The following is a 40,478-nucleotide window of genomic DNA, read 5'->3' as shown; positions in this document are numbered from 1 at the left end:
GCAATCGAAGAAGGACTGCGGTTCGCAATTCGCGAAGGCGGACGCACGGTAGGCTCCGGGGTTGTATCCGGGGTTATCGAGTAAGCGCAGGCCAAGGAACAAAAGAAACAAAAAGGAATGGCAGGCTGCCATTCCTTTTTTGCTTTCGTTAAAATGTATTGGCCGGAATTTGGCAAATTGCGGGAGGTAAATCATACATTTTTTGCTCCAATGCTTAAAATTGCCTTTACAAAGCGTATTTTCATGATTATTTTGTTGACCTTTAGGGAAAAAGGAGTACAATAAAAGTAAGATAATCTATAAAGGCAAACCTGTCGAAAGGCGGGGACGCAAAGCCAACGGGTCTAAACGGAAAGCAGGATGGCCGGGTTGCAGGTTAAGTGATGTTATTTCCTTATAAAATACCAGATCGGTAAGGTATTTTAATTACACTTCTGCAAAACCATCTCTGCGGACCAAACTGATCCAGAAACAGATGGGGAAGCAAATCATGAGAAAACAAACAAAAAAAGCAGGCAGCAAAACAAAGAGGTGGATTGCGGTCTTATTGGCGTCCGCACTTATTTTTGGCATATTTGGGATATCAAACGCCCAGCCGGACGCGACGGGCGCGACAGATGCAGAAACGACGGCGGAGCAGGCAGAAGTACCGGAGGAAACGGCAGAGCCCAATGCACTGCAGCCGGAAGAATCCGGGATGCCGGAGGAAAGCGGCGAACAAGAGGGAGGGGCCGGGGAAATGGCCCAGCCGCAGGAAAGCGTAAGCGCGGAAGCGACGGTGGAGCCTTCGCTGCAGCCGGATACAGAACAAACATTCGCATCTCAGGCTGTGCTGCCGGTGGAACGGGACCAGCAACCAATACAGGAAGAATCGGCAAGGGAAATTCCGCAGACTGAAAGCAATGCGATTGCAGAGGACCATACAAATCCGGACGTGCTGGATGTTTGGGTGGGAACGGCCCCGGATCATCTCGAGAAAATGGATTCTTCTTTTAACGGGAATACGGGTTCGAATATTTTTTATGAGTTCAGGGCCGCTTCTGTGATGTCCGCCGAACAAGAGAAGGTCTACCTGAAAATCACCGCAAAAGACGATTATGCGGGAAACGTCCGGGGTGACGCAGCGGTAGGCTTTCAGGTAGGGGACGACAGCTATGACGCGACCGTAAGGCTGGGCGAGGTTTTGGCGCTGGACGCGGCGTTTTTCAGGAGCGTGGCATATGGCGATTATGATTTGCTCCAGTTCACCGTTTCCTATGCGGGAGTATGGGCGCAAAGGCTTGTGGACGGCGCCTTGACCTGGGAACAGATGGACGGGAACTACACCTATAAGGGATATTTGAAAAACTTATTCCAACCGTCGGAACAGCCGGGAAAAACAGTTGTATTGACAGACTATATCGGAACTTACGGCAGCGAAAATCCGGACGCACCTGCAATTGAAATCTATCAAAGCGGCAGCGCGGTGAGGGGCAGGATCGTCGGGGAATTGCAGGCGGATGGGACACAGGCGGAAAGCGGTGTTTCGGCGTCGTCTTCTTTTGACGGAAACGGAAGCCTGGTCGTTACGCTGAAGGTAGGGTATGGCGTAAACGCTTATTTTACGGTTGGCGCGGATGGAACGCTTACCAGCCAGGGAAATTATGCGTACCGGAAAGCCGCGGGGGAAACGGCGGGCGCATTCAGCGGCCTGATCCCGGTGGGAACCGTATATTCCAAAACGAAATTTGCAGCGAAAAACGAACGAACCGGGGAAGAGTATGAATCCCTCCAGAAGGCGATCAACAAGGCGGAGGCGGGCGATACGATCCTCCTTGGAAAAGACTGCGAATTTGGAACGACCACGCAGACAGGGTATGATGAAGACGGCGTGGGATACGGTCTTTACGGAAAATTTTATAAGCCCCTCACGATTCGCAGCGACGAAGGGGCGCACACCGTTACGATGACCAGCATGCTGACCGTAACCGCCGATACCACATTTGCAAACGTGGTTGTGGAAGGCGGAAAGAGCAACAGCTTTGTGATAAAGGAAAATTCGACGCTGACGCTTGAGGGCGGCGCGGTGCTGCAGCATCTTGGTTCCTCCGGCGTGCAGGTGGGCGAAAATATGGCCACGTCCGGAACGCTGGTCATGAAAGAAGGGTCCGCCGTGATGGGAAATGCAAAAGACGGCGTGAAGCTGATGGGAAACGGCACGCTTATCATGGACGGCGGGGAAATTTCTAACTGCAACGGCGTTACGACCAACCAAGGCGGCTCCGGCTATGGCGTAACGGTTGCCGGCGGCCATTTTACCATGAACGGCGGAACGATTTCCGGGAATTCCGGATTTGCGGGCGGGGGCGTACAGGTTACAAGCAGCATCTGGGCGACGGAACCGGCGACGTTCGTGATGAACGGGGGAACCATTACCGGAAATTCCGGAAACGGCACGACGAGCGCGAGCGTTTGCCTCCAGGGAGACGGCTGCAGCGTTACCATAAACGGCGGCGCCATCACCGGAAATACCGGCGGCAGCAACCAGGCGACTCCCGGCGTTTCTGTCACAGGAGAAGGCGTTTTCACCATGAACGGTGGGGAAATTTCAGGAAATACATCGGGCAGGAATAACCGGGCGGCGGCTTTCTACATGACCAAGGGAACTGTGGTCCTTAAAGGAAATGCAAAGATAACAGGCAACGTATCAAACGATACTACTGCCAGGATGCCGGTTGCGGGAATTTACATGACGGGCGGCAGCCTTACGGTTACCGACCAGGCGCAGGTGACGGAAAACACCATGCCGTTTGATACGGGCGCAGGCGGAATTTATATGTCAAACGGCAGCCTGAATATTTCCGGAAATGCACAGGTAACGGGAAACACGAAAAACGGGGCCCCGAGCAATGTTGTGCTGACTTCAGGCAAATCGATCGACGTGACGGGGATCGGAAGTGCCGCAAGAATCGGCGTGACGCCCTACCGGACAACGGCGGGAACGCTGGTTGCAACCGCGGATGACGGACAGTCAATGAATATGGAAAATTTTGTGCCGGATGGAACGGAGGTTTCATTCATCGGCCTTAGCGGGAAGGCTGTGGTAGGCATTCCCACTACCGTAAGCGCCGACGGACTGGAAAAAGATGTATTTATTGCGGGAACTGCCCCGACGGTGGAATTACAAGGTCTTACCGTTAAAAAGACGGACGGGACGGTAATTCCGGGAGCGGCAGTCACCCTGCTGTATTATACGGACGACAACGGACAGCCCGGCACTCAAATCGCGGTACCGTCGGAAAAGGGAACCTACTGGGTTCGCGCGAAATATGACGGCAACGCGAGCTATTATTACGGCGAAAGTGTGGACGATACCGCGTATTCCTTCCGGATTGTTCCCGGTGTGGAAAGCGTGAGCCTTGACCGGGCCGCGCTGGTGCTGGAAAAAGGCGCGGATGCACAGCTGACGGCAACGGTACTGCCAGAGGACGCGGCAAATAAGACGGTCGCCTGGAGTACGTCAAACGCGGCAGTGGCAGCGGTTGAAAACGGCAAAGTAACCGCGGTTGGCAGCGGTGCGGCGACGATCACGGCGGAAGCCGGAGGCAAGAAGGCGATATGTGAAGTGACGGTCAGCGTTCCAAGTGCCTCGGTGGCGGTGACAAGCGTAACCTTGAGCAATTCAGCAATTTCCCTTGATATGGGGAGCAAAGGACGCTTGGTTGCATTTGTTAAGCCGGATGCGGCAACGGACAAGGGGCTTACATGGAGCTCTTCCGATCCTCAGGTGCTGGAGGTTGACCAAACGGGTTTATTGCTTCCCGTTGCACCGGGTACGGCGACAGTTACTGCCCGGTCAGCGAACGAAAAAATGGCTTCCTGCACCGTCACGGTAATGGCGCAGCCGGAGACAAAACCTGTCGTGCCGGGTATGGGCGGAAAAGAGCAGGTTGTGGTGGAACCCGAAATGAAGAATGGGAAAATTGATTCCGACACAGTCAGGGAAGCAATTTCAAGTGCAAAACCCGAAGAAGTGGTTGTAATAAAAGTGGATGCGAAAGATTCTGTGAATGCAAACGTGGATGCAAGCATAGTGGACGCAGTGGCCAACGGTTCACAGGCCGTGGTTTTTGCAACAACAGGGGAAGACGGAAAGATTTTAGCCACGGTTACGCTTGATTTATCCCTTGGAGTGGCGCCCGAAGAACTAAAAGACATCAACCTTGGATTTACCAACGAGGTAAGCACCGAAGTAGCGGAGCAAGCTAAAAACTCCGTGCCGGAGGGAGCGAGCATCCTGTTTATCCAGTTGGCGCACGACGGGGAGTTCCCCTGCCCGGTGACGCGGATGGATTATGTCGGCGGGAATTTTGCTCCGGGAAGTAACGTATATCTGTATTGGATCGATCCCACAGGGGGGCTTTGCGAGGAGCAGGAGCTTGCGGTGGATGAAAACGGCTATATTACCTATACAATATCGCACGCCTCGCCCTACGCGGTTTCCAGCCGCAGGATGGAGGCGGCCACGATTGCGCCCCCGACGGCAGGCGGCAGCGACAACCCGGGCGGCACGGGAACGCAGGAACCGGACGATCCGGGCACAGGCAGGCCGGACAATAACGGGGGAGACAGCCCGGGCGTTACCGGCGGTGATACGAAGCCGGTGGACCTAAACGCGGGCGATTCCGAACCCGCGACGGCGCCCAAAACAGACGACGGGCAGGATTTGCTGCCATATCTGTTCCTGGCCGCACTGATGGGCAGTGTGGCTGCGGTGGGCGCTGGCCTGGTGCACAGGCGCAGGAAAAGAGGATAGGAATAGCGGTAAAGCAAGAGAGGACATTTATAAATGTCCTCTTTTTTATGTAAGGCATTTATGATACTATGATACGATGAAGATGAACATACAGGAAGGGGATCGGGCATGGAACAAAAGATGACTTTTTTCAACACAGGGGCAGGCCTCCTGCCTGTTGCGGCGACCATGATCGCGATGTTTGGCTGTACGGCCTTTATACCTATGTTTTTCAGCGGGACGAATGCACAGAATGTGTGGATGCAGGTGGTACAGCTGACAGTCGTCGGTTGTGCGGTCTGCGTATCGGTGCGCGCAAAAGGACCGGACTTTTCGATTGCAGCGGTAATGGGGCTGACGATGCTCGTAGTCGGACAGTTCAGTGCGCAGGGCTACGGATGGGCGGCCGGACTTGTGGTGGCCTTGCTGGTCGCGGCGGGAATCGGGGCGCTGAACGGTGCGGTTGCGCTGTATACGCCAGTACCTGCCCCGGCAATAACGCTCATTGTGCTTGTGGGCTTGCGGGTATTGCTGGGCGTGATCCCGGCGCGGCCGGAGGCGATGGAAGATATTCCCCGTTTTGGGCGGTCGGCGCTTGCGGCGGCGGTTTTCCTTGCGGCCGTGGTTACGGCTGTGTTTTTGTTCGTATTCTTTACACGGCTGAAAACGCCGTTTAACAGGAGGCAAAAGGGCGGAAAGGAGCTTTCCTACCTGCTTGCCTATGTTGTGTCGTCCGTGCTCGGCGCGCTTGCGGCGTTTTTCCTGGCGTCGCGCCTGGGTGCGGCGATTGTTACCGTATCAGCGGATACTACCCTGTATATCGTGTTCGTGGCTGCGGCCATTTATGCAAGCAGGGCGTTTGATAACGGCTTATTGCCTGTGCTGTATGTGCTGTTGCTGGCTTTTTTGTGGGCGCTGATGTCCAATGTGATGAACCTGCTGGCGATCAGTTCCTTTGTACAGGATGTACTGGTACGCCTGCCGCTTGCCGCGGGCATGGCTGTACTGGCCTGTTTTACATCCGAATGGCGGGCAAAAAAAGCCGTACAGCCGATTGACTATGCGGGCAAAATACAGTAACATGAAATGAGAAATCTATCTGGAAAAGCAGGTAATCAAATGGACAAATTATATATCGTTGTGCCGTGCTATAACGAAGAAGAGGTGCTGCACGAAACGACAAAACGGTTGACTGATAAATTGAGCAGGATGGAAGCGGACGGGCTGGTTTCGCCGGACAGCCGCATCATGTATGTGGACGACGGCTCGAAGGATAAGACATGGCAGGTCATTGAGGAACTGCATAAGCAGGATTCGCGTGTGCTGGGCGTGAAGCTGTCCCGGAACCGTGGGCACCAGAACGCGCTGCTCGCAGGCCTTATGACCGCAAAGGACCTGTGCGACGTGACAATTTCCATGGATGCGGATTTGCAGGACGATATCGAGGTGCTGGACGAGTTCATGCAGAAATACAAGGACGGCTGCGATATTGTCTATGGAGTACGCAACAACCGTGATACGGATACCGGGTTCAAACGTAATACGGCGCAGGCTTTCTATAAATTGCTGAAATTTTTCGGCGTGGATTCCGTATACAACCACGCGGACTACCGGCTGATGTCAAGGCGCGCGCTTGAAGGGCTTGCCGAATTCGGGGAAGTCAACCTGTTCCTGCGCGGGATCGTGCCGCAAATCGGCTATAAAACAGCGACGGTTGAATATTCGCGCGGCGAGCGCTTCGCGGGGGAATCCAAGTATCCGCTGAAAAAGATGGTCGGCTTTGCATTCGACGGAATCACCTCGTTTTCGGTAAAACCGATTCGTATGATTACGACGGTGGGGCTGGTGATTTTTTTGGTGAGCCTCGTAATGCTGATCTATTCGCTGGTCGTGAACGCCATGGGGCATACGCAGGCGGGATGGACGAGCATGATGATGTCGATCTGGCTTCTGGGCGGCCTCCAGCTGATGGCAATCGGCATTATCGGCGAATATGTCGGCAAGGCATATATGGAAACGAAAAAGCGGCCGAAGTACATCATTGAGACCGTGCTCCGGGACGAATAAAAGGGGCGGCCGGGAAGGCCGCTCCTTTTGGCGAAAGAATACGAAAAAAACGCGTAAAAACATTGACAACAACAGGGTTTAATGGTAACATATAAAAGCATCTTTGATAAAAGGCAGAGAGTGCCTTTTTTTAGATTGCTCAAAAACAATGGACCGGAGGGAAGGAAATGCGCACGAAGATTACGCTTGCTTGCACGGAATGCAAACAAAGAAACTATGATACGATGAAAAACAAAAAGAACGACCCGGACAGGATTGAAATGTCCAAGTATTGCAAATTTTGCAAAAAGCATACCGTACATAAGGAAACCAAATAATTTTTTGAGGTGGCGTTACGATGGCTAAGACCAAACTACTCGGCGAGGAACGGGAAAAGCACCTGAAAGAGCAAAAGAAGCTCGCCAAGAAGAAGAATAAAAAACAAAAGAGGAGCCCTGCCCGTTTCTTTAAGGACGTTTGGGGCGAAGTTAAAAAGGTGACATGGCCGACGCGCAAGGATTTGTTCAAGACAACGTTTGCGGTCATTGTTTTCATCATTATTTTCGCAGTAATCGTTGGACTGATGGACTGGGGCTTTGGTTCCCTGTTCAAGACGTTCCTGCTGTCTTAGGAGTTATTCTCATATGAGTATGGATAAAAATGGACCCGAAGATGTTCAGATTCCTGAGGAAAACGCGAACATTGAAAAGCCTGCGGAAGAGAAAGAGGAAAAACCGAAATTCTTAAAGCAGGAAAAAACGGATAAGCCTTATTGGTATGTTGTATATACCTATTCGGGTTATGAAAACAAGGTGATGGACAACCTTTTAAAGACGGTGGAAAATCACAATTTGCATGACACGATTATGGATGTAAAGGTGCCGATGGAGGAATCCGTTGAAGTTAAAAACGGAAAGAAGCGCCATGTATCGAGGAAAATGTTCCCCGGTTACGTGATGGTAAAGATGTTCCTGACGGATGAATCGTGGTATGTTGTGCGGAATACGCGCGGCGTAACCGGGTTTGTCGGGCCGTCTTCCAAGCCGATTCCGCTTTCGGATGCGGAAGTGCGCTCGATGGGAATCGAAAATGTACGGATCAGCCTCGATGTTGAGGTTGGAAATAACGTGATTGTGACCTCCGGGCCGCTCGAAAGCTTTGTCGGCGTGGTTGAGGAAGTGAATACGGAGCGCCAGAAGGTCCGCGTGCTTGTCTCTATGTTTGGGCGCGACACCTCTGTGGAGCTCGACTTCGTGCAGGTAAAACGGATATAAAAACCTGAGTGTTTAAGAGTGGGAGGCGTAATCCTCACGCCGTACACCACATCATATAAAAGAAGGAGAAAAGAAAATGGCAAAGAAAATTGCAGGGTATATCAAATTACAGATACCCGCAGGAAAAGCGACGCCCGCGCCGCCGGTAGGTCCGGCGCTTGGACAGCACGGCGTCAACATTATGGATTTCACCAAGGCGTTCAACGAAAAAACGGCGCAGCAGGCGGGGCTGATTATCCCTGTCGTAATTACGGTGTATGCCGACCGTTCGTTCAGCTTTATCACCAAAACGCCCCCGGCGGCAGTGCTGATTAAAAAGGCCTGCAAAATCGAAAAGGCTTCCGGCGTTCCGAACAAGCAGAAGGTTGCGAAGATCACGCGCGCCCAGCTGGAAGAAATTGCGACTCTGAAAATGCCCGACCTGAATGCGGCAAGCCTCGATGCGGCGGTCAGCATGATTGCCGGCACGGCGAGAAGCATGGGCGTAGAAGTGGAGGGCTAAGCGATGAAAAGAGGAAAAAAATACCAGGACAGTGTAAAGTCCTTTGACAAAATGAACCTGTTTGACCCGGAAGAAGCGGTGAAGGTTTGCAAAGAAACCGCTAAGGCGAATTTTGATGAAACCATCGAGCTTTCCGTAAAATTGGGCGTTGACCCCCGCCATGCGGACCAGCAGGTAAGGGGCGCGGTTGTTCTCCCGCATGGTACGGGTAAAGCGGTACGCGTGCTCGTCATCACCAAGGGCGATAAGGCGAAGGAAGCCCAGGATGCGGGCGCGGATTTTGTCGGCGCGGAAGAAATGATCGAAAAGATTCAGAAAGAAAACTGGTTTGATTTCGATGTGATCGTGGCGACTCCCGACATGATGGGACAGATCGGCCGCATTGGTAAAATTCTCGGGCCGAAGGGCCTTATGCCGAACCCGAAATCCGGAACGGTTACGATGGAGATCGAAAAAGCGATCAACGACATCAAAGCCGGTAAAGTGGAATACAGGGTAGACAAAACGGCGATTATCCACGTTCCGATCGGCAAGAAGAGTTTCAGCGAAGACCAACTTCGTGAAAACCTCAAGGCGATTATGGACGCGATTGTTAAGGCAAAGCCGTCGGCTGCAAAGGGTACGTATCTGAAAAGCGTGGTCCTTTCCGCAACGATGGGCCCGGGCGTGAAGTGCAACCCGGTACGCTTTATCTGAACGAATTAAAAAAAAACGGCAGAACATATGTTCTGCCGTTTTTTTATCCCCGGGGTGCGCTGCGGGGCTATATACGGTTTCCTGCCGGAAGGATTACGGCTGGGAGAGGGTAAACGCATCCTTGATTGTATTGATGTTTTCGGTCAGCTCCGGAACCGTTTTGAGCGCTGCGCGCGCGGCATCCCGTCCCAGGTTCAGGTACCGCCAATCGCACGACACCTCGAGGTCCCGCATGATGCGGCGCAGGTTATAAGCCTGTGTGATGACCTGTTCATCACGGTACAGCAATACCTTGCCGTCGCCAAGGTATTGGTAATTGAAATCGTCCATATCCGTATAGGGATCGGAATCAACGATCATTGTCGTGAAATAGTCGGCGTCAAGGGAATCGATATAGTAGGGAAGCGCATCGGCGCTGAGTGTCGTAAGATACGTGATATCGGCATTCCCGCCCTGGTTCTTTATATTTTCCCGTGCGATAAATGCGTCTATATTCCAGAAAGCGAGCGCCATATAGCAGCAAAGGAAGCAGAAGAAGGCGCATTTTTTCAAGTCGACGCGGGGCAGCCACAGCCGCAGGATGCTGACGGCTAGGAATAAAAACAATGCTGCCATAAAGAATTGGGTGAACAGGCGCAGCTGGGAAAAGCCAAAGCTTTGTTCGTACAGGGTCATGCGTGAAAAGGATGAAACAAGGAGAATGATTGTACAGACGAGGAGAAGCGACATAAGGACGCGCCGCAGGTTGAAAGCCGCGTGCGGGCAGGGAGCCGCAAAGCGGAGCAGCAGGAACACGATGGTCATCACAATCGCGGCGGCCGCGAGAAGCTGCCAAAATCCGCTGCGCGCATATTCGCTGTAGGTGATGCCTTCCGGGACACGCCCGGAGAACAGGTAAAGGAACTGGATGCTGCAAAAGATGGCAAGAACCGCGCACAGTGCAAAAAGCAGGACAAAGGAAGCGGCCTGGTTAAAGGCGGCGGCCTTATCCTTGTGTACAGGAGGAACCGTGCCCCGCGCACGAATTTTATTTCCAAGCGACCAGAATAATCCGGAGAAAAGCGCGAATAAAACAAGCGCGCAGAGCACCTTGCCCACAATATCGCCCCATTTGAGGTTCCCGAACAGGTCGGCAAAGAATTTGCTGAATACCGCATCGCCGGAAAGGAGAAGCGGAATCACGGCAAGCAGGACGGGAATCGTGACGGCGATGCCGATCAGGATTCCGGTAAAACGTCCCTTCCCGCCGCTCCTGTATTGGGAGAAAGAGTTTTTTATGCCGCCGAAGGAAAAGGAGAACCACAGCGCCAGGCTGTCGCCGACAAATAGGACGGAATATGGGTCATAGAGCGCATGGCTCATACACAGCATGACCTGCTCCCCCGTGAGCAGAACAATCAGGATGGCGTTGATCGTAAGCAATACCGGGTTATTGAACAACAGGAACGTAACCGCCAGAAGGGCGGTAAAAACCAGGTGGAAAACCGTGCGGCGGCATCCCTGCCAAAAACGTTTGCCGAACAGCATACCGAGGCACAGGTAAAAAGCGGCAAGATAGAGCGGAATGTTGAGGCCCGGGGGGATGAGGCCCGCCAGGTTATCGTAAAGCAGGATGCAGAACAATATGGCAAGCACGGTGCCCGCGAGGGCAAGGCGCGGGGTACGGACCCCGGCCTGCGTGGATTCAATATTCATGGGAAAACCTCCTTTTGGTTACCTGCCCGGACAGGCAGGAGAGAATATACGGCAATTAATTATTAAATATTTTGCACCGGACGGAGGGCAAACGGCTCCGGCCGGCCTGTTTTTGGGTATAACAAACCAGCCGCAATGCGCATGGGAAAGATGCGGTGCGGGATATTCCTTATTGTGTTTCCGCTATGGTTTTACGGTTCAGGCGTCCTCGTCCGGGATATACTCCAGCAAGTCGGACGGCTGGCAGTCGAGCGCCCTGCACAGCGCGTTCAGGGTAGAGAAGCGCACCGCGCGGCATTTATTGTTTTTAAGGATAGACAGGTTCGCGAGTGAGATATCTACTATGGACGAGAGCTCGTTTAAGCTGATTTTCCGTTTTGCCATCATTACGTCGAGGTTTACAAGGATTGCCACATTATCACCTCACACAGTCAGGTCGATCTCTTCGCGGTATTCCGCGGCCCGCTCAATCAGGTGGGCAAGCACCTGCGCGCACAACACGCCGAGGAGCAGGACGGCAATACACAGCAGTTTCGAGATGGAAGGCACAAAACAGAATATGAATATGAAATCCGCCAGCAGGAGCGCAAGGGCGACGGACAGGCGCTTTAAACTTTTGACATTGCGCCGTACAAACGGATTGCCCTCCCTGACGCTGAGGATCAGCTTACGCAGCTCCCACAGGAACCACAGGGAGATCGAGCCAGCCGTGTAGAAAAAGAACATACTCGGCACCAGATAGATAAAGTAACGGGAGACCTGTTCCGTCAAAAAGGGAAGGTCCATAAAAAGCACGAATATTACCACCATACATACCAGCAGGATCACGTTCAGGGCGCCCGCTATTTTTTTACCTGAAATTTTCATAAAAAGCCCTCCGTCCATTCGCTTTCATGAATCAGTATATCGTGCGCATTATTATATGTCAATAAAAATTTATCGATTTTCGATAAAAACGGAACTAAAAAGAGGAATATACAGCCCGTATATTCCTCCTGCCAGGATTCTTTTTAAAAGATTGCCGCAATACAGCCAATGGGCAGCAGGATGACCCAAAAAATAACGGCGAGCAGAGCGAGCACGATACACACTGTGCCGATGGCTTTCCCTGCGCGCGCGTTCTTATCCGCGGGATCGACCTTGATGATCTTACTGCCCGTCGCAACGGCGACAATGGCCAGCACAAAACCGATAAACGAAAGATAGCTGAGATGGAGCGTGGGAATCCATGCGAGGATATCGCACAAAAGAGCCAAAAGTCCTAAAATCAATGATACCATAATAAATTTCCTCCCTGAACTATTTTATTTAATAAACAAAAAACAATACGGGAAACGGCAATTCCCTTCCTTTTCCGTAGATTTCAGCCTTTAAGAAATCGTAATGTGATAGCCGTATTTTTCCGCAAGCTCCGCATGTGCCATCATAAAATCAAAATCCAGTGAGCGGATTTCCCGATCCCACCGATGGTACTCCTCGTCATATTGTTCCTGCGTATATTCCCCGCTGTCAAGCTTCTCCTGCGCTTCCTTGATTTTAGCAGATAACGGGGCAAATTTCGCTTCATATTCCGCCCATAATTGGTCGTATTCGGCCTGGTAAGCCTCGTTTTCTTCCATGGGAACGAGCGTAGGCCCGGGCTCGGAGGCTTCCGTGGGCACAGGCGTCCCGGGCGTTTCCGGCCCCGCATCGTTATCGCCATCGGGCACGGGCGTTGAGGTTGGCGCGGGCGTTGCTGCGGCCGCGCGGGCGGCAAGGTCAACCGGTACAGCCGTCAGCGGATCGAAATCGAGCGCCATGCGCACGACCTTATAATCCGTAAAAATCGAATCATCATAAGGATTTTCCCGGTCGCCAATTGTAAAAACCTCCGCCAGGTTGTTTTCCGACCTTGTGCGGCAGACAAGCTGTTCACCCTCGGAAAGGAATTTTGCGGATTCTGCCGTCACGGGCTCCTCGTGGAAAGAGACGATGTAAAAACCCTGTTCGATCACAGAGCCATCCGCCGGGTCGAGCTTTTGGCCAAAGGCAAAATATTCATTATCAGCGTTTCCCGCGTCAAGGTAGACGGGGAAACCGAGATCGGCCGGGATATTGACATCCAATTGCGGGGATATAATGAAAAAAAGTTCGGGAATATCCGTGAAGGTCTCCGGCACCGCCATGAGCGTTACGGAAGCAGGCGGCGGCGTGGGCGACGGGGAAGGCTCCGGCGACGGTGCTGCGGACGGGGCCGCAGAGACGACAGGCGGCGTGGAAGGCTCCGGCGCTGCCGAACAGGCGGAAAAAAGCGCGGCGAACAAAACAACCGCGCTTAAAATGATTGCCGAAAGCTTTTTCATAACCGCTCCTCCCGTGCGCCTAATGCTTGGCCCTGGCACACACCGTTTCGTAATCAAACATTTCATCCATCTCGCAAATTTCATTCACCATGAGCGCCCGAATATAGTCGCTGTCCTTGGAGATGGAATGGATGTAATAGCCGTTTTTGAGGTAAAACGCCACTGTAGAGCGCATTTTGGACGCCGTATGCAGGGCGATGGCGCGCACGCCCATGGAAAGGCATTCAATGCGCACCTTCTCGAGCAGCAGGCCGCCGATGCCAAGGTTCTGCGCCTCGGGGTCGATGGAAAAGCGGCTCAGGTAGGCAATGCCGTCCGCAAGCAGCTCGAAACGAACGCTGCCCACGATTTCACCATCGATCTTGGCGATATAAACATTTTTGCTGCGGATATCCGAAAGCACGTCGTCAAGCGTTTCATACAGTGCCGCGACGCTTTCGCGTTTGCGGATTTCCTTTGCATAAAGGTCAAAAGCACGCTTGGTAATTTCAAGGACGTCTTTTGCATCGGCTTCCGTGGCCTTTACCAGTAAAATCTGATCCATCATGATGCGCCGCCCCCTTATTTGTAATCGCCGAGCGGAATAATGCTCAGCTTGTCGTCCGACTGGAGCACCTTAAGCATGGAATTCACCGTATCCATGGACGTAATGCACGGAACGTTGAAGCCAACCGCCGTACGGCGCAGGCGGAAGCCGCTGCGCGTTTTTTGCTTACCGCGCGTGGGCGTATTGACAATCAGCACGAAATCCCCGGATTTGATGCGCTCGAGCACATTTTCATTGGGCACAAGCTCCGTTTCAAAGCCGTGCTCGCTGAAATATTGATGTGTTCCCGGCGTTGCCGCGAGCTCGAAGCCGCATTCCTTCATTTGCTTTGCGATGCCAAGCGCTTCTTCTTTATCGCGGTTGGCGACGCTGACGAGTATCGTGCCTTCCTTAGCCGGGATGCTGCTCCCGGAGGCCAGGAACGCCTTTTTCAGCGCTTTGATGAACGTACGGTCCGTTCCCATCACCTCGCCCGTGGATTTCATCTCCGGTCCGAGGAAGGTGTCCACCGTGGCAAGCTTGGAGAAGGAGAACACCGGGGCCTTGACGGTGACAAGCCGCGATTCCTTGTGAACGCCCGTTTCATACCCCATACCCTTAAGCGTTTCACCGAGCATGATGCGCGTCGCAAGGCCGACCATCGGCACGCCCGTCACTTTGGACAGGATCGGGACGGTGCGGCTCGCGCGCGGGTTTACTTCAATGACATATACGTTTTCTTTTTCATCCATAACGAACTGGATGTTGAAAAGCCCCTTGACGTTGAGCGCCCGTCCGAGGGCAATGCCGTATTCCGCAACCTTCTTTTTCGCTTCCTTGGAGATGGTCTGCGTGGGATAGACTGCGAAGCTGTCGCCCGAATGCACGCCTGCACGCTCGAGGTGCTCCATGATCCCCACGACGAGGACGTCCTCGCCGTCGCATACCGCGTCGAGCTCAATTTCCTTGCCGACGACATATTTGTCCACCAAAACGGGCTTATCCGGGGAAACCTCCGCCGCCATCGTCATATATTCGGTGAGCTCCGCGTCGTTGTACACGATTTCCATGGCGCGGCCGCCGAGCACATAGGAGGGACGCACGAGCACCGGGTAACCGATATCCGCCGCCGCCTCGAGCGCGTGCTCGAGGGAAAAGGTTGTATCGCCCTTGGGAAGCGGGATATCGAGCTCCTGCAGCACATGCAGGAATTTGTCCCGATCCTCCGCGCGGTCGATGTCTTCCACCGAGGTGCCGAGCACCGATTTACCCGTATCCACAATGGGCTTGGCAAGGTTGATCGCCGTCTGGCCGCCGAACTGGACGATGACGCCTTCCGGCTTCTCCTTATCGATGATATCGAGCACGCATTCTTTGGTGAGCGGCTCGAAGTACAGCTTATCGGACGTATCGAAGTCCGTGGAGACCGTCTCCGGGTTGGAGTTGATGATGATGGACTCGTAGCCCATTTCCTTTAAGGTGTTGACGGAATGCACGGAGCAGTAGTCAAACTCGATGCCCTGGCCGATGCGGATGGGGCCGGAACCGAGCACGATGACCTTTTTGCGGTCGGTGCGCTCGACCTCGTCCTCATTGTCGTAGGTCGAATAATAATAGGGCGTGACGGCCTTGAACTCGCCCGCGCAGGTATCCACCTTCTTGAAGGACGGATGGATGCCCATCGAATTGCGCATATAGGTGATCTGCGATTCGTGCGCGCCGATGCAGTCCGCGATGTAGCCGTCGCCGAAGCCCGCCTTTTTGCACTTCCGAAGCACCCATTCGGGCAGGTCTTCGATGGTGTAGCTCCTAAGGCGGCTTGAAAGGTCGACGATGTTTTTCAGCTTATTGATAAAGAATTCGTCAATCTGGGTGATTTCATGCAGCTTTTCAACCGTATAGCCGCGTTCGAGCGCCTTTGAGAGCACGAAAATTCGTTCGTCGTCCGGGTTGCGGAGCGATTCGTGGAGCTCGTTCAGCGTCCAGTCGTCGATGTTTTTCATGCCGAGGTTATAGTTGAGTTTTACGTCGAGGCAGTCGATTGCCTTCAGCAGGGATTCCTCGATGCTGCGGCCAATGGCCATGACCTCGCCCGTGGCCTTCATCTGCGTGCCGAGAATCCTGTCTGCGCCCGTGAACTTATCGAAAGGCCAGCGGGGAACCTTGGTGACTACATAGTCGAGCGTCGGCTCAAAGCATGCGTATGTCTTCCCGGTAACGGAATTTTTGATTTCATCGAGGTTGTAGCCCACCGCGATTTTTGCCGCGACACGGGCGATCGGATAGCCTGTCGCCTTGGAGGCGAGCGCGGAGGAACGCGATACGCGCGGGTTGACCTCGATGACCACGTAATCGTAGGAATTCGGATCGAGCGCATACTGGATGTTGCAGCCGCCCCTGATGTCGAGCGCGCGGATGATTTTCAGCGCCGAGGTGCGCAGCATCTGGTACTCGCGGTCCGTAAGCGTCTGGGAGGGCGCGACGACAATACTGTCGCCCGTATGCACTCCCACGGGGTCTATGTTTTCCATGTTGCACACGATGATGCAGTTATCGGCATTGTCGCGGATCACCTCGTATTCAATTTCCTTCCAGCCGGCGACACTCTGTTCGAGAAGCACCTGGTGGATGAGGCTCATTTTAAGGCCGCGCGCGGTGATATCCCGAAGCTCGTCCATATTGTGCGCAACGCCGCCCCCGGTTCCGCCGAGCGTATAGGCGGGCCGCACGATCAGCGGGAAAGGGCATTCCTGCGAAAATGCTTCCGCTTCCTCAAGGGAGGTAACGATGGTGGAGTGGGTCGTTTTCTGTCCGGTTTTCACCATCAGGTCCTTGAATAGCTCGCGGTCTTCGGCCAGCTTGATGGAATCGAGCTGCGTACCGAGGAGGCGGACGCCAAGCTTGGGCAGGATACCGCTGTTATCCAGCTCGATGGCCATATTAAGGCCCGTCTGGCCGCCGAGGGTCGCGATGATTCCCTGCGGTTTCTCCTTTTTCAGGATGCGGATAACCGTATCGAGGGTAATCGGTTCGATATAGACCTTATCCGCCATATCAAGGTCCGTCATTATCGTAGCGGGGTTGGAATTAATGAGCACAACCTCGTAGCCTTCTTCCTTCAGGGCCTTGCACGCCTGCGTGCCGCTGTAGTCAAATTCAGCGGCCTGCCCGATGATGATCGGGCCGGAACCGATTACGAGTATTTTCTCAATGTCTGTAAGTTTTGGCATGGTTTCCTCCTGCGGTGTTAAAATCTTTTAAAAAAAGCAGACGCTTGCGCCTGCTTATCAATCATTGGAATAGCCGGTCGAGCGCTTCGATCAAAAGATCGATTTGCTTTTGCATGATGATGTAGGGCGGCGCAAAACGAAGCGTATTCGCCCCGGCCGTCCCGATCACAAAGCCCTGCGAGAGTAGCGCACGCTGCATTTCGTGCGCATCGGCTTTGCCCGAGAGCTCCGCGCCGAGCAAAAGCCCCTTGCCGCGCACGTCGATGATCGTATCCGGATGTTTTTGCATCAGGGCTTCAAGCTGCTGACTGAAATACGCGCCCATACGCTCGACATGGGAAAGCATTTTATCGTCGATTTTGTTCGTTACGTAAAGCCCTGCCGCACATGCGAGGGGGTTCCCGCCAAAGGTGGAACCATGATCGCCCGGGCCGAAAGCATCCGCAAAAGGCGCGGAGGCGAGGCAGGCCCCAATGGGGATACCGTTCCCGAGCGCTTTTGCCAGCGTGACGACGTCTGCCTTGATGCCATAATGCTCCTGCGCAAGCAGCCTGCCCGTACGGCCCATGCCCGTTTGCACCTCGTCGATGATGAGGGGAACATCCGCCTCTGTGCACAGGGCGCGAAGGAGGGAAACAAACTCCCCGTGCAGGGGAAGAACGCCGCTTTCACCCTGTATTACTTCGAGTATTACACCGCATTTATCCGCTGTAACAGCGGCTTTTGCGGCCTCCATGTCGTTTGCGTCAATATAAGTAAAATCATAAGCCGTGGGACGGAAGGGCTCGTGGAATTTTTCCTGCCCGGTTGCGGAAAGCGCAAGAAGCGTCCGTCCGTGGAAGCTTTTTTTGAGCGCGACGAACTTATCGGAATCCTTTCCCTTGCCGTATGCGTACTTCTTTGCCAGCTTAAGGGCACATTCGTTTGCTTCCGCGCCGCTGTTTCCGAAAAACACACGGTCGAACCCCGTTTTTTCACATAAAAGCCGCGCCAGCCGCGCCTGGGGCTCGTTGTAAAAATAATTGCAAATATGGACGATGCCGGTATCGACCTGGCCCTCGAGTGCGGCCTTAAATCCTTCATCCGAATAGCCGAGGCAATTAACGGCAATTCCGGCGAGAAAATCGATATATTCTTTCCCCGCGGAATCGGTAAGGACCGCGCCGCTGCCGCCGGTAAATACGGCGGGCAGGCGTGTGCCGAAGGTTTTCATATGGTATTGCGAATCCAGTTCTTTCAGTTCGTTGTAAGTCATTCTATATCTCCGATTTCATAAGCGCCGCCATAATAAGCCGCCAGGGGCCGCTTTAGCCGGTTACCATCGTTCCGATACCGGAATCCGTAAAGATTTCAAGGATGATCGGGTGCGGAATCGTGCCGTTTAAAATATGGGTCCGCCCAACGCCCTTCTCGATTGCGGAAAGGCAGCTTTGCACCTTGGGAAGCATTCCGCCCGTAATCTTGCCCTCGTCAATCATATTTAGTATATCCGTTTTGGAAGCTACATACAAGAGGGATTCGGGATCATCTTCCTTTGTGCGGATGCCGTCCGTATCGGTCAGGAAAATCAGCTTTTCCGCCTTGAGGGCCGTCGCGATTGCGCCTGCGACCGTGTCCGCGTTGATATTATAACTTTCCCCGTGGTCGCCCGTGCCGACAGGGGCGATGACCGGGATATACTGGTCGTGCGCGAGGGTGTTGAGGAGCGTCGTATTGATGGACGTAATCTGCCCGACATTGCCAAGGTCCACACCGTTTTTCGGCGGGGCTTTGACTGCCTTGATAATGTTTCCGTCGATGCCGCACAGGCCGATTGCCGACGCGCCCATGCCGTTCAGCTTGGCGACAATTTCCTTGTTGATTTTCCCGGTGAGCACCATCTGCACGACTTCCATAGTGGCGTCGTCGGTCACGCGCAGCCCGTCCACAAAATTCGGCTTGATATCGAGGGAATCGAGCATATGGTTGATATCGGGGCCGCCGCCGTGCACCAGAATCGGGTTCATCCCGACGAACTTCAGGAGGGTGATATCCTCCATGATTTTCTGCGTGAGGTCGTCATGCATCATGGCGGCCCCGCCGTATTTGATAACGATGGTCTTACCGAACAGGCGCTGGATATAAGGCAGCGCCTCCACCAGCATATGTGCGCGTTCCAGGTATTGTTCCATTTTTTGATCTTCCATAATTTCCACCTTTTAAATTAATAGATAACAGATAATATGCAACGGGCAGCGAGTATGCCTCCGGTATACGGCCTATGATGACCGGCAAAACCGATGCAAGCTTATCGTTCCTTCTTCACTACAGATACCATGCGGTGCGGGGCAGGCCCAGCGTCTCGTCAAAGCCGTTCATCAGGTTGAAGTTCTGCACCGCCTGGCCTGCCGCCCCTTTGATGAGGTTATCGGTGCACGAAACAAGGATAATTTTTCCTGTCCGCGGCGAGACCTCGAACCCAATCATGCAATTGTTGGAGCCCACCACGTACTTCAGCTCCGGAAGCTTACCGTGGGGCAGTATGTGCGTAAACGGGGTATTTGCATAATATTTTTCGTATGCTGCGGCAACCGCTTCGGGCGTAACGCCTTCCGCAAGGTCCGCGTAGATCGTTGCGAGGATTCCGCGCTTTACGGGCAGCAGGTGCGGCGTAAAGAGCAGGCAGACGTCTTTGCCGGATAGTCTGGTAAGCTGTTCCTCAATCTCCGAGGTATGCCTGTGCATGGGCACGGAATATGCCTTGAAATTATCGGCGGTTTCACAGTAGGAAAATGCGAGTTTTTCTTTCCTGCCCGCACCGGTAACGCCGGATTTCGCATCAATCACAATTCCCTTTTCGCTGATAAGGCCCTCCCTTAAAAGCGGGGCCAGCGCGAGGATGCTGGTTGTGGTGTAACATCCCGGGTTCGAGGTAAAGTTCGTTTTCTTCACCTGCTCGCTGAAAAATTCGGGGAGGCCGTAGACAGCCTCGCTGTTTTCCTTTTTTGCGGAATGGGTAATTCCATACCATTTTTCATAAATATCCGTATTTTCGTAACGGAAATCGCCGGAAAGGTCGATCACCTTATGCCCCTTTTTCAGCAAAGAAGGCGCCGCCGCCAGGGATTGCCCGTGGGGAAGGCATAAAAACACGAAATCGTCCGCGCCGAATTTGCCGTCCATATCCTGGAGCTCCAGCTCTTTTTCCGGCAGGAAATTTGCATAGATATCGTGAAGCTTTTTCCCGGCGAAGCTTTTTGATACGGCCTTATTGATCTGTACGCAGGGATGGGCCGCGAGGAGGCGTAAAAGCTCCGCGCCGACATAGCCCGTTGCGCCGATTACACTGACATTTACCATGGTTTTAAACAGCTCCTTTTTTATGCAGGGGCGCCGCGAAACGCTCCAAACTTCAATTAATATTAATAATTATACATTGAAATGAATAATTATGCAATAGCTGTTTGCGGGAAATATTTGATATATGGGTGTATACAAACCGGGAATGCAGCCAGGCAAAATAAACTTCATTGTGTTATGGAGCGTCTTGTGATATATTAATATTTGTAATTGAAATTGAACCAATCTGGTGCCGGGAAACCGGGTAAAAGGGAAAGCGTATGCCGCTACAGCCCACCGCTGCCGTGTGACGGAGCGCCTGCGCCGGACGGGAAACCGTCCGGAAGCTTGCGGGAAACCGCAAAAGGCCACTGGCGAAAGCCGGGAAGGTACGCAGGATGTGATGAAGTCAAGTCGGAAAACCTGCCGGATTGGGGACGTTTTTTTCTTCGGCGGGAAGGAAAAAAGTGCTTAACGCCTTTTTTGCATATGCCGAAAAGGTGTTTTTTATATGTAAATAACCGGCCCCGCCCCTGCGGACCGGATTATAAAAAGGAGTTTTTTAAATGAACAGGAAAAGAATTGCATTATTTGCATGCATCGTACTATGTATCGCGGTATTTGCGGGCTGCGCACAACCCGCGCCTGCGGAAACAAGCTCCGCGGCCCAGGCAGTGGCGCCTTCAGCGAGCGTTTCTGCCGAAGCAACGGAATCGGCGGAAGCGTCTTCCGCGGTCGGCGGCGTTACCGTAACCGATATGCTCGGCAGCGAGGTCACGGTGGGGAAGACGGATAAAATTGTTTCCCTTACCCCTGCGGGCACGGAAATCGTGTGCGCCCTCGGCGCGTCAAAGCAGCTTGTAGGCATCGACGCAAGCTCCGATTACCCGGAGATTACGAAATCGATCGAAGTGGTCGGGGATTTCAACGGCCCGGATGTGGAGAAGGTTGCGGCCCTTGAACCGGATGTTGTATTTGCGGGAAACGGGTTGCAGCAGGAAGCGATCGACCAGCTGAAAAATCTTGGAATTACGGTTGTGAGTGTGGAAGCGACCACCTTTGACGATATTTCCAAGGCCATCCGGCTTGTCGGCGAGGTATTGGGTGCGCAGGATGAAGCAGAGGCGGTAGTCGGCGAAATCGATGCGGCGGTCAGCGCGGCAGAGGCGAATAAACCGGAAGGGGAAAAGACCGTTTATTACGTTATGAGCTATGGGGATAACGGGAACTGGACCAGCGGCCCCGGCAGCTTCATGAATACAATGATCGAACTTGCGGGCGGAAAATGCGTCACGGAAAATGCGGAATATTCCTGGGTTGAATACCCGGTTGAAGACCTGGTGCTCGCGAACCCGGACATCATCCTGCTGGATACCAGCATGGGCAACACGGCGGAAGGCCTTGCTGACGCGCAGGGCTATCAGGACCTTGACGCTGTGAAAAACGGGAACGTATATGAAGTGGACGCAAACGTATTCACGCGGCCCGGCCCCCGCATTGCGGAAGCAATTACGCAAATCAGCGAAATCCTCAATAAATAGCGGCAAGGAGGGCCTATGAAAAAAGGGCCTGTTCAATTCCATACGCTTTTACTGGCGCTCATCTTAGGCGGCGTTGCCGCCTTTGTGTGCGCTTTTTTTGTGGGGAGTTCCGGTTTTTCGGTCGCGGAATTTGCAAAAATACTGGACGGGACGGCTTCCAACACGATCTATAATATTTTCCTGAACATCCGCCTGCCCCGGGCGATCGGCGCGTTCCTCGTGGGGGCGGCGCTTGCGGTTTCGGGCTGCTGCCTGCAGGGGGTGTTCAAAAACCCGATGGCAGACTCCTTTGTCCTTGGAATTTCGTCGGGCGCGGCCCTCGGGGCGACCGTTGCCATGACGTTTATGTCGGGCATGACCCTGCTCGGGGCGGGAACCATTGCGGTATTCAGCTTTGTGGGGGCGCTTGCCGCGGTCTTTGTGGTATATAATATTTCGCGTATACGCGGCAAGGTATCGACCTTTTCGCTCCTGCTCTCCGGCTTTTCCATGAGCGCTATGTTTTCGGCAATCATCTACCTGATTATGCTGCTGAACCGCGATAAGATGGAAAATGTGGTCATGTGGAACATGGGCAGCCTTGCGAACATGACATGGGATAAAATATGGATTGCCCTTCCGGCGATTATCATATGCGCAACGCTGCTGATGTTCTATGCAACACCGCTCAATATTATGTTGAACGGGGACGAGGTATCGCAGAGCCTTGGCGTCGATACGCATAAGACGCGCCGGAATATGCTGATTTTGACCTCCCTGCTCTCCGCGGTGGCGGTGTCGGTCAGCGGGATCATTGGCTTTGTGGGGCTGATGGTGCCGCATTTGCTGCGCATGGTTGCCGGGCCGGACAATAAAAAACTCCTGCCGCTGTGCTTTGTGGGCGGGGGAATGTACCTGCTTTTCTGCGACGTGATTGCCCGTACCGTTTTAAACGGGCAGGAAATGCCTGTGGGAATCGTGACCTCTATCCTCGGCGTGCCCTTCTTTATTTTCCTGCTGCGGCGCGGAAGGAAGGGGGCGGCCTGATGGGAATTTTAATCCGAAATTTGAACTGCTCGATCAACGATACGCCGATCCTGCACGATATCTCGCTCGACCTTGCTTCGGGAATGGTTGGGGTCATCGGCCCGAACGGCGCTGGCAAGACGACGCTTTTGCGTACGGTTTCCGGATATTTGAAGCCGGAAAGCGGAAGCGTGGAAATCGACGGCGCGGATGTGCGGAAAATCGGGGTGAAGGCGCTGGCTAAAAAAATGGCGCTTGTTCCGCAGAACTATGCCCTGGAATACGACTTTACGGTGCTGGAAACGGTTTTGATGGGACGCAATCCGCACAAAAGAACCTTTGAAGGCGACAGCCCCGGGGACATCCGCCTTGCCCGGGAAGCGCTTGAAAAAACGGGAATTGCTTCCCTTGAAAACAGGACGGTAATCGGGCTTTCGGGCGGGGAATGGCAGCGGATGATTATCGCGCGCGCCCTCGTCCAGCAATCGAGCATCCTGCTGCTTGACGAACCGGTATCAAACCTCGACATTAAGCATCAGGTGGGCATCCTTTCCCTGGTGCGGGATTTAGTCGCGGGAAGCGGGCTGTTGTGCGTGTGCGTCCTGCATGATTTGAACCTTGCAAGCCATTACTGCGACCAGATTGTGCTGATGGAAAAAGGACGAATCGTGAAATATGGGCTTACGGAAAACATCCTGAAAAAGGATATCCTCGAGGCGGTGTATGACACGAAAATCTGCATGATACGGGCGGAAGACGGTTCCACCTATATCCTCCCGGAAATGCAATAGCGAAAAAGAAAAAGGAACGGGCTGTGCCGCGGGGCACGGCCTTATTTTTATTTACCCGTATGATGCGGACGCGCCGCGATCATGGTATAATATTTGATATGAAAATTGATGGCGTGTGCCACGGATGCAGGCATGGAGGCAAGGCGGGTTAAATGAAAAGAACAGTTTGTATATTTTTGGCAGTGATTTTGGCGGCGGCCGCGGTATTTTCCTGCGCGTCGTTCGCTTTTGCGCAGGAAGGCCCCGCAGAGCTTTCGCTTGTGTTTAAAAATTGCGATCCGCCGGAAGAGGGGGACCTTTATGCGGCAGGCGAGGATACGACGGTCGAAATCGCCGATATTGCGCCGGCGGGCGGGGAACCGATTTATTATATACTGACGTTTACTTTGAAAAACAAGGAAGCGAGAGCTACGGAACGCATCCTGTATACGGGGCCGGTATCGCTGCGGGAAGCAATTGCACAGGCGGTGGCGGACGGAGTGCTTTCGCGGGAAGAACTGGATGGTGTAGGGGTAGCGTTTATCGATATGGCGGCGGGCGACGAGTATGACCCGGTTGCGGCCGGTAATGCGCGTTTCCTCCCGGCAGCCTGCAAACCCGTAGCTTTTGATACCGCGGAGGGAGAATATCCGGCGGGAACGCTGATCGGGCTTTCAAGCGAAACGCCGGGGGCTGAAATCTATTATACGCTGGACGGCACCTCGCCGAGACTTGCGAGCGCTTTGCCGTATGATCCGACGGGCGGGCTGGCGCTGACGGGGGACAGCAGGATTCTGGCAAGCGCGCGGAAGCCGGGGCTTAAGGGCAGCGAACCCACGACGGCGGCCTATACCGTGCAAAAGAGCGGCATGGTGACGGCCGATCCCGCGCCGGGCACGGTTCCGGCTGGCACGCAGGTCACACTCCGCGCGGCGGCGGATGCAGAAAAAATCCTCTACACGACGGACGGGACCGCACCGGCGCAGGGCGCGGCAGGCACCGTGGATTCCGGCAGCAATACGGCGACGGTTACGGTCAATGGGGATATGGTCATCAGTGCGCGCACCTATCAGGAAGGGGTTGCGCCGGGGGATGTGCAGCGGTTTTCCTATACGGTAGGGGGCGTGGGCGACGCGTACGAGCCCAATGACAGCCGGACGGCGGCGACGGACGTTTCCTTCCCCTCTAAAATCCGGGCCACGATTCACAGCGCCGCGGATGTGGACTATTATAAATTCCATTATAACTATGCCACCCCCGCAGAGCTGCTGCTGTTCCAGCCGGACGGGGACGGCGCGGCTTATTCGCTTACGCTTCTTGGCAGCGATGGAACCGAGGTTGCGCAAAGCGCGCTTTCAGGGGACCAGCGGATTACGGCAGGGCTTGGCGAAGGAGACTACTATGCCGTGGTACAAAGCCCGGACGGGCGTTTTTCCGCCGGGGAATATACGCTTTCAATTTCCAAACAGGCCGTGGAGGGCCTTGATTTATCCGAATACAATATGCTTAACGCGATGCTGAATGCGGATTCCTCCGAGGAGTGTTATACGCCGGACGAAGGGCGCGGCGGCGTGCTTTCCGGCGGGGATATTTATATGGCGCTTGCTTATCTTGCGCGGTGGAGCGGTCCTGTCATGGAAGCGGACGACCCGTATATGCTGGATGAATACGGAGGGGACGTAAGCGAATTCGCCTACCATGAGCTGCCCGCCCGCTATCACCTGCGGCAGGCGATCCTGCTGCCCGACCGGGAAAAAACAGCGGAGGATACGCTCCATTATAAAAACGCGATTTATACCTATGGGGCGATTTACTGCGGAATCCGCCACCAGGAAGGCGAGGGCGGTTATTACGATGAAACCGGCTCGTACTACTGTAAACCGGATGCGGGCATGCCCGGCGGCGGGCATGCGATTTCGCTTGTCGGATGGGACGATACGGTGCCGGCGGAAAAATTTACGGTAATGGTGGACGGCAATTCCTATACGCCCGCGGGCGACGGCGCGTTTATCGCCAAAAACAACTATGGGACGGAAAAGGGGCAGAACGGCTTTTTCTATATTTCCTATTACAGTGCGGACCTGTCCTCCAATCCTGCGGCCGCTATATTCGTAGACGATCCGGCGAACGATTACGATAATATTTACCAATACGACCCGCTCGGCTATACGAACCTTTACGAACCCAGCCAGTATTCGCGGGGGAAGGTGCTGTATACCAAAAATGTGTTCACCGCGGCGGGGGGGCAGGTTATAAAGGCCGTATCGTTCTATTCCATGCATGAGGACCAGGATTACGATGTTTATATTGAAACAGGGGGAGAGACGCGCCATGCGGCAAGCGGCACCCATAAATACAAGGGATATTATACGGTAGGGCTCGGGGAAGGCATTCCCGTTGCCGCCGGTGAGGAATTCGGCGTGACCGTACGCCTGCAAAACCGGGATGGGAGCGACGTTGTCGCGGCGGTCGAAATGCCCATTGCCGGGCGTTCGGACCGTGCCAGGGCGCAGGCCGGGCAAAGCTTCACCAGCGCCGACGGGCGGGACTGGACCGATATTTCCCGGGAATATTCCGCAAATAACTGCATCAAGGCGTTTACGGACGGCGCGGGCGGCGGAACGGACGATTCCTCCCAGGGAAATGCGGGCCGCGCGTTCAGCACGGCCCAGCTTGAAGGAACAGACGGGTTTTCCTCTCCGGCGGCGGTGCCGGACAGCGCGTCGGACAGCGGCCAGAATAAGACAAGCATCCTTCCGCAGGGACGGACTGCCGCGCCGGTAACAAGCCTTCCCGAAAAATTTGACCTGCGGGATATCGGCGCGGTGACCCCGGTCAAAAACCAGGGCTGGATTCCATCCTGTTGGACGTTTGCAGCAATGAGCAGCGCGGAGAGCATCCTGCTGCGGCAGAATAATATTGCAGAACAGATGGGCGTGGAAAGCGTCGGGATCGACAGTGCGGATTCGCTTCGCCTGGAAATCGGCAAGACGGCCGATTTTTCCGCTGCGGCGCTGGTTACGCCGGACAGGGAAGAATTTTCAGGAATTGAGTGGAGCTATGCGGGCGACCTTGACAGCATCGATATCAAGACGGAAACCGGGCGCAGCGGAGAGCGGGCGGTGCTGTTTACGGCAAAAGCGACGGGCACCGTTACGGTTACGGCGCGGAGCACGGCGGACGATACGAAATCGGTAAGCAAAACGGTTACGATTTTGCAGGAGGCGCAGATTCCGGGAGCGGAGGGCAAGGAGATTGTTTCCCTGCCGCTGATGGAAAACGGCCTCGATACCGAAAAAATAAAAGAAGCCTTGTCCGGGCTTGGCGCGCAGCAGGCGCTGCTCGTTCCCGTGAAAGAAGGAACGACCGTCCCCAAAGAAATTTTTGAGCAAATCAAGGGGCAGGATAAGACGGTTATTTTTGCGGTTGTGGATGGTGCGGGTAATGTGCTCGCGCGGTTCGTATTCCATGGTATGGATATTGCGGAGGGAATGGACGTGAGCCTTGCATTCTCCAATACGCCCGGCGAAGCGGCAAAGGAGGCCGCCGTATTCCCGCAGGGAACGAAGCTGCTGTTCCTGAATTTCGGGCACAGCGGGGCGCTTCCGGGCAAGGCAACCGTATCCGTGCTTGCCGTGCCGCCGTTTGGGACTGGAACGGAAACGCATCTTTATTACTTCAACGGAACAGGGTACGACTATATCAGCTCGCAGGATGTGGACAGCGCGGGCTATGCGGCGTTTACCCTCGAACATTGCTCGGAATATGTGCTTGCGGACCGGAAGCAGGCCGAAAGCGCCGGGCCCGGCCCTGCGGGCAGCGGAGACGCGGCAGGACCGGAGAACGAGCCGCAGAGCGGGCCGCGGACCGGGGATACGAAAGATATGACCCCGTGGATTGTCCTTGCCGTTGCAGCGGCGGCAGCGATCGCTGCGGGAGCGGTCCTGTTTGTGCGGAGGAAGGGCAGGAAATAGAAATTTTGCGTAAGGGGCGATGCTTGAAAAAAGCATGGCATGATGATAAACTAATAGAGTTTCAGTACATATTTGAAGGAGACGATTATGGCAAAGCAAGCAGGCGGATTTGTGGAACATATTACACCGCAGAATGAAGATTTTTCACGGTGGTATACGGATGTCATCAAGATGGCGGATATGATCGATTATTCCGAGGTCAAGGGCTGCATGGTCATCAAGCAGTACGGCTACGGAATTTGGGAGCTGATCCAGCAGCAAATGGACGAGCGTTTTAAAGAAACCGGCCACAAGAATGCCTATTTCCCGCTTTTGATCCCCAAGCACCTGCTGGAAAAAGAGGCGGAGCATGTGGAAGGGTTCGCGCCCGAGGTGGCGTGGGTCACGCAGGGCGGAATGGAAAAGCTGGCGGAACCGCTGTGCATCCGCCCCACGTCCGAGACGATCATTTGTTCCATGTATTCCAAATGGGTGCAGAGCTACCGCGATTTGCCCGTGCTGCTGAACCAGTGGTGTAATGTGCTGCGCTGGGAAAAGAGCACGCGACCGTTTTTGCGGACGTCCGAATTCCTGTGGCAGGAAGGGCACACCGTTCACGCCACCCGGGAAGAAGCGGAGGAAGAAACGGTGCGCATGCTGGGCGTTTACAGCGATTTTATGCATGAGGTATTGGCGATCCCCGTCATTTCCGGGCAAAAAAGCGAAAAGGAAAAGTTTGCGGGGGCGGACCATACCTATACCGTGGAAGCGATGATGCTGGATGGAAAGGCGCTTCAAATGGGCACGTCGCATAATTTGGGCCAGAATTTTGCGAAGGGGTTCGATATCCAGTTCCTGGATAAGGACGGGCAGCTCAAGTATGCGTGGCAGACCTCGTGGGGAACGTCGACCCGCATGATCGGCGGGATTATCATGGTGCATGGCGACGAACGCGGCCTGAAGCTTCCGCCGCGCGTTGCGCCGGTCCAGTGCGTGATCGTGCCGGTGGCGGCCCATAAGGAAGGGGTGCTTGAAAAGGCGCAGGAGCTTTTCGATACGCTGAAAGGCGCGGGAATCCGCGTGGAACTTGACGACCGCGACCAAAGCCCGGGTTGGAAGTTCAACGAATGGGAGTTGAAGGGCGTCCCGGTGCGGCTGGAAATCGGCCCGCGCGATATCGAAAAGGGCGCGTGCATGCTTGCGCGCAGGGATACGTGTGAAAAGGCGTCTTATCCGCTTGAAAATATCCAGGAAACCGTGCGGGAATTGCTGGATCATATTCATGATAATATGCTCGCAACCGCGCTTAAATACCGTGAGGAACGCACGTTCGACGCGCGCAGCTGGGAAGAATTCATGCAGGGCATCGAGGAAGGGCATGGCTTCGTACGCGCGATGTGGTGCGGCGAGACGGAGTGCGAGGAAGCGATCAAGGAAAAAACGGGCGTGACGACGCGGTGCGCTCCGTTTGACCAGAAAAACCTTGGCGACGTGTGCGTACACTGCGGCAAGCCCGCAAAGAAAATGATGTATTTCGCGAAATCCTATTAAGCCCCGTATTCCTGAAGGAAACGACGCAGACCGGCCCGGATTTTTTCGGCCCGGTCTGTTTTTTGTTTAAAATTCACATATAATTCAACTTGAAATGGCGGAAAGAGTGGTATAATGAAAAAAACAGGAGGTAGTGGCCATGGTAGAGGTGCGGTATTTTTCCCGGTCGGGAAATACGAAGGCAATTGCGGACGTAATCGCTTCGGCAGCCGGAGTAAAGGCTGAAAGCGCGGATGCGGCCGGAGTATCGGACGCGGATATTTTATTTGTCGGCGGGGCGCTGTATGCGGGCGGCATCGCGGGAAAACTGAAAAAGTTTATCAAAACGCTTTCGCCGGAAAAGGTCGGGTGCGTGGCGGTATTCAGCACAACGGCGAACCCAAACGGCGCGTATGAAAAAATCAAAAAGGCGCTGGATAAGCAAGGCCTGCGTGTGCTGGAGCATGAATTCCACTGCACAGGCGGGGAAGCAAAAAGCGAAGGAGCGGCCGTGCGGGCGGAAGCCTTTGCAAAAGAGATACTGGAAGAAAACAGAAGCCTGTGAAGCACGAAAACGGGAAGAGTTAAAACTGTAAAAATAAACCGGGGAGGCATATGAAATGGGTTTTCTTGAATTGGCAAAAAAGAGATATTCCGTACGTAAATATAAGGATATACCGGTGGAACCGGAGAAACTGGAACAAATCCTTGAGGCGGGCCGGGTCGCGCCCACCGGGGCCAATAAACAGCCGCAGCGCCTGATTGTGGTCCAAAGCAGAGAGGGGCTTGAAAAGCTGGGTAAGGCGGCGCGGTTTTACGGCGCGCCTTGTGTCGTTATCGTATGCAGCGATACGGCTGAAACGTGGGAACGTCCATATGATGGAAAGAAGCTGACGGACATCGATGCAAGCATTGTGACGGACCATATGATGCTGCAGGCAACGGAGCTCGGGCTCGGGACGTTGTGGATATGCTGGTTCGATCCCAAGGTGCTGCGCGCGGAATTTGATATTCCGGACCAGCTTGAAATTGTGAACCTGCTGGCAATCGGGTATGCGGACGGCGAGCCGCAGAGCCCGGACAGGCATGAAAAAATGCGTAAGCCGCTCGGCGGGACGGTATTCCGTGAAACGCTGTAAGCGGCCCCGGGCGCAGGGTGAAATTCTTGCGTAAATACCGGAAAATGGTAAAAAGGCCTGATAAAAAAGGAGGCTGCTGCATCAGGATTATTTTTCCTGGTGCAGCAGCCCCTTTTGGTTTACCTGTTTGCAGGACGGCCGCCGGCGCGGGTGTGGATATCAATCGCCGGGATGCTTTGTAGTCAGCTTCCGCAGCAATTTGCACAATTCGTGCATATTGATCGGCTTGCTGGTGTGCGCGTCCATTCCCGCCGCGAGCACCGCGGATACATCCTCGGAAAACGCATTGGCCGTTGTGGCGATGATCGGTATGCCCGCCGCGTCAGGACGGTCCAGCGCGCGGATAATGCGGGTCGCTTCATAGCCGTCCATTTCGGGCATCTGGATATCCATCAGGATTGCGTCAAAGGTTCCCGGCTCCGATTCCCTGAAACGCTCCACCGCTTCTGTGCCATCGTAAGCGCACACAACCTCCTGCGCGTTATTGAGCTCCAGCATCTCCTTCAGGATTTCCATATTCACTTCGTTATCCTCGACCGCCAGGAATGTTTTCCCCTCAAGCGTATAGTCTTCGGGCTGGCCTATGGCGCCGCTGTGTCCAAACGATCCGCCTGTTACGCTGACCAGCGTGTTATAAAGCGAGGAACCAAAGAGCGGTTTTGAAATAAAGCCGTTCGCGCCCGCCGCCCGCGCCTCCTGCTCGATATCCGTCCAGTCGTAAGCGGAAATAATAATGATGGGAATATCCCCGCCAACCGTCCGGCGAATCCGCCGCGTTGTCTCAAGCCCGTTCATTTCAGGCATCTTCCAGTCGATAAAGCATACGTCAAACATCTTTTCCTGCCGGTATGCCCGTTCAACCGCTTCTACCGCCTCACGGCCGCTCAGCACCCAACTGGCGTTGATACTCATCCGTTCCAGCAGAATCGCTGTATGCTCGCACACGTCTTTTTCGTCGTCCACAACCAATACGTGCAACGACTTGAGTTCCTCCTCTTTTACATAGGACAGCTCTACATCGCTCATTTCAAACGGCAGTTCCACTGTGCATACCGTTCCTTTTCCCGGCGCGCTTTCGATATCGATTGTGCCTCCCATCAGGGTAACGAGGTTTTTCGTAATGGAAAGCCCAAGCCCGGAGCCGCCATACTTTTTCGCAATGCCCGCATTGGCCTGCTCGAACGGGTCGAATATTCTTTCGAGCGTATCCGCGTCCATGCCAACGCCCGTATCCTCTACAATAAAACGAACGCGCTGATTTTTTCCCTGCCTCAAAAAGCGCTGGACGGAAATGGAGATATGCCCTCCTTTTTGCGTGAACTTGATCGCGTTGGAGGTCAAATTCAGCAGCACCTGGTTCAGGCGCAGAGAATCGCCCGCCAGGGTCGATGAGTGATCGTCAAATCCGGTAATTTTTTCCGTCAGTTCTACGCCTTTTTCACACGCCTGCTGGTATACGATTGACATAAACGTGTTCAGAAACTGGTAGATATCAAACGGTTCGTTTGTAAGCGTCAGCTTGTTGCTTTCGATTTTCGACATATCCAGGATATCGTTAATCAGCATAAGCAGGTGCTTGGACGCATATCCGATCTTCGCCAGGCAATCCTCCACGCGGACGCGGTCGTCTATCTTTGCCGCGGCGATCGTTGACATCCCGATAATCGCGTTCATGGGAGTACGGATTTCATGGCTCATACGTGATAAAAACTCGCTTTTTGCCTCATTTGCCTGTTGTGCGTTGGCAAGGGCGTCCATAAGCGTTTGCTGCGTTTTTTTGATTTTCGTTAAATCCGAGATTTCTACGATATACCGGACGACCCCGTTTTGTTCCATAGCAGGATAGATTCCAAACCGGATATCGGTCGTTTTTCCACTCCGGGGATTTTTAAGCGTTCCCTCCCACTCGGCATGGATAAGGGTCTCGCGTTCAAGCGCCGTTTTCACCTCGTCATTTTGTTCTCCAAAATCACAGTAAGCGAATAACGTTTCCATGTCTCCGTTTACCTTATCGCAATCAACGCCAAAAATACGCTCCATATTCGTGGAAACGAAATCCATATTTTTACCCGTAAAATTATAGATCAGGTACACATCGTCGATATTTCCGGAAAGAATATTAAACAAAAACTCCCTATAGTGGATATCGTTATAATAAGCCGCCTGCGCCCGCAGTTCCTTATTGACGGAATGCCGGTACAGGATCGATACGATTACAATCGCCGCGCACAAAATACAGGTAAACAGGATGGTTGTCGTCAGTATTCCGTCGGATTTTCGGGACAATTCCACCACTGTGTTTTCCGTATATTGGATCATTTGGTTTGTAAGCTCGTCAAGCTGTTCGTAAAGCGGCGTGAGGTGTTGCGCGGTAAATTCCTCGTTTTGCTCCGCAGTCCATGCAGCCGAATGATCGAGAAGGATATTTTCCTGCTCCCTGATTTGCCCAATCAGCTCCACCAGCTCATCGTCGTTTCCAAGGTCCTTCCCCAAATAATTCTCTACAACGTAAGCCGCGTTTTCATCGATTTGCCCGTATATCTCCATAAGAGCATTCTTTACAATCTCCACATCGGCCGTATCGTTGTATTGCAGCAGACGCCCCATACGAATCTGGCTGTCCGACATATACCGGCGGATTTTATACAGCGATCCGGAAACCGCGAACGGGTGCTCGGAAAGCGTATCCAGGTTTTGGTTCAGGCTGCCCGCACCCACGATTGTTACGACGGAAAAAACAACGGCAATCAAACACGACACCAAAACAATGACCCAGCTGTGCCGTTTTGTTATCCTGGACGCATCTTCTTTTTCTTGATTCATTCATTAGCCTCTTCTTATCTTAATAAAACAATACGCTATAAGTCGCGTATTTAATTTGAATAATATGAAAGGCTTCCAAAGAACGGCTTTATCGCCCACTCCCGCTTTTGCTGCCGGCAGCTTATTCTACTTCGGAGAGCCACCGCAGCAGGTCTTCCTCCGACATCGGCCGCGCATACAGGAAACCCTGTACGATGATGCTTTTCCCGATTCCTTTTAAAAAGTCCGCCTGCGCCTTTGTCTCGACGCCCTCCGCGACAACCGTTATACCAAGCTGCTGCGCCATCCCTACAATGCTTGTGATAATGACGCGCTCCCGCTCGGAATCAAACTTCAGCGTAAAGAAGCGCTTATCCAGCTTGATTACATTGACCGGAAGGGTGCGGAGCAGGTTCAGGGAAGAATATCCGGTGCCGAAATCATCGATTGAGAGGCAGAAACCGGCCTCACGCAGCTCGTTCATCCGCCGTATAATCAATTCATCATTATAGGCAAGGGCGCTTTCCGTAAGCTCGATTTCAAGCAAATCGGTGGAAATATTATATTTTTGAACAATATCCTTTAAGCTTTGGACAAAATTATCGTCATACATATTAAGCCGCGAAAAATTCACCGAGACGGGAATCTGCGCGCGTCCAAGCTCCGACCAGCGGCGCAGGGCGGCGCAGGTTTCTTCAAATACATACAGGTCAAGCTTTGTGATGAAGCCGTTGCGTTCAAATACGGGAATAAATGCGCCGGGGCTCATGAAGCCCTTTTTCGGGGATTTCCAGCGCACCAGCGCCTCCACGGCGATTGGCTTTTGCGTCTCGAGGTCAAATTTCGGCTGGTAATAGACTTCAAACTCACGGTTCAAAAGCGCGGTTTCCATATCGTTTTCAAGCTCTTTCTCGCGCAGCATTTCGTGGTTCATCATATCATCGTAAAACGCGTAAAAGGTGTGCGCATTGTTTTTCACACTGTTTTTGGCAATTTTACTGCGGTCGTTCATCCGTGTTATATAAGTGTCGTTTTCCTGTATCTTATAAATTCCATAGGAAAGAAGCAGGTTATATTTCCGCTTGCGGGCGAAGCTGTAATCACGGATTTGCTGGTTCCATTTAAGGATACGGCCGATAATGTCTTCATCGGAGGAATATTCGATTAAAACGTCAAAATCATCCGAGCCCGTATGGGTATAAAGCTCGTTTTCCCGCATATCTTTTTTCAGGACGAACGCGATGTGCCGCAGCAGCATATTTCCGCTTTGGTAATCGTACAGCTGGTTGAAAATCTTGAACTTATTTACGTCGAAATTAATCATCGCAAAGGAATGACCGGGATGTTCGCGCAGGATGTTTTTTGCTTCCTCGCGGAATTTCATCCAGCTTAAAGAGCCGGTCAGCTCGTCTTCGTAGACAACACGCTCCAGGCTGCGGCGGGACCTGTTTTGCGATAATACGATATACACCAGGAAAATGACCACCGTACATGCGATGATCCCGGTCATCCAGCCGGTAAGCGTAATAAGGTAGGAGCTTTTTGCAGTGGCGACGGACGCCGGCACCGCGGAAACCACATACCAGGTATTCACCCCGATGGGGGCGTAACTGATATAGTAGGGTTCCCCGTGCTTGAGATAGCGCACAACCCCGCTTTCGCCTTTCTTCATATTTTCCTGCATGACGGCAAAATTTCCGTCAGGGTCTTCAACAACGTTGCCCTGCAGGTTGAAAATGTTATCAAATGTAATGCTGTCTTCGTGATGGGATGCGGCAATTTTGTTGCCCGCCTGGTCGACGACGTAAGAATAGCCGCGCCCGCCAAAGGTGGAAACGGAAATTTTATTTTCAAACAGGTTGGTTTCATTCGTGGCAAACAGCACGCATTCGACTTTCGCTCCATTGTACACCGGGACAGCATATACGTTGATGTTGCCGCCGTCCACGGCATCGAAAAACGTGTCGGATATATTGGGAATTTCCGCAAGGGCTTTTTTAAAGTATTCGCGGTTGGAGAAATCATATTGGCCGCCGTCGGTCGTGAAGGCGCTTCCGTTGGGATAGATAATCCCCATGCGTTTAAACTGGTTTTGCTTTTGAAGTGTTTTGAGGATTTCCATGGCCTCGTCGGAAAGCAGGCTGGGCGTATATTCGCTGCCGAATACCATCGCGATGGATTGGAGGGTGGCGAGGTCGCCGTTCACCTGCGTTTCAATAATGGAGGCCTCCTGCTGGGCGACCTCCTGCAGATAGGTCGTGTTTTCTTCATCCAGGATTTCACTGACGGTGTTGGCGTAAAAGAACATCAAAGAAACCGCTACAATAGCGATAATAACAATAATAATGAGTGAAACGACAAATACCTTTTTCGGCTTTCGCATAGATGCTCTTTTCCGGCGATATAATACCAAGAAAGCGTTATATTAATTATGTAAATATTATAACGGATTTATTGTGAAGTGTAAATGTTTTGCGTTTTTTTAATCAACGGAAATATTTGCCGTAAACCGCGGGAAAAGACGGGAAATGAACCGCACCGGGGATTATGCCTCGTGCCTTTCCCATTTGAAATCGGCAACGCCGTGGTACAATATTTGCAGGATCAGCCCGGAAATTTGCTTTGTGGATTCCGGCATCCCGTCCTGCAGCCATTTCTGCAGGATGCTGATGCAGCCCGTTACGCCAAAAACGGAAAGATAGTCCCGCGCCCGCTCGTCGAGGTTTTCATAAATCTGGGCGGAAATAATATCGGGCAGCTTCATAATTTCACGCTGGATGCCCGGTTCGCAGTTGTCGCTCAAAAGCGCGTTGAATAGGGGAGCGTTTTGCTGTACATATTCTAAAATAAGGTTCAGTACCTGGAAGGAAATTGGGCCCTTCCCGCTGAAATCCTGGCGTTCCAATTGCTTTGTAATGTTGCCGAGCACTTCCTGTTCGATATAGTGCAGCAGGTCGTATTGGTCGTGGAAGTGCGCGTAAAATGTGCTGCGGTTGATGTCGGCAAGCTCGCACAGGGATTTTACGGAGATTTTGGAGATGTGCTCCTTCTGCATCGCCTCGACGAGCGCATTCTTCAGCATTTCAATCGTATATTTTACCCTTCTGTCAACTTTTTTTGTTTCCATCATCCTGCCCGGTCCTGATTTTTAAAAAATTTGTAAAAGTCCAACGCTTTTCTGTTTTGTGTTGTACAATCGACATTTCCCAGGGGATTGTCGGTTGTAATCCAACATTGTGTTGATTATAATACAAAACATACGATATTGCAACATAGCGTTGTGGAGGACTTCATGAGCGGATTGGCAAACCTGACGATTAAACATAAACGAATGATTCTTGCGCTGTTTATTGCAGCGGCGGCGGTATGTGCGGTTTTGCAGTCGTTTGTAGCGGTCAATTACAATATGGCGGATTACCTGCCGCCGGATGCGCAGTCGACAAAGGCGCTGGAGATCATGGAAGGGGAGTTCGACGCGGATATGCCGAACGCCAGCGTCATGGTAAAGGATGTGTCTATCGAGGAAGCGCTGGAGGTTAAGCGGGAGCTTGCCGGGGTTCCCGGGGTTGGCAGCGTGATGTGGCTTGACGATGTGGCAGACCTCAAAAAGCCCATTGAAACGGCGGACGCGGATACGGTCCGGGGTTATTACAAGGACGGAAACGCCCTTTACACCGTTACGATCGAAGAGGGAATGGAGCAGGAAGCCTCGGATGGAATCCGGAGACTGATCGGGGAAGACGGCGCGCTCGCCGGGGAAGCGCCCGACCTTGCAACCATGCAGCAGGCGACGGGTGCGGAAGTCGGGAACGCAATGGCAATCCTGCTTCCCATCATTATTGCAATCCTGATTTTATCCTCTTCCTCGTGGATAGAGCCGCTGCTCTTTATCCTGACCATCGGCATTTCCATCCTGATTAATATGGGAACCAATATCTTTGCCGGGGAAGTCTCCTTTATGACAAATTCCGTGAGCCCGATCCTGCAGCTTGCGGTTTCATTGGATTATGCCATTTTTTTCCTGCATAGCTTTGCCGATAACCGGAAAAAATACGGCGATGTAAACGAAGCCGTGCGGCATGCGATCAAAGAGTCGGCCTCTACGATTGCGGCCAGTGCGGCAACCACCCTGTTCGGGTTCCTGGCGCTTACGTTTATGAATTTCCAGATCGGGGCGGACCTTGGCTGGAACCTGGCAAAAGGGATTATCCTGAGCTTTGTAACAACCATGGTTTTCCTGCCCGCGCTTACGCTGTGCACCTATAAGCTGATCGACAAAACACAGCACCGGCGGCTGATGCCGAACTTCAAAAATATAAACAAGGTATTCTCGAAGCTTGCGGTTCCGGCGCTGGTTTTAGTGCTTCTGGTGATCGTACCCGCCTTCCTCGGACAGGGCCAGACCGGTTTTGTATACGGGAACGGAAGCGCCGCCCAGGCAAGCGAGAGCGGTCGTGCAAAAGAGGATATCCGGGAGGAGTTTGGACAGTCCACCATTATGGCGCTGCTTGTGCCGCGGGGGGACGTATCGAAGGAGCTCGCGCTTGGGCAGGAGATCGAAGGCATAGGCCATGTAACGGCGGTCGTATCCTATGCCAATATGGCGGGAACGGTATATCCCCCGGAATTTTTGGGGGAGGACGTGACCGGGCAGTTCTATTCGGACAACTATGCCCGCATTATCGTGTATACAAACACGCCGGCGGAGGGCGACCTCGCCTTTGGCGTAGTGGAGGAAATCAACGAAATTGCCCGGTCTTATTATGGGGATACGGTATATTCGGCCGGGGAAAGCGCCAATCTTTACGATATGAAAAATGTGGTGCAGGAGGATAACCGGTTTGTCACCATATTAGCGGTTATTGCGATTTTCCTCGTGCTGCTGGTCACCTTCAAATCAGGGACCCTGCCGTTTATCCTTTTGCTGACCATCGAGGCGGGCATCTGGATCAACCTGGCGATCCCGTATTTTACGGGAACGTCCATCAATTTTATCGGTTACCTGGTGCTCAACACGGTGCAGCTGGGGGCGACGGTGGATTATGCCATCCTGCTGACCACCACCTATATGAGGAACCGAAAAAACATGCCGCAAAAAGAGGCGATGCATCGGGCCATGGGGGATTCGTTCAAATCGATTCTGGTGTCCGCGGCGACGCTTGCAACGGCGGGCTTCACCCTGTACGCGACCTCCTCCAATCCGGCGGTGTCCGATATCGGGCTTTTGCTGGGGCGCGGAACGCTGTTGTCCCTTTTCATGGTGGTATGCTTCCTGCCCGCGCTTCTAAAGGTGTTTGACAAGGCAATTGCAAAGACGACCTATAAGGCCGGTTTTCTGATCGATAGGAGTAAAGCAAAATGAAAGACAACCCGAAAATGAGAAAAATGAAATTAAGGCACCTGGTTGCGCTTGTGTTGGCCGCGTGCCTGATTGCCGCCACGACGGCCGGGCTGGCCTCGGCGTCCGGCGGTACCGACGGCGCGCAGGAACAGGAATCCGCCCGGGCGGCGGAGGCGGGCGCAAGCGGAACTGCCGAAATCACAGGGAAGGACGAGGTGGTCTATGCCACGCTTTCCGCAAACGGAGACGCCAGCGCGATTTATACGGTCAATCACTTTGAAATCGCAAAGGGCGGGACCGTGACGGATTACGGGGACTATGGGTCGGTGGTGAACCTCTCAAACAGCGATCCCCTGGCGCTTTCAGGGGATGCCGTTTCCTTTACCGCGGGCGAGGGAAATTTTTATTATCAGGGAAATATGAAGGACACCGGCCTTCCGTGGGATTTTACGATTGAATATTATCTCGACGGCAGGAAGCTTGCGCCGGAAGAAATCGCCGGGAAAACCGGCGCGCTGGAAATAAGGATTACATCCGCGAAAAACGATGGGACCGACGCAACCTTTTATGAAAATTATATGCTCCAGGTCACCGTGACCCTCGATACGGATAAATGTACGGATATTGACGCGCCGGAAGGAACGCCCGCGAGCGCCGGTAAGGATAAAATAATCACATACACCGTCCTTCCGGGGAAAGATGCGGATTTCGCGCTCAAAGCGAACGTGACGGATTTTACGATGACAGGCATTTCGATTTCCGCCGTGCCCTATTCCATGAGTGTGGAGTTCCCGGATATGGGGGAACAGTTAAGCGGCCTCGAGCAGCTCCCGGACGCGATTGAGCAGCTCAACGAAGGCGTTGCCGGGCTTAAAGACGGGACGCAGCAGTTAACGTCCGGGGCGGACGGCCTTGTGGAAGGCTCCGGCGGAATCAGGGACGGCCTTGCGCAATTAGGGGACCATGCGGGACAGCTTGAGGATGCTTCCTCCCAGCTGAACGGCGCGCTGTCCCAAATTGCTTCCGCGCTTAATGCTGAAGGAATCGACCTCGGGGATATCGGGCAGCTTCCTTCAGGATTAGCACAATTGTCGGATGGCCTCAGGGGATTGGCGGACGGCCTTAGGCAAATGAAAAACGGATTTACCGCGGCTTCCTCCGCGCTTGATAACGCAATGCAGGGAATTCCTGACGCAAACATTTCACAGGCAGAACTCGGCGGCCTGCTCGCGGACGGTTCGGGCCTGACAGACCAGCAAAAGGATGTTGTGAACCGTCTTGCGGCACAGTACCAGGCGGCACAGACCGCGAAAGGAACTTATAACCAGGTGAAAGCGGCGTTTGACGCGGTGGGAACCACCTCGGACACCCTGGCCGCGTCAACCGGCACGATAGCGGATACGCTGGATGCGATGTCCGCCCAAATCGGCGGCGCCCTTTCGCAGTTGGATGGCCTGGGGCAGCTCGGCGAACTGACGGCGGGGCTTAAAACATTGGCGGAAAATTATGCGGATTTTCATGCCGGGCTCACCACGTACCTGGACGGCGTAAAAGAGCTTTCTTCGGGCTATGGCTCGTTCCATGCCGGGCTTGCAGCCTATCGCGGCGGTGTGGAAGAACTCGACCGGGGCGTGGGGGAACTGCACGACGGCACCGGCGCAATGAGCCGCGAAATTGCGGGCCTGCCCGATATGATACAGGAGGAAATCGATAAAATGAAGGAAGACTATATGCCTTCGGAATTTACGCCGGTTTCCTTTACCTCGGCCCAAAATGCGAATACGGAGTTCGTACAGTTTGTGCTCCAATGCGGCGGAATCGAAAAACCCGAGGAACCGGAGCCGCAGGAAGCGGAAGAAAAACCTGAGACCTTCTGGGACCGGCTGGTTGCGCTTTTCCAGTAACAGCCCCCCGAACCAAAAAAGAACCCTTCGCAGGGTTCTTTTTTATGTGTGCTTAAGCGCGAAAAAATCCCCCGGCTGTGCCGGGGGAAT

At 53.5% G+C, this 40,478-nt stretch carries 31 protein-coding genes and 2 riboswitches; of the genes, 18 read left to right on the top strand and 13 right to left on the bottom strand.

Features of this window, described 5'->3' with window-relative positions; genetic code table 11:
* The 9 genes from BBD38_RS14590 to rplA all read left to right on the top strand — a co-directional run.
* Window positions 1-84 (top strand): EF-Tu C-terminal domain-related protein (locus BBD38_RS14590; protein WP_330672288.1); only part of this gene is annotated, 84 nt, incomplete at its 5' end.
* Window positions 85-294: 210 nt separating this feature from the next.
* Window positions 295-377: riboswitch (cyclic di-GMP riboswitch) on the top strand.
* Between the two features lie 113 nt (window positions 378-490).
* A complete protein-coding gene (locus BBD38_RS13045) occupies window positions 491-4,795 on the top strand; it encodes an Ig-like domain-containing protein (RefSeq protein ID WP_066688956.1) in 4,305 nt (1,434 codons plus the stop codon).
* Between the two features lie 108 nt (window positions 4,796-4,903).
* On the top strand, window positions 4,904-5,854 hold the full coding sequence (locus BBD38_RS13040; RefSeq protein WP_066688955.1) for an ABC transporter permease: 951 nt from the start codon (window positions 4,904-4,906) through the stop codon (window positions 5,852-5,854).
* 39 nt (window positions 5,855-5,893) lie between these two features.
* Entirely contained in the window at window positions 5,894-6,841 is a 948-nt protein-coding gene (locus BBD38_RS13035) for a glycosyltransferase family 2 protein (protein WP_066688954.1), read from the top strand.
* Between the two features lie 167 nt (window positions 6,842-7,008).
* Window positions 7,009-7,158: a 50S ribosomal protein L33 gene (gene rpmG, locus BBD38_RS13030; RefSeq protein ID WP_046442442.1), complete on the top strand. Its 150-nt coding sequence runs from the start codon at window positions 7,009-7,011 to the stop codon at window positions 7,156-7,158.
* 20 nt (window positions 7,159-7,178) lie between these two features.
* Entirely contained in the window at window positions 7,179-7,451 is a 273-nt protein-coding gene (gene secE, locus BBD38_RS13025) for a preprotein translocase subunit SecE (protein ID WP_082989688.1), read from the top strand.
* Between the two features lie 13 nt (window positions 7,452-7,464).
* Window positions 7,465-8,094: a transcription termination/antitermination protein NusG gene (gene nusG, locus BBD38_RS13020; RefSeq protein WP_268873184.1), complete on the top strand. Its 630-nt coding sequence runs from the start codon at window positions 7,465-7,467 to the stop codon at window positions 8,092-8,094.
* A 76-nt stretch (window positions 8,095-8,170) separates the two neighbouring features.
* Window positions 8,171-8,596, top strand: a complete 426-nt coding sequence (rplK, locus tag BBD38_RS14865) for a 50S ribosomal protein L11 (RefSeq protein WP_066688953.1) — start codon at window positions 8,171-8,173, stop codon at window positions 8,594-8,596.
* Between the two features lie 3 nt (window positions 8,597-8,599).
* Entirely contained in the window at window positions 8,600-9,292 is a 693-nt protein-coding gene (gene rplA / locus BBD38_RS14860; RefSeq protein WP_066688951.1) for a 50S ribosomal protein L1, read from the top strand.
* Between the two features lie 93 nt (window positions 9,293-9,385).
* Here rplA and BBD38_RS13005 read toward each other — a convergent pair whose 3' ends face one another.
* From BBD38_RS13005 to argC, 10 genes are all read right to left on the bottom strand, one after another.
* Window positions 9,386-10,987 (bottom strand): DUF4153 domain-containing protein, encoded by a 1,602-nt coding sequence (locus BBD38_RS13005; RefSeq protein WP_066688949.1) that lies wholly within the window; start codon window positions 10,985-10,987, stop codon window positions 9,386-9,388.
* Between the two features lie 198 nt (window positions 10,988-11,185).
* Window positions 11,186-11,401, bottom strand: coding sequence for a helix-turn-helix domain-containing protein (locus BBD38_RS13000; RefSeq protein ID WP_066688947.1), 216 nt, complete (start codon window positions 11,399-11,401; stop codon window positions 11,186-11,188).
* 9 nt (window positions 11,402-11,410) lie between these two features.
* Window positions 11,411-11,854 carry a DUF2975 domain-containing protein gene (locus tag BBD38_RS12995; protein ID WP_066688946.1) on the bottom strand — a complete coding sequence of 148 codons (444 nt, stop codon included), beginning with the start codon at window positions 11,852-11,854 and terminating at the stop codon, window positions 11,411-11,413.
* Window positions 11,855-11,997: 143 nt separating this feature from the next.
* Window positions 11,998-12,267 (bottom strand): hypothetical protein, encoded by a 270-nt coding sequence (locus tag BBD38_RS12990; protein ID WP_066688944.1) that lies wholly within the window; start codon window positions 12,265-12,267, stop codon window positions 11,998-12,000.
* A 90-nt stretch (window positions 12,268-12,357) separates the two neighbouring features.
* On the bottom strand, window positions 12,358-13,329 hold the full coding sequence (locus BBD38_RS12985) for a hypothetical protein (protein ID WP_066688942.1): 972 nt from the start codon (window positions 13,327-13,329) through the stop codon (window positions 12,358-12,360).
* A gap of 19 nt (window positions 13,330-13,348) precedes the next feature.
* A complete protein-coding gene (locus BBD38_RS12980) occupies window positions 13,349-13,876 on the bottom strand; it encodes a GNAT family N-acetyltransferase (RefSeq protein ID WP_066688940.1) in 528 nt (175 codons plus the stop codon).
* Window positions 13,877-13,890: 14 nt separating this feature from the next.
* Window positions 13,891-17,085 (bottom strand): carbamoyl-phosphate synthase large subunit, encoded by a 3,195-nt coding sequence (gene carB / locus BBD38_RS12975; RefSeq protein ID WP_066688938.1) that lies wholly within the window; start codon window positions 17,083-17,085, stop codon window positions 13,891-13,893.
* A 61-nt stretch (window positions 17,086-17,146) separates the two neighbouring features.
* Window positions 17,147-18,340: an aspartate aminotransferase family protein gene (locus tag BBD38_RS12970; protein WP_066688935.1), complete on the bottom strand. Its 1,194-nt coding sequence runs from the start codon at window positions 18,338-18,340 to the stop codon at window positions 17,147-17,149.
* A 52-nt stretch (window positions 18,341-18,392) separates the two neighbouring features.
* On the bottom strand, window positions 18,393-19,271 hold the full coding sequence (argB, locus tag BBD38_RS12965) for an acetylglutamate kinase (RefSeq protein ID WP_066688933.1): 879 nt from the start codon (window positions 19,269-19,271) through the stop codon (window positions 18,393-18,395).
* 118 nt (window positions 19,272-19,389) lie between these two features.
* A complete protein-coding gene (argC, locus tag BBD38_RS12960; RefSeq protein WP_066688930.1) occupies window positions 19,390-20,424 on the bottom strand; it encodes an N-acetyl-gamma-glutamyl-phosphate reductase in 1,035 nt (344 codons plus the stop codon).
* Between the two features lie 210 nt (window positions 20,425-20,634).
* Window positions 20,635-20,848, top strand: a riboswitch (cobalamin riboswitch).
* Between the two features lie 121 nt (window positions 20,849-20,969).
* Here argC and BBD38_RS12955 point away from each other — a divergent pair.
* The 7 genes from BBD38_RS12955 (at window position 20,970) to BBD38_RS12925 (ending at window position 30,341) form a co-directional block, all read left to right on the top strand.
* On the top strand, window positions 20,970-21,944 hold the full coding sequence (locus BBD38_RS12955; RefSeq protein WP_066688929.1) for an ABC transporter substrate-binding protein: 975 nt from the start codon (window positions 20,970-20,972) through the stop codon (window positions 21,942-21,944).
* 15 nt (window positions 21,945-21,959) lie between these two features.
* Window positions 21,960-22,970 (top strand): FecCD family ABC transporter permease, encoded by a 1,011-nt coding sequence (locus BBD38_RS12950; protein WP_066688928.1) that lies wholly within the window; start codon window positions 21,960-21,962, stop codon window positions 22,968-22,970.
* Complete coding sequence (locus BBD38_RS12945) at window positions 22,970-23,740, top strand: ABC transporter ATP-binding protein (protein ID WP_066688926.1); 771 nt, start codon at window positions 22,970-22,972, stop codon at window positions 23,738-23,740. Before BBD38_RS12950 ends, BBD38_RS12945 begins: the two co-directional genes overlap by 1 nt.
* Window positions 23,741-23,892: 152 nt before the next feature.
* Window positions 23,893-27,693, top strand: a complete 3,801-nt coding sequence (locus BBD38_RS14855; protein WP_066688924.1) for a lectin like domain-containing protein — start codon at window positions 23,893-23,895, stop codon at window positions 27,691-27,693.
* An 87-nt stretch (window positions 27,694-27,780) separates the two neighbouring features.
* On the top strand, window positions 27,781-29,223 hold the full coding sequence (proS, locus tag BBD38_RS12935) for a proline--tRNA ligase (RefSeq protein WP_066688918.1): 1,443 nt from the start codon (window positions 27,781-27,783) through the stop codon (window positions 29,221-29,223).
* A gap of 139 nt (window positions 29,224-29,362) precedes the next feature.
* Window positions 29,363-29,767, top strand: coding sequence for a flavodoxin family protein (locus tag BBD38_RS12930; RefSeq protein ID WP_066688916.1), 405 nt, complete (start codon window positions 29,363-29,365; stop codon window positions 29,765-29,767).
* A 55-nt stretch (window positions 29,768-29,822) separates the two neighbouring features.
* Window positions 29,823-30,341, top strand: a complete 519-nt coding sequence (locus tag BBD38_RS12925; RefSeq protein WP_066688914.1) for a nitroreductase family protein — start codon at window positions 29,823-29,825, stop codon at window positions 30,339-30,341.
* Window positions 30,342-30,500: 159 nt separating this feature from the next.
* Here BBD38_RS12925 and BBD38_RS12920 read toward each other — a convergent pair whose 3' ends face one another.
* The 3 genes from BBD38_RS12920 to BBD38_RS12910 form a co-directional block, all read right to left on the bottom strand.
* The gene (locus BBD38_RS12920; RefSeq protein WP_066688913.1) at window positions 30,501-33,164 is read right to left on the bottom strand and encodes a response regulator; all 2,664 of its coding nucleotides are present in this window, start codon (window positions 33,162-33,164) and stop codon (window positions 30,501-30,503) included.
* A 121-nt stretch (window positions 33,165-33,285) separates the two neighbouring features.
* Window positions 33,286-35,526: a bifunctional diguanylate cyclase/phosphodiesterase gene (locus BBD38_RS12915; RefSeq protein WP_066688912.1), complete on the bottom strand. Its 2,241-nt coding sequence runs from the start codon at window positions 35,524-35,526 to the stop codon at window positions 33,286-33,288.
* A 162-nt stretch (window positions 35,527-35,688) separates the two neighbouring features.
* The gene (locus BBD38_RS12910; RefSeq protein WP_235829138.1) at window positions 35,689-36,273 is read right to left on the bottom strand and encodes a TetR/AcrR family transcriptional regulator; all 585 of its coding nucleotides are present in this window, start codon (window positions 36,271-36,273) and stop codon (window positions 35,689-35,691) included.
* A 162-nt stretch (window positions 36,274-36,435) separates the two neighbouring features.
* On the opposite strand from BBD38_RS12910, the gene BBD38_RS12905 reads away from it, so the two are divergent.
* Both BBD38_RS12905 and BBD38_RS12900 read left to right on the top strand, forming a co-directional pair.
* On the top strand, window positions 36,436-38,505 hold the full coding sequence (locus tag BBD38_RS12905) for an efflux RND transporter permease subunit (RefSeq protein ID WP_066688911.1): 2,070 nt from the start codon (window positions 36,436-36,438) through the stop codon (window positions 38,503-38,505).
* Complete coding sequence (locus tag BBD38_RS12900; RefSeq protein WP_066688910.1) at window positions 38,502-40,388, top strand: YhgE/Pip domain-containing protein; 1,887 nt, start codon at window positions 38,502-38,504, stop codon at window positions 40,386-40,388. The genes BBD38_RS12905 and BBD38_RS12900 overlap by 4 nt, the downstream gene beginning before the upstream one ends.
* Window positions 40,389-40,478: the final 90 nt, after the last annotated feature.

The organism is Christensenella intestinihominis (assembly GCF_001678845.1).
Taxonomy (GTDB): domain Bacteria; phylum Bacillota; class Clostridia; order Christensenellales; family Christensenellaceae; genus Christensenella; species Christensenella intestinihominis.
Note: the sequence above shows the minus strand (reverse complement) of the source record. Positions and strands in the feature narration are given on the sequence as shown.

Coding starts and splice junctions, on each gene's coding strand:
- BBD38_RS13045 (WP_066688956.1), top strand. CDS start 491: ATGAGAAAACAAACAAAAAAAGCAGGCAGCAAAACAAAGAGGTGGATT.
- BBD38_RS13040 (WP_066688955.1), top strand. CDS start 4,904: ATGGAACAAAAGATGACTTTTTTCAACACAGGGGCAGGCCTCCTGCCT.
- BBD38_RS13035 (WP_066688954.1), top strand. CDS start 5,894: ATGGACAAATTATATATCGTTGTGCCGTGCTATAACGAAGAAGAGGTG.
- rpmG (WP_046442442.1), top strand. CDS start 7,009: ATGCGCACGAAGATTACGCTTGCTTGCACGGAATGCAAACAAAGAAAC.
- secE (WP_082989688.1), top strand. CDS start 7,179: ATGGCTAAGACCAAACTACTCGGCGAGGAACGGGAAAAGCACCTGAAA.
- nusG (WP_268873184.1), top strand. CDS start 7,465: ATGAGTATGGATAAAAATGGACCCGAAGATGTTCAGATTCCTGAGGAA.
- rplK (WP_066688953.1), top strand. CDS start 8,171: ATGGCAAAGAAAATTGCAGGGTATATCAAATTACAGATACCCGCAGGA.
- rplA (WP_066688951.1), top strand. CDS start 8,600: ATGAAAAGAGGAAAAAAATACCAGGACAGTGTAAAGTCCTTTGACAAA.
- BBD38_RS13005 (WP_066688949.1), bottom strand. CDS start 10,987: ATGAATATTGAATCCACGCAGGCCGGGGTCCGTACCCCGCGCCTTGCC.
- BBD38_RS12995 (WP_066688946.1), bottom strand. CDS start 11,854: ATGAAAATTTCAGGTAAAAAAATAGCGGGCGCCCTGAACGTGATCCTG.
- BBD38_RS12990 (WP_066688944.1), bottom strand. CDS start 12,267: ATGGTATCATTGATTTTAGGACTTTTGGCTCTTTTGTGCGATATCCTC.
- BBD38_RS12985 (WP_066688942.1), bottom strand. CDS start 13,329: ATGAAAAAGCTTTCGGCAATCATTTTAAGCGCGGTTGTTTTGTTCGCC.
- BBD38_RS12980 (WP_066688940.1), bottom strand. CDS start 13,876: ATGATGGATCAGATTTTACTGGTAAAGGCCACGGAAGCCGATGCAAAA.
- carB (WP_066688938.1), bottom strand. CDS start 17,085: ATGCCAAAACTTACAGACATTGAGAAAATACTCGTAATCGGTTCCGGC.
- BBD38_RS12970 (WP_066688935.1), bottom strand. CDS start 18,340: ATGACTTACAACGAACTGAAAGAACTGGATTCGCAATACCATATGAAA.
- argB (WP_066688933.1), bottom strand. CDS start 19,271: ATGGAAGATCAAAAAATGGAACAATACCTGGAACGCGCACATATGCTG.
- argC (WP_066688930.1), bottom strand. CDS start 20,424: ATGGTAAATGTCAGTGTAATCGGCGCAACGGGCTATGTCGGCGCGGAG.
- BBD38_RS12955 (WP_066688929.1), top strand. CDS start 20,970: ATGAACAGGAAAAGAATTGCATTATTTGCATGCATCGTACTATGTATC.
- BBD38_RS12950 (WP_066688928.1), top strand. CDS start 21,960: ATGAAAAAAGGGCCTGTTCAATTCCATACGCTTTTACTGGCGCTCATC.
- BBD38_RS12945 (WP_066688926.1), top strand. CDS start 22,970: ATGGGAATTTTAATCCGAAATTTGAACTGCTCGATCAACGATACGCCG.
- BBD38_RS14855 (WP_066688924.1), top strand. CDS start 23,893: ATGAAAAGAACAGTTTGTATATTTTTGGCAGTGATTTTGGCGGCGGCC.
- proS (WP_066688918.1), top strand. CDS start 27,781: ATGGCAAAGCAAGCAGGCGGATTTGTGGAACATATTACACCGCAGAAT.
- BBD38_RS12930 (WP_066688916.1), top strand. CDS start 29,363: ATGGTAGAGGTGCGGTATTTTTCCCGGTCGGGAAATACGAAGGCAATT.
- BBD38_RS12925 (WP_066688914.1), top strand. CDS start 29,823: ATGGGTTTTCTTGAATTGGCAAAAAAGAGATATTCCGTACGTAAATAT.
- BBD38_RS12920 (WP_066688913.1), bottom strand. CDS start 33,164: ATGAATCAAGAAAAAGAAGATGCGTCCAGGATAACAAAACGGCACAGC.
- BBD38_RS12915 (WP_066688912.1), bottom strand. CDS start 35,526: ATGCGAAAGCCGAAAAAGGTATTTGTCGTTTCACTCATTATTATTGTT.
- BBD38_RS12910 (WP_235829138.1), bottom strand. CDS start 36,273: ATGATGGAAACAAAAAAAGTTGACAGAAGGGTAAAATATACGATTGAA.
- BBD38_RS12905 (WP_066688911.1), top strand. CDS start 36,436: ATGAGCGGATTGGCAAACCTGACGATTAAACATAAACGAATGATTCTT.
- BBD38_RS12900 (WP_066688910.1), top strand. CDS start 38,502: ATGAAAGACAACCCGAAAATGAGAAAAATGAAATTAAGGCACCTGGTT.